Origin of the sequence: Ancylobacter sp., assembly GCF_965249975.1 — a bacterium.
In the GTDB taxonomy this organism is placed as follows: domain Bacteria; phylum Pseudomonadota; class Alphaproteobacteria; order Rhizobiales; family Xanthobacteraceae; genus Ancylobacter.
In genome coordinates, this window is sequence record NZ_CBDFNE010000003.1 from 334029 (window position 1) to 387372 (window position 53344).

Here is a 53344-nt window from a genome sequence, read left to right on the forward strand (position 1 = left end):
CTCTGGATTTCCGGCCAAATCTCCATGGCCAATGGCAGCTTCATGACCGGCAAGCTCGCCGGCGAGGGCGACATCGAGGCCGGCCGCGCCGCCGCCCGCCAGTGCGCCATCAACCTCATCGCACAGATCAAGGCCGCGCTCGGCGATCTCGACCGGGTGAAGCGGGTGGTAAAGCTGGTCGGCTTCGTCAATTCCTCACCCGACTTCACGGATCAGCCGAAGGTGGTGAATGGCTGCTCCGACCTGTTTGTGGAGGTCTTCGGCGATGCTGGCCGCCATGCGCGCTCGGCCGTGGGCGTAGCGCAGTTGCCCTTCAATGTCAGTGTCGAAGTCGAGGCCGTGATCGAATTCACCTGAGGCCGGCCATGGCTCCGAACATCCCCGCCGCCAATGCGCCGGCCTGGCTCACCGCCCGGCCGATCGCCCACCGCGCGCTGCACGATGCGGTGCGCGGTGTGATCGAGAACACGCCCTCGGCGGTCGATGCCGCACTGGCGCGCGACTATGCCATCGAAGTGGACATCCAGCTCTCCGCCGATGGCGAGGCCATGGTGTTCCATGACGACACGCTGGAGCGTCTGACCTTGGCGGAAGGGGCAGCCAACGCCCTTACCGCTGAGGAGCTGAAGGCGGTGGAGATGCGCGGCACGGGCGACCGGATGATGAGGCTGACGGAGCTGCTCACCCGCGTCGGCGGCCGCGTGCCGCTCATCATCGAACTGAAAAGCCATTTCGACGGCGACACCGCCATCGCCGCCCGCGCCGTTGCGATCCTCGCCAGCTATGATGGTCCGGCAGCGCTCATGTCTTTCGATCCGGACCTCGTCGCCGCGGTGCGGGCGCTCGCGCCGGATATTCCGCGCGGCATCACGATGGAGCACCGCTACGACGACCCGGAATGGGACATGATCAGCCATGAGACCAAGCATGAATGGGGCAGCCTGCTGCATCTGCCGCGCACGCAGCCCGACTTCATCGCCCATTATGTGAAGGAACTGCCGTCGGCAGCCGTCGACGCCGCCCGCCAGCAGCGCCCCATGCCGCTACTGACCTGGACCGTCCGAACGGCCGAGGATCGGGAGACCGCCGCCCGCCATGCCGACCAGATGATCTTCGAGGGCTTTCTGCCCTGAGCCGGAAGCACCGCTTCCCGATCGCGTGAGCGCTCTTGCTGTTCTCACCGGGTGCGACACACAATGGCGCCCCCTTGGGCCATCCCAGCGCCGCCCTTCCGCGAGCCCCTGCCGAATGTCCGACGAAACGTTCCGCCTGCGCGTCGAAAGCGACATCCGCGCGCTCAGCGCCGACACCTGGGATGCCTGCGCACCCGTTTTAACCTCCTACGCTGAGTCAAATCCCTCTCTTAACCCATTCATCAACCACGCGTTTCTCTCGGCGCTTGAGGAATCCGGCTCCGTCGCCGCATCGACCGGCTGGCTGCCGCAGCATCTGGTGCTGGAGGGAGACGACGGCGAGGTGCTGGGTGTCTGTCCGGCCTATCTCAAGTCGCACTCGCAGGGCGAATATGTCTTCGACCATGGCTGGGCCGAGGCTTATGAGCGCGCGGGGGGCCGTTATTACCCCAAGCTGCAGGTAAGCGTGCCTTTCACCCCCGCGACCGGGCCGCGCCTGCTCGCGGGCACCGGCCCGCAGGCAGAATCGGTGCGGCAGGCATTGGCGGCCGGACTGGTGGCGCTCGCGAAACTGAGGAAGGTGTCCTCGGTGCATGCCACCTTCCTCACTGAAGCGGATGCGGCAGCACTGGAAGGGGAAGGTTTCCTGCCGCGCGCGGACCAGCAGTTTCACTGGCGCAATGAGGGCTATGGGGATTTCGAGGCGTTCCTCGACGCCCTCGCCTCGCGCAAGCGCAAGCAGATCCGTCGCGAGCGCCGGGAAGCGCTGGAGAACGGCATCACTGTTCACTGGCTCACCGGCTCGGACCTGACCGAGGATGTCTGGGATGCCTTCTTCGGCTTCTACATGGAAACCGGCGCGCGCAAATGGGGGCGGCCTTACCTCAACCGCGCCTTCTATTCGATGATCGGCGAACGGATGCCGGACCGCATCCTGCTTGTGATGGCCAAGCGCGCCGGGCGCTGGATCGCCGGCGCGATCAACTTCATCGGCGCCGACACGCTCTATGGCCGGCACTGGGGCGCCATCGAGCATCACCCCTTCTTGCATTTCGAGATCTGCTATCATCAGGCCATCGACTACGCGATCGCGCACGGGCTGCGGACGGTGGAGGCCGGCGCACAGGGCGAGCACAAGCTGGCGCGCGGCTACATGCCGGTCATCACCCGCTCGGCCCACTACATCGCCGATGCGCAGTTCCGCGCCGCCGTCGCCCACTATCTCGACCGCGAACGCCGCTATGTCGCTGAGGCCGGCGCCGAACTCAGCGAGTTGGGGCCTTTCCGTCAGCAAGTGGTCGCAGACACGAACGGGGAGCCTTGACCGGAGAAAGCCGGCTTGCGATCAGATCAGGCCGACAGGGAGGAACCCATGGCCTATGATCCCGGCAATATCTTCGCGATGATCCTGCGCGGCGACATTCCCGCCCACAAGATCTATGAGGACGAGCGCGTGCTTGCCTTCCTCGACATCATGCCGCGGGCCGCAGGCCATGCGCTGGTGATTCCGAAGGCGCCGGCGCGCAATCTGCTGGATGTCGAACCGGGTGACCTGGCCGCCGTGATGGCCATGGCGCAGCGCGTCGCCCAGGCCCAGATGCAGGTATTCGACGCCGAGGGCATCACCGTCACCCAGCACAATGAGAAGGCCGGCGGACAGGAAGTGTTCCACCTGCATGTGCATGTCATCCCGCGCCATGCCGGTATCGATCTGCGCCCGCCGCTCTCCTACAAGGAAACACCGGAAGTGCTGGCGCAGCAGGCGGCGCAGCTGAAAGCAGCGCTTAAGGGCTGATACCCAACCACCAGGCGCCAGCCACGAGCACCGCTTCGGCGGTCAGCACGCCGGCGAGCACGGAGCGGCGCAGGGCGAGGAATCCGGCAATGCCGCTCGCCACCGCGCCGATGCGCAGGCCGAGCGGCAGGGCGACCAGCGCGCCGCTGGGCACCAGCAGCAGCCGCGCCACCACGGCCGCCAGCAGCGCCGTCGCCACCGCCTGCACCCATTGCATCCAAAGGCTGCCGGGGTCGATGCGCCGACCGAAAAGCACGCCGAGTACCCGCCAGACTTCGTTCGGCAGGAAGCCGAAGAAGATCACCACCAGCATGGCCCCAAGTTCGGTCGAGTAGAGGCTCATATGCGCCGTTCCGGCAGGTGACGGGCGATGAAGAAGGCCAGCGTGCCGCCGCCCACACCGGCCCAGAACAGGTCCAGCCCGCCGGGCGAATTGGCGACGAGCGGCGAGATCGCCGCGCCAAGCCCAATGGCCAACCAGTCGACACTTTGCCTTGCGTTGCGCACCAACAGAATGGCGAAGGAAATCGGCGTAAGAAGCAGCAGCGCCACCGCCAGCGGTCCCGGCAACGCTCCCGTTAGATAGAAGCCGATCGCGGTGCCGGCCATGCTCAGCACAGTGAGGCCGAGCCCCAGCCCTGCTGCATAGCCAGGGCGCCCTTCCTCAGGCACCTTCGGCAGCAACCGGAATCCCTCAACCCACACCGTCATGGCGACAAAATGGGCGCAGAGCAGTTCCCATCCGAGGCGCGGGCGAGGCCCCCGCATCAGCGGCATCAGTGAGACGACCATCGGCAGCAGCCTCACGCCGGAAAGGCAGACCGCCACGGCGAGGGCGGGCGGCGATGCCCCAGTGGCGAGTCCCCCGACCAGGATCACCTGCGCCGGCAAGGCCCAGACCAGAAGCGTCGACAACAGACCCGCGCCGATGGGAAAGGCAAGGTCATGCAGCAAACCGCCGAAGCCGATAAAGGTGGCCACCAGCACCAGACCGGGCGTGGAGACGGCGCCGCGCATCCCGCGCAAAAACCAGCGCGCGGGTGGAGCAGGGTCGGGAGGAGGCGAAACCTGGGGGGATTGCATGTCAACTCGCCTGGGCCTTTTGCGGCGCCCTCCCCCTGGCGTCAAGCGAAACGGGCGACGCTCCGCTGCATAGCTGCCATGAGAGACGGTCGCCCCCAAAAGCCGGGCCCAAAAAAGCCGCCCGCGACACTGTCGCGGGCGGCGCCTCATTCATTTGGCAAGGCTGGAAACGTCCGGCTCACGCCTTGACCAGCGGCACCTTCGGCACTTTCGAGGTGCCGGGCTTTGCCCGCTTGGCGGCAGCGGCTACGGGCTTCTTGGCCTTTGCCGCCGGCGTCTTGCGACGCGGCGCGCGCTTGGTCTCGGGCGCCTCGATCTTTTCCGGCTTGGGGGTGATCGGCCCCTCCGGGAACTCGAAAGCCAGAGCACTCTCGCCCTCATCGTCGGTCTGCAGGACGACGCGCACATGGCCACCATTACGCAGCTTGCCGAACAGCACTTCGTCGGCAAGCGGCTTCTTGATGTGCTCCTGGATCACACGGCCCATGGGACGCGCGCCCATCTGCTGGTCGTAGCCACGCTCCACCAGCCAGGCCGTGGCTTCGTCAGACAGCTCGATAGTGACGTTGCGATCCGCCAGCTGCGCCTCCAGCTGGAGCACGAACTTCTCCACCACCAGCGCGATGATCTCATTGGTGAGGTGGGCGAAGGGGATGATGGCGTCGAGCCGGTTGCGGAACTCCGGCGCGAAGAGACGGTTGATGGCCTCCACATCGTCCCCCTCGCGCTTTGAGCGCGTGAAGCCGAAGGCGGACTTCGACAGGTCGGCGGCGCCCGCATTGGTCGTCATGATGAGAATGACGTTGCGGAAATCCACCTGCTTGCCGTTGTGGTCGGTCAGCTTCCCGTGGTCCATCACCTGCAGCAGGATGTTGAACAGGTCGGGATGCGCCTTCTCGATCTCGTCGAGCAGCAGCACGCAATGCGGGTGCTGGTCGATACCGTCGGTCAAAAGGCCGCCCTGGTCGAAACCGACATAGCCGGGGGGCGCGCCGATCAGCCGCGAGATGGTGTGCCGCTCCATGTACTCCGACATATCGAAGCGCAGGAGTTCCACGCCGAGGCTGGAAGCGAGCTGCTTCGCCACTTCGGTCTTGCCGACGCCGGTCGGCCCGGAGAACAGATAGGAGCCGATCGGCTTTTCCGGCTCGCGCAGACCTGCCCGGGCCAGCTTGATTGCCGACGCGAGCGCTTCGATCGCCTTATCCTGGCCGTAGACCACGCGCTTCAGCGTCGTTTCCAGCGCCGATAGAATCTCGGTGTCCGACTTGGAAACGGACTTTGGCGGGATGCGGGCGATGGTGGCGATGGTGGCCTCGATCTCCTTCACGCCGATCGTTTTCTTGCGGCGCCCCTCCGGCAGCAGCATCTGCGCTGCACCGGACTCGTCGATGATGTCGATCGCCTTGTCCGGCAGCTTCCGGTCATGGATGTAGCGGGCGGACAGTTCCACCGCCGCCTTGATGGCGTCATTGGTGTAGCGCAGCCGGTGATAATCCTCGAAATAGGGCTTCAGGCCCTTGAGGATCTCGATGGCGTCCGGGACGGTCGGCTCCGGCACATCGATCTTCTGGAAGCGACGGACGAGGGCGCGGTCCTTCTCGAAATACTGACGGTATTCCTTGTAGGTCGTCGAGCCGATGCAGCGCAGCGTGCCTGCGGCGAGAGCAGGCTTGAGCAGATTGGAGGCATCCATTGCGCCGCCCGAGGTCGCACCGGCGCCGATCACCGTGTGGATCTCGTCGATGAACATGATGGCGTCAGGATAGGCCTCGATCTCCTTGACCACCTGCTTGAGGCGCTCTTCGAAGTCACCGCGATAGCGGGTGCCGGCCAGCAGCGCGCCCATGTCGAGCGAGAAGACTGTCGCCTTGGCGAGAACATCCGGCACCTCGCCAGCAACGATGCGGCGCGCCAGACCTTCCGCGATGGCGGTCTTGCCGACGCCGGGGTCGCCCACGAAAAGCGGGTTGTTCTTGGAGCGGCGGCACAGCACCTGGATGGTGCGCTGGATCTCGCTGTCGCGGCCGATCAGCGGGTCGATCTTGCCCTCACGTGCCTTCTTGTTGAGGTTCACGCAATAAGCGTCGAGCGCATCGGCCTTCTTCTTGGTGTCCTCCCCGGTCTTCGTCTCCGTCTCCTCCTCGGCGCCGCGAACAGGGCGACTTTCCGACATGCCGGCGCGCTTGGCGATGCCGTGGCTGATGTAGTTGACGGCATCATAGCGCGTCATGTCCTGCTCTTGCAGGAAATAGGCCGCATGGCTCTCGCGCTCGGCGAAGATGGCGACCAGCACATTGGCGCCGGTCACCTCCTCGCGGCCGGAGGATTGAACATGAATGACGGCGCGCTGAATGACACGCTGAAAACCGGCCGTCGGCTTTGAATCCTCACCGGCGTCCTGGACCAGATTGTCGAGCTCGGTGTCGATATACTCGACCAGATTGCGCCGCAGTTTGTCGATGTCGACATTGCAGGCTCGCATCACCGCCGCCGAGTCCTGGTCGTCGACCAAGGACAGCAGCAGGTGCTCCAGCGTCGCATATTCGTGGTGGCGTTCGTTAGCGAGCGCGAGGGCCCTGTGCAGCGACTGCTCGAGGCTTCGGGAGAAGGTGGGCATCGGGACCTCTTCGTTTAGCCGTCGCGGGGCGTCACTTCTTCTCCATGACGCACTGCAAAGGATGCTGGTGCTTGCGCGCGAAGTCCATCACCTGCGTGACCTTTGTCTCGGCCACTTCATAGGTGAAGATACCGCACTCCCCCACGCCATGCTGATGCACATGCAGCATGATCTGGGTGGCTTCCTCCCGGTTTTTGCTGAAGAAGTGCTCCAGCACATGCACAACGAACTCCATTGGCGTGTAGTCGTCGTTGACAAGGAGCACCCTGTAGAGATTCGGCCGCTTGACCTGCGGCTTGGTGCGCGTGATCACCGCCGTGCCGGGGGCGTTGTCCCCACGGCGTCGACGCTCATCGTCGGCCATCATCATTGCACGCAGCTGACTTTCAGCGTGGTCGGACATTCATGCATTCCCTAACCGGCGAACCGGCCTTCGGTAGCTATAATATGTATGCACCCCCGCTCACGCCAGAGGGGCGGACGGAACCGACTGTCGCATTACGGTGACAATTCGATGAGGCCGCCGCCGGGCTCCGCGCGCGGCCGGTGAAAGCGAGCCGAAGAATGCCTCGCCGCAATGAAAAAGGCCCGGCGCTGCGGCCGGGCCTTTTAAAAACATCGGGACGATACAAACTCCCGTTTCGCAACGTCCATCGCATCAGGCGATTGCCGGAACCCCGCCTCGCCTGCGATCGCTCAATGAGCGCATATCACTTGGTGACGGCGACCTTGGCGAGAACGCTCTCGTAGGGCTTGTACGTCTCCTTGGCCAGATCGGCGTACAGCTCGCCCATCTTGGTCGCCTGAGCGACAAAGCTCTCATAGGCGCTCTTGAAATAGTCGGACTGGATCTCAACCGCCTTGTCGAGCGTCTTGGCGCCGAACAGCTTCTCAGCGGCAGCGGTACCTTCCTCGAAGGACTTCTTCGAGTAATCGGCCACTTCCACCGCGATGGACTGGACGCCCTTGGACACGGTGCCGAAGCTCTTGACCGCGAGTTCGAGGTTGTCCTTACCGACCTTCTGGATGTCGTCAAAATTCTGCAGCATGAGCCCGCTCCTTGGTGTTCCAAAACGCGCGTCGCTCACTTGGCCACTCGCGCCCGCCCGGGAATTCTCCCTCGAATTTTTGTAATGCACCGCACCAAGAGGGTCAAGAAATTTGTGCGGCGCACCATGCCGCTACGACACGCAGGCTCCGCACCATCTTCATGCCATATCAACAGCGTTGATGAGCCTTCTTTACGACTCTGTAACCCTGCCCTTTTTAAGCTTTGGGAAGTGATGGTTCGGCAGGGATCCTTAACGGTCTAGGCCTTCGCAGCGGCAGCAACGCCTCGCCGCAGCGGCCTTTTTCCTGACGAATGGGTTGAGTTCCGGCATCACATGCCGGCAGCGAGTAGCGGGACGAACAGATGCGGGTTCCGGAGATGGTCGGCACCACTTTCATGCGTGCCGCCGTGGCGGTTTTGGCGGTCTCCATCCTCGGAGCCGGCTTTGCAGAGGCCGCGCCGAAGAAAAAGACGGTTCGGGCCAAGCCTGCGGCCACCCGGACCGTATCCAGCACCGGCAACTGGCAACGGGGCTATTCGCACATCGTCGTCGATGCCAATACCGGTCGCGTTCTCGACGCCGACAATGCCGATGCGCTGCGCCATCCTGCCTCTGTCACCAAAGTGATGACGCTCTACCTGCTGTTCGAGCAGCTTGAGAGCGGCCGGATGAAGCTGAACACCCCGCTTCGTGTTTCCGCCTACGCCGCGGCACAGCAGCCCTCCAAGCTGGGCGTGAAGGCCGGGTCAACGATTTCGGTCGAGGACGCCATCCAGGCGCTGATCACCCGCTCGGCAAATGACGTTGCCGTGGTGGTCGCCGAGAACATCTCCGGCAGTTCTTCCTCCTTCGCCAATCTGATGACGCGGCGGGCCCGCCAGCTCGGCATGTCACGCTCGGTGTTCAAGAACCCCAACGGCCTGCCTAACCCCGAGCAGGTGACGACCGCCCGCGATCTCGCCACCCTCGGCCGTGCCATTCAGGAACGCTTCCCGAAGTACTACACCTATTTCGAGATCCGCAGCTTCCAGTATCGCGGCGTCGCCATTCGCAACCACAACCGCCTGCTCGGGCGGGTCGATGGCGTCGACGGGATCAAGACCGGGTACACCAACGCGTCCGGCTTCAACCTGCTCACCAGCGTGAAGAAGAACGGTCGTTACGTCATCGCCGTCGTGATGGGCGGCGCCAGCGCCGCCTCGCGCGATGACCGCATGGTGGCCCTGATCGGCGAAAACCTCGGCAAGGCTCAGGCCGGCCGGCAGATGGTGGCCCGCATGAGCAGCCCGCCTCCGGGCGCTTCGGCCGACGACGCCTCCGCTCCTGTCGCCATTGCGGAAGAGGCTCCGGCCACGCCCAAGACCATCCCGGTGCCGACCACCAGCCCGCGTGTCGCCATGGCCTCGGCTGTTCCCGATATGGAGCCGACCGCTTCCGTCCCGACACCCGCCCCCTCTCCGGCGCGCCCGGCCCGGGCTGCCACGAATGCCCCGGCCGCCAACACGCCCCCCGTTGGATCCGCCGCCCCGATCGTGCCGGTCGCGGTCAAGACCGTCGCGGTGGCTCGTCCGAGTCAGCCGGTTGCCACCTTCAGCAATCAGCCGGGCATTCTGGGTACGCTCTCCTTCACCAATAACGGCTTCATCGCGGAATCCTCGGAGACCGCAGCTGCCGCTCCGGCGCAGCACGCCATCCGCCAGCAGGTGCAGGTGGCGAGCGCGGGCCCGATCGAGATTCCGCGCCAGGAAGCTGAGACGGCCGAGCAGTCCACGGCTCCCCGCTCGGGCTGGGCGATCCAGATCGGCGCTTTCGGCAGCGAGGCCGATGCGCGCGCACAACTCGCCAAGGCGCAGCAGAAGGCCGGCCGGGCCCTTGCGAAGGCCGATGCCTACACGGAGCAGGCGGTGAAGGGTTCGACCCGGATCGTCCGCGCCCGGTTCGCCGGCTTCGATGCCGAGTCCACCGCGCGCAAGGCCTGCGATGCCCTGAAGCGCAGCGACTTCGGCTGCATGGTGTTCCGCAACTGATCCAGGGGGAGGCGTCAATGGCGGTCGAGCAGGACATCCTTCGCTTCGTTTACCCGGGCAGCGAGATAGTTCGACCCGCCCTGGTCGGGATGGAGTTTCTTCATAAGGGAACGGTGAGCCTGGCGGATTTGGTCCGCCCCCGTCCCCGGCTCAAGCCCCAGGATCTGGTAGGCCTCCTCTTCCGTCATCGCGCCGCGGCGCGGCGGGTCAGCGCGCCGCCCGCCCGCTTGTCCCTCCACGTTCTCACGCCAGCCGGGCGACCGGCGGTCAAGATAAGCTTCGAGTAGCTGGCGGCTCTCGACATCGACGTCGAGGGCGAGACGGGCAAGACTCTGGACATCGAGCGTGTCGAGCGCAACGCCGGCGAAGGGGCCATTGATCACCGTCCCGGCGAGCCGCCCGCTGTCATGGTCGAGCTCCATGTCGAGGAAGGCGGTGCGCACAGTGGAAGTCCGCCCTTCGGTCGGCGCACTCCGGCCGGACGTGAACGCCTTGCGGATATCCCAGCCGACCAGCGACAGTCCGAAGATGCCCAGCGGCAGCGCCGTCTCGATATGTCCTCGCATGCCGAGAAAGCCGGCGACGAGGATCAGCGCACCGCCCCCCACTCTGCGTCCGAACTGAGCGAGTACCGCCGGATTGGCACGGCCAAACGCCTTGAGGCCGTAATAGAGCAGCGCGACGATCGCCGCCCCGATCAGCAGATTGATCATCGCGTATCCTGCATGGCGGAAATGAGCCGGCGCGCTCCGGGCGAGGCACCGGCCAACGCGGTAAGCGCTTTGGTGCCGCCGGCGGCATAAGATGCGGCGGCCCGCAGCAGCGCCCGCAGTTCGGCTGAAGCGCCCGCGTCGAAACGGCAAAACGCGCCCTTCGTCAGCCGTGCTATCTCGCGAAAAGCGCGCTCGGCCTGGGGATCGGTCCCCTCCTGGAACATGAAGGCTGGCACCCCGCGCAGCGCGAGCGGGCCGGCTTCGGCGCAGAGCGTGTCGATGTTCTCTTCCATGGCGTCGCCGACGAAGACCAGCGCGCCGACTGGCCCCTTTGCCGCCTGCGACGCCGCGTGACTGAGGACGCGGCCGATCTGGGTTCGCCCACCCTGGCATTGGATGCGGGCCATCAGCGCGCCCAGCTTTGCCCCCTCATTCAACCAAGGCGAGGCCCGGCACTCGCCGGAGCCACGATAATAGACGAGTTGCATATCGAGCCCGCCGATACGGGCAGCCTCCTCGAACATTTCCGCCTGCAGGGCGCAGGCAAGGTCCCAGGTCGCTCCCCGGCTCATCGTTGCGTCGAGACCGAAGATCAATCGCCCGCGCTTCTCCGCAGTCAGAGGCGCGCGGCGCTCCAACTCGGCGAGAAAGGATGCGGTATCGGCGGAGTGAACCGCCGCAACGTTCGGCGCGGTCCTGACGGGTGGTGTCTTGTCGGCGGCCATGCGGGTCCCTGCTGCGGATTCGGCGCAAGTGTATCGGGGGAGCGGCCCTCGACAACAGCCCGCTCGCCAAGGGTTGAAGATCTGGCCCGGCGTTGACCCTCGGCCCGGCTCTGTTAGCTTCCGCGCCCCGACAGAACGAGATTTCGCCATGACACGCGACCGCGCGATCCGCACCGTCCATACCGTTGCCGCCCTGCGGGCGCAGATACAGCAATGGCGTGCCGCGGGCGACAAGATCGCACTCGTTCCGACGATGGGAGCGCTTCACGCGGGACATGTGGCCCTGATGAACGCTGCCAGGGAGAGAGCGGAGCGGGCGATCGTGACGATTTTCGTCAACCCCACTCAATTTGCACCGACTGAGGACCTGTCGCGCTACCCGCGGACCCTGGAGGCGGACCTCGCCAAGGCTCAGGCGGCTGGGGTGGACATGGCGTTCGTACCCGATGTCGGCGAGATGTATCCAGAGGGATTTTGCACCACGATCTCGCTAACCGGCCCGGCCCTGGACCTTGAAACCGCTTTTCGCCCGACTCACTTCGCCGGCGTCGCGACGGTTGTGGCGAAGCTACTTCTCCAGGCGCTCCCGGACGTCGCGTTGTTTGGTGAGAAGGACTACCAGCAGCTACAGGTCGTAACGCGCCTCGCCCGCGACCTCGATCTGCCCGTGCAGATCGTCGGCGTGCCGACGGTACGAGAGCCCGACGGCCTCGCCATGTCATCGCGTAACGTCTACCTCTCGACGGCAGATCGTGCGACAGCAGCCATTCTCCACCGTGCTCTTAACGAGGCCGCAGAGCGGATCGCGCGTGAGGGCAAGGTCGCGGCTGCGGTCGAAGAAGCACGCGCCGCGGTTTGCGCCGCCGGCTTCCAGCTGGATTATCTTGAGGCGCGCCACGCCGAAACTCTCGCTCCCATCAACGGTGCGGATGATGGTCCCATCCGCTTGCTGGTGGCGGCCCGTATCGGGACGACGCGCCTCATCGACAATGTGTCAGTGCCGACATTGACATAACGGCGTCAGCCCATGGTCACATAGGCTACCGCCATCCCGACGATGACCAAGCCAAGGCTGATGCCAAGCACATAGCGCATAGGCTTGACCTCGACGGCTTGACGTTCCTCGGTCTTGGCCTTCACCACCACCTCGCCATTATCGACAACGCGTCGATCATCGGAATCGACGTGGGTCATACCTTCAGGGTTCGTCTGGCTCATGCCGATCTTCCTTTCGCTCATTCCGTATGGGAATAACGTGCGAAAGGCGCTTCGGGTCCCTGCCTCGCCTCAGAGAAGTCCCAGCGAGCGGAGTTCGCGGCGGAGTTCGTCCGGCAGGGCAGGAGTCGCGCTGGCCGCTCCAAGGTCTGGAGGCGCTTCGGCAGCCGGGAGGTAGCGCCATCCCTGAAACGGCCGGTTCGGCCGCGGCGCGACGCGATGCACCGTCGGATCAAGCACGAGATGGCACCGGCGGATGCCGTCGCCATCGACGAAAGGACGGATGCCGGTCAAACTCTGCCGACAGGCGACCTCACCCTTGATCACCCAGTAGAGCGATCCACCGGACAGAAGCTCAGCCGTCCGGGTCGGCACCATGCGCGTGGTGTGCACCTGTTCGACCGCCTCCCCGCGCGCCGCCTTTCCGGCCAGCGATTCGGCGATCCATTCTTCCAGGTCCTCGACCGACACGGCACCGACGCACAATTTCAGCAGGTGGAGCGGCATGGCAGGGTCCGAGACGCGAGTTGCGCTCTATACTCGCTTAACCAGCGGCCAGTCGACCTCATCCTCGGCGAGCGCCCCCGTTTCCTTCAGGGCCGCCTCCTTCCAGGCGACAAAAGCGGGATGGGCATGAATCGCCTCGACATAGGCGGCGGCGACGGGATCGATCTCGATGGCGTAGGTCCGCAGTCGCGTCGCCACCGGCGCATACATGGCGTCAGCGGCGCAGAACGCCCCGAACAGGAAGTCACCGCCGCTGCCGAAACGCGCACGGGCCTCACCCCAGCGCCGGGTGATGCGGCGCACGTCTTGCAGCGCTTCCTCCGGAAAGGAGCGGGCCTCGACAGGGCGCCAGAGATTCATCGGCGCCACGCTGCGCAGCGCGCCAAACCCATTGTGCATTTCCGTCGCGAGCGAGCGGGCATGGGCGCGGGCGACAGGATCGCTCGGCCAGACGCCCTTTTCGGGAAAGCGCTCGGCCAGATGCTCAAGAATGGCGCTCGACTCCCACACCACGGCCTCGCCATCGATCAGCACTGGCACCTTGCCGGCAGGTGAGCGGGCCCAGATGCGCTCCTTGAAATCCGGCGCATCGAGCGGCACCAACTCTTCCTCGAAAGCAATGCCCAGCGCCGTCATTGCCAGCCAAGGCCGCAGCGACCACGACGAGTAGTTCTTGTTTCCGATGATCAGCCTCAGCACCACGTCGACGCTCCCTGGTCCGTTCCGCTGACAGGTTCGGTCATCTCGGGCAGACGTGCAAACGAAGGGCCGTGATGTCGCCCATCAATGCCGTTGATCGTGGCGAGGCATGACCCGACATGACAACGGCCCGGCCTTGCGGGCCGAGCCGTGTCATAGAAGTGAGACCTTGGAGACCAACGCCGTCAAGATCAACCAGCGGCGATCTGCGCCGCCTGGAAGCCCCCGAACAGATAGATAAGGGCAATCGCCGTCAGGAACGCGGCCACAGCCCAACGGGCGACTCCCCAACAGGAGCGCTCGGGAATGGAATTCATGATGACCTCGGAACGATACGTTCACCGCGATGCGCCCGCCGACCGTCGGCATAGGGGCGCGATCTGAAACACTATTTAATAAATCGTTACGACGTTCGCAACCGCGAAATTGCCACAATCCCGGACGCCCCGCGCAGTGCTGCCCTGCCCTAAGCGCATGCCCCTACCCTCGACAAGTCGCATTGAGATCGGTTGAAAGCACTCTCCACCGCGCGCACCCTGACGGCAGCGCGGACCAACAGGGCGTTGACCGCCGGAGCAATCGAGAGCGCCATGCTGGGGTTCACCTTCATCGATGGGATGGCCTTCGCCGCCTTCTGCCTGTCTTGGGTCGCCTATCATATGGTGATGGAAGGCCGGTGGGCGGAAAAGCGCACGCTGAACCGCCGCATGGACGCGTATCGCTATCAGTGGATGCTGCGCATGCTGGAGCGAGAAAACCGCATCGTCGATGCCCAGATCGTCGCGGCCCTGCAGAACGGCACCGCGTTTTTCGCTTCCACATCGCTGCTAGCGATCGGCGCCTCGCTGGCGATTCTGCAATCGACCGAAGCGGTGATGGCGCTTTTCCGCGACCTGCCCTTCGGCGTCCAGAACCGCACCAGTTGGGAATTGAAGACGCTGGGCCTGACGCTCATCTTCGCCAATGCCTTCTTCAAATTCGCCTGGGCCTACCGGCTGTTCAATTACTCAACCATCCTGCTGGGATCCACGCCCCCTCCGTCCGAAGCCGGAACGCCGCAGGCGCAGGCCCATGTGGTCAAGCTTGCGCGCATGGCCACCATTGCCGGCCGACACTTCAACCGCGGGCAACGCGCCTTCTTCTTCGCGATTGCCTATCTCGGCTGGTATATCAATGGCTGGGCTCTGATGGCGGCAACCTTTGCCATCTTCCTCGTGATGATTAACCGGCAGTTGGGCCGGGACTCGCAGTGGGTACTCGACAATGACGGATGATATCTCCCGCCCCTCCGAGGAAGCCGTCGAAGCTGCGATTCTCGCCGTTGCCAGTCGGCCCGGCGCCGCCAGGACGGTGACACCGGAAGAGATCGCGCGCAGCGTTGCCACCGGAGCCGACTGGCACAGCCTGCTCCCGTCCGTGCGGCGCGGCGCGCTGCGTCTCGCCGAAGCCGGCCGACTGGTGCTTTATCGCAAGGGCAAGCCTGTAGCCCCCGCAGACCTGCGCGGCGTCTATCGCCTTGGGCTTCCGCCCTCCTCGTGAGAGCGCGGCGCCAATGGTGCGGCCCGGGTCCTTGCCTCGTCATAAACGCGCTTGAAGGGCGAGAGGCCGATTGCCTTCGCACAGATATACTTCCTGTAAAGATAGAGCCCCAGCGGCACCCGCGCGATCAGGTCCTTGACGGCGGCCTTGGCACGCCACTCCGCTTTCCAGCTCGCGTTGAAATGATGAATTGTGTAGTTTTGGCGCCGAAGAAAGGAAGGATGTTCAAAGATCGTCTTTTCGTAAATTGTGATATTTTTTCCTCGCCAAGCGCGCCCATCAAGCACAAACCCTTCGACCTTGGCGATAAGAATTTCCGTCATCAAGTCATTGTTCGGAATATCGGTTGATATGTCATCAGGACGGTCAATGTAGATTTTCATTAGATCCATTATAATAGGATGCTGCGGTCGGGCACCGATAACCGCTGTACCCATATTACAGTCCCACATGTACCCGAGAAACATTTCATTGGAAAGAAGCGGCGCAAACTCTTGCAACACCTCTACGTCGGTGTCCATGTAAACACCGCCAAATTCGTAAATCTTCAACAATCGAACCATATCAGAGACGTGCGCATAGTTTCCCGAACGAAAGCATTTTTCAAGGAATGAAAACTGATGAATATCTATATTATTCTCGGTCCATTCAAAATGCTGATAATCTGAAAGAATTTGCCGACGCACCCGCTCGAAATGCGCCAATTTCCTGGGCTTCTTGGCACCTCCGAACCAACAGGTGTGAATGATCTTGGGAATGGTCGTCTCAGTCTCGCCCGGCACTGACCAATCTCCTTCCAGCCGATTCAGCCCGAAGATCCGGGGAGATCACTGCCGGCGCATCTTCTTTCGCGAACAGGCCCGATTTGTTCGAATATAATCTAGCTTGGCGACGGCGCCGGTAGTGGGCTATCGATGCGGCCTGTTAGGTAGTACACCATGAGCCCGGTCCACTCACGCAGCGCCAGCTCAAAGAAGCCCGCCCCTTCCGCCACCGAACTGAACAGGCGAAGATAGCCGGGATGGCCGGTCGTACGGAAGTCGACGGGATAAGCGGTGACTGGGAAGCCCGCCGCGCGGAAGCAGCCCACGGCTCTCGGCATGTGAAACGCCGAGGTGACCAACAACCAGGTCTCGCCCGGCGCCGGATTCACCAGTTCCCTTGTTAGCCGGGCGTTCTCGGCGGTGTTGCGTGAGGTCCGCTCGAACATCACCCGCCCCTCTGGCAGCCCGATTTGCGGCAGCGCCAGACGCACCACATCCGCCTCCTGCATCGCCGGCTTCTGGAGCCGGCCACTGCCGCCCGAGAAGATGATCCGCGCCTCGGGATAGCGGCGGGCGAGCTCACCAAGAGCCAGAATCCGCTCCGCCGATTCCTGGAACGCGGGCTGCCCGCGGGCGGCCGTGATGCCAGGCAGTTCGGCACCGCCAACCACCACAATGCCGTCGACGCGCCGGCCATCATCGACAAAGACGGGAAAGCGATTCTCCAGCGGCACCAGCATCATCCGTCCGAACGGGCCAAGGCCGATCAGCAGCAGCCCCCCGGCGCCGATAGTGGCCAGCGTCAACCCGAACTTACGCCAGCGCAGGCTGAGGATCAGTCCCCCGACGGCGAGCAAGCTGAGCAGGGTGGAAGGTGCCGCCACCATCCAGAAGATTTTGGACAGAGTGAAGAACACCTCGCGTGCGCTCCCTTCAGAACCAGAACGACGCGATCGAGAGGAAGGCGAAGAAGCCGACCACATCGGTGATGGTGGTCACAAAGGGTCCCGACGCCACGGCGGGATCCACCTTCAGGCGGTCCAACGCCAATGGAACGAGGATTCCCCCAAGGGCCGCTGCCGCCAGATTGATGATCATGGCCAGCGCGATGACGAAGCCGAGATCGGCAAGGCCAAACCGGGCGAACACCACCGCGGCCATGATGACCGCGAACACCACGCCGTTGAACAGACCCACCAGCAATTCGCGCGCGATGACACGACGCGCATTGCTCGGGCGAAGTTCCCGGGTCGCAAGCGCACGCACCGCGACCGTCATAGTCTGCGTCGCGGCATTGCCGCCCTGGCTGGCAACGATGGGCATCAGGACCGCCAGCGCCACCATGCGCTGCAACTCTCCCTCGAACAACGCGATAACGAAGGAGGCGATGTTGGCGGCGATAAGGTTCAGGAGCAGCCAGGAGAAGCGGCTGCGGGCAATATACCAGAAGCTGTCGGAAAGCTCCTCGTCGCCGGCCACGCCGCCAAGTGCCTTCAGGTCCTCATCCGCCTCCTCCTGGATCACGTCAACGATGTCATCGACAGTGAGCACGCCAACGAGCCGGCCGGCCTCGTCGACGACGGGAGCGGAGATGAGGTTGTAGCGCTCGAAAACCCGCGCCACGTCCTCCTGGTCATCGGTGGCATTGACGACATGGCGATCCGGCGTGACCACATCGCCGAGCTTGGCGCCACGCCTGGTGCGCAGCAGCCGGTCGAGCGGCACCGAGCCGTCGAGGCGATAGGTGGCATCGACGACGAAGACCTCGAAGAAGGTTTCCGGCAGCCCCTCGGTCTCGCCGATATAGTCCAGCGTCTGGCCGACCGTCCAAAAGGGCGGCAGCGCGATGAACTCGGTTTGCATGCGCCGGCCGGCGCTCTCCTCGGGATAATCGAGGCTGCGCTGCAGCGCCGCGCGTTCCGGGATGGAGAAGTTGGAGAGAATCTCCTGCTTGTCGGCATCGTCGAGGTCTTCGAGGATGTAAACCGCATCGTCGGAATCGAGGTCCCGCATGCCCTCGACGACGGTCTGTGTCGGCAACGCCTCCAGAATCTGGACGCGCGCGGTCTCGTCCAGTTCCGTCAGGGCCGTGAAGTCGAAGTCGCTGCCCAGAAGTTCGATTAGCTTCGGCCGGTCCGGCGCGGGCAGCGCTTCCAACAGCCGCGCGACATCCGTCTCGTGCAGGTCACGGAGAATGGTTCGAAGCGCTTCGACATCGCCGGCGTCGATAGCGCCGACCACCGCCTCGACGAAGCCAGGGGCCTCGGTCGGGTCGCTGTCATGCTCGGACCCACGCGAGGGGGTGGCGAACTCGGCCTCTTCGCGCATGCCCTGCTCCGGACGGGGTGGTGAGGGGAAACGGCTCGACCTTAGCGGAAACGATGCACGTTCGCTGACGGGCCGGTGTTAATGAAGAGTCGGCCGGGGGACAATTCCTTAAGAGCCGTGCGGTTTCGCACTACCGGAACTTTGTTGCAGGATTTCACCATGTCGACCGTGACCGCCACCCGGCTTTTCGTTCGCGGACGCGTCCAGGGCGTCGGCTACCGGGCTTGGCTCGCCCGGGAAGCCGGGAAGCGAGACCTTTCCGGCTGGGTCCGCAATCGGCAGGACGGCTCCGTCGAAGCGCTGATCCTCGCCCCATCGGACACGCTGGCGGCTTTTCTCACCCTCTGCCGGATCGGCCCGGCCGCCGCGCATGTTGCCGACCTGGCCATACAAGAAGAGACCATATCGGCCAGCGACGCCGAAAGCGGCTTCAGCGTGCGCCCCACCGTCTAAGGGGGACCATCTTCCGTGGCCGTCGGCCCGAAGACGGTCTCGAACGTCCGCCGTAAGGCCAGATCGGCATCTTCCATCGTCACGGGGAGGCCAAGGTCGACCAGGCTGGTCACGCCATGCTCCCGCACGCCGCAGGGAATGATGCCGCCGAAATGCGAGAGATCGGGCTCCACATTCAGCGAGATGCCGTGCAACGTCACCCAGCGGCGCACTCTTATGCCGATCGCGGCGATCTTGTCTTCGCCGGACCCCGCCTTCTCAGGGCGACGGACCCACACGCCCACGCGGTCCTCGCGCCGCTCGCCGCGCACATTGAACGAATCGAGCGCGCGAATCAGCCATTCCTCCAGGGCAGCGACATAGCGGCGAACATCCGGCTCACGCCGCTTGAGGTCCAGCATCACATAAGCGACGCGCTGGCCGGGGCCATGATAGGTGAACTGCCCTCCCCGGCCGGTCTGGAAGATCGGGAACCGCCCGGCATCGACGAGGTCTTCCGGCCGGGCGCTGGTGCCCGCCGTATAAAGTGGCGGATGCTCCAGCAGCCACACCAACTCGGCCGCCTCCCCGCAAGCAATGGCCCCCGCCACCCGGTCCATCTCCGCCAACGCTTCGGGATAGGCGACGGGCGATGAGGACACGCGCCAGCGCACAGGTGCCGCACCCGGCTGCGGCGGCAGGAGCGGGCTCAGCGCATCACGGGCTATGGGAACCGTCGAAGAGGGGCGCATCTCGTTCATGGTCGATACATAATAGCTGCCACCCTTCCTGTCGCCTCCGCCCTACGGCGGAACTGTCCACAGGCCCGGCCCGATCCGCACCGGCACTTGTAGACCCCTATTCCATCTGCTAGACGATGCCCCGCTCGCGCTTGCCTCTCACGAAGCAGTTGGCGCCAGCGATGCGGTCGTGGCGGAATTGGTAGACGCGCTGCCTTGAGGTGGCAGTGGGTAACACCGTGGAGGTTCGAGTCCTCTCGACCGCACCAGATTTTCCGGTTTCGGAGCACACGGCGACCTTCGGGTCGCCGTTGTTGTTTCAGGGTGCCGTCGTTTCAGCAGGCTGCCCGTCAAGGTCGCCGATCCGCCGGCCCCGCCAGCGCTAATGGACACCCGCCGTGCGCGGCGGCGCCGGCACGATGTGCACCACGCGGTATCCCTTTTCCTTCAGCGCAGCGAGGAAGGCCGGCAGCATCTTCGCGGTCTGCCCGCGTGTGTCGTGAAAGAGGATGATCCCCCGGCCCGCGTGGTCTAGCCGGGTCATGACCAAGGTCAACTGCTCCTCCGGTGTCATCGGATTCCAGTCGGACGCCCACAGATCCGCACCGAACACGCCGACACCGCGCTGCTTGAGATAGTCCAGCAGTTCGGGCGACGAACCGAAGCCCGGAAAGCGGAAGAAGGGCACGCGGGGATTGGCGCTGCTGGCGCCGTAGGCTGCCCCGTCATCGGCCTTGAAGCCCTTCTCGATGTCGGCCACAGCCTTGTCATAGGGGATATCGGCCAGCGTCATCGGATGCGTCATACTGTGATGGGCCACAGTGTGCCCCTCAGCGATCTCACGACGCACAAGATCGGGATGCGCGGCCGCATTGCGGCCGATGACGAAGAAAGTGGCGCGCACGCATTCACGCGCCAGCGTCTTCAGCACCGACGGGGTGGTGGCTGGCAGCGGGCCGTCGTCGAAGGTGAGCACCACTTCGCGGTCGGCGAGGTCGAGCGTCTGCGGAAAATGCTTGGTGCCCACCTGCAGCCCCACGGGATCCACCACGAGCACTCGCGACGTTCCGAGCTTGCCGTCGCACTCACCGGCCTGCGCGGCTGTCGCCCCCGTCAACACCGTCAGAACAAGCGCGAGCCGCACGACACTGAGCATGACGAAAACCCCGAGAGAGAAAGCGGCCCCTGCCTAGCGGATCGCGCGCGGTGGCGCCATCCGGCGAGGCGCGCGTGCCGCGCTCCCCAGCTCTCCGCCTGCCGCATAAATGACGCAGCGGCCCGCGCGCCGTTCAGCTTTCCGGCGCATCAACGATGGGATCGTACTGCGACGCGTCGAAGCCGAGTACGTTCCAGCTCTGCTGCATGTGCGGCGGCAGCGGGGCGGAAACGTCGATCAGACGGTCGCCGCGCGGGTGCGGAATCACCAGCCGCCGCGCCAAGAGATGAAGCCGGTTCTGCAAGCCGCCGGGCAGAGGCCAGTTCTCGACGTTGAAGTATTTCGGGTCGCCGACGATGGGGTGACCGATATGGGCGGCATGGGCGCGCAGCTGATGGGTGCGCCCGGTCACCGGCTTCATCGACAGCCACGCCAGTTTCTGCGCCGCATGGTCGACAACGGCGTAATAGGAGATGGCGTGGCTCGCCTCGTCGTCGCCGTGGCGGGCAACACGCATCCTCTCCGCCGCCTCATCCTTGGCTAGATAGGTGGAGATGCGCCCCTGCGCCGGCCGCGGCACGCCAGGGACTAGCGCCCAGTACACCTTGCGGGCCGAGCGCGAGCGGAAGGTCTTGGCGAGCGTCGACGCCGCAAGGCGGGTCTTCGCCACCAGCAGGATGCCGGACGTGTCCTTGTCGATACGGTGGACCAGACGCGGCTTCTGCCCATCCGTGCCACGCAGCGCTTCCAGCATGCCGTCGACATGGCGATAGGTGCCGGACCCGCCCTGAACGGCGAGACCAAACGGTTTGTTCAGCACCAGCACGTCGCGATCTTCGAACAACGTCATGTCCTTGAGCGCGCGGGCATCCTTGTCGTCCGAGCTGGCGCGCCGCACCGCTGGGGCGGCAAGTTCCTCGCCCTCGGCCGGACGAGCGGCGCGGGGAGCGCGGGCGGGCGCCACCTCGCCGCGTGCGATGGCCTCCTCCGCTTCCAGATGGTCCGCGGCGGAAAGCTGCGGCTTCTCCTCGAGCGGCGGGATGCGGATGGCCTGCCCGGCGGAGAGCCGGGTATTGGTTTTCACCCGCCCGCCTTCGACCCGCACCTGCCCGCTGCGTAGCAGCTTCTGCAGGTGGCCGAAGGAAAGGTCGGGATAGTGGGTCTTGAACCAGCGGTCGAGCCGCATGCCCTCTTCATCCGCGTCGACGCGGCGTGTCTCAACGGCCATGATGTGGGTACTCCTTACCCCTGCACATAGCCGAGACGAGGCGCCACGTCACGCGAGAGCGCGCATGATCGCCAGGCCCACGAACACGCCAACCAGGGCAAGGGCGACAGACCCCGCCACATAGAGGGCTGCCAGCCCGATCTCGCCTCGCTGCACCAGCAACGCGGTGTCGAGGGAAAAGGTGGAGAAGGTGGTGAAGCCACCGAGAATGCCGGTGATGATGAAGGCGCGGGCGTGCATGGTCCAGCCGCCGCTTGCCAGGAAAGTCAGCCAGCCCGCTACCAGGCCGATGGCAAAGCTGCCCGCGACATTGATCGCCAGGGTGCCATAGGGAAAGCCCATGCCGAACAGGCGCATCGCCGTCATGCCGACGGCATTGCGCAGCACACCCCCGATCCCTGCGCCGATGAAGATAAGAAGAATGCCCTGCACGCCGCTTGCCCCGCTTGTTTCCCTCTAGCCGCCGCCCTGCCGCTCCTGGCGCAGCCGCGCCCAGTACTCCAGGCGCTTCTTCACCTCGCGCTCGAAGCCGCGCTCGTTCGGTGCGTAGAAATCTACTCGTGCATCGCCGGCCAGCTCTTCGGGAAAGAACGACTGCCCGGCGAACGCATCGGGATAATCGTGATCGTACTGGTAGCCGGCGTGGTAGCCGAGCTCCTTCATCAGCTTGGTCGGGGCGTTGAGGATGTGTTTCGGCGGCGCCAGCGAACCGGTCTTCTGCGCCAGCGCGAGGGCGGCGTTGAAGGCGGAATAGGCGGCGTTGGATTTTGGCGCGGTCGCGACATAGGCGATGGCCTGGGCGAGGAACAGTCGCCCTTCCGGCCAGCCCACGCGCTCGAACGCCGTCCACGCCGCCACCACCTGCGGCATGGCCTGCGGGTCCGCCATGCCCACATCCTCCGACGCCGCGCAGCACAGCCGGCGGAACACGGTGCCGGGGTCCTCGCCCCCTGTCAGCATGCGCGCAGCCCAGTACATGGCGCCATTTACATCCGAACCGCGCAGGCTCTTATGAAAGCAGCTGAGCAGGTTGTAATGCTCGTCTTGCCCCTTGTCATAGATCGGGGCGCGCTTCTGCATCGTCGCGGCGAGAGCCTTGACGTCGAGGTCTGGCCCCTCCGGGAGGGAAAGCAATTCCTCGGCTAGGCCGAGCAGATAGCGCCCGTCGCCATCGGCCATGCCGGCAAGCGCCGCGCGGGCCTCCGCATCGAGCGGCAGACGGCGGCCCTCGAGAGTCTCCGCCCGCTGCAGCAGCCGCTCGATCGCCGCGGCGTCGAGCGCCTTGAACACCAGAACGCGCGCGCGAGAGAGCAGCGCCGCGTTCAACTCGAAGGACGGGTTCTCCGTCGTGGCGCCGATCAGCGTGATCGTGCCGTCTTCCATCACGGGGAGGAAGCCGTCCTGCTGGGCGCGATTGAAGCGGTGAATTTCGTCGACGAATAGCAGCGTGCCCTGCCCGATCGCCCGTCGTCCCCGAGCCGCCTCGAACACTTTCTTGAGCTCGGCGACGCCGGTGAAGATGGCCGAGACCTGCTCGAAATGCAGGTCGGTTTCCCGCGCCAGCAACCGCGCCACCGTCGTCTTGCCGGTTCCCGGCGGGCCCCAGAAGATCAGGGAACCGAGCGAGCGGTTCGCTATCATCCGCGTGAGAGCCCCGCCCTCCCCGGTCAGGTGCTCCTGCCCGACGACCTCGCCGAGTTTCCCCGGCCGCAACCGATCCGCCAGCGGCCGGGGGGCGGCGCTATCGAGCCCAGCGGAGGCAAAGAGGTCAGCCAAGGTCGCCTCAGCCCGGCAGCAGGGCGGAGATGACCCGCCCGCCGCGCTGCAGGGTCACGCGCCACGCGCGGACCGGTGTGCGGGTGATCCGCTGCAAATCGGCCGTGGTCGTGATGGCGGTACCATTGATGTCCATGATGACATCGCCGACGCGGAAACTGGTCCGCTCGGCCGGCGAGCCTTCTTCAACCGCCACAATGACGACGCCCTTGGTGACATCCAGCGTGCGCATTTCCTCCATCACCGCCGGCGAGACGTTGACGACCTTCGCCCCTGCGAGCGGCGAGCGCCCGGTGAGCGTGATTTCATCGCGCGGAACCGTCTCCGGCGCAGTTTCCAGCGCCACCTTCAGTGCCGCCGGCTTGCCTTGGCGGACGATGCCAAGGTCGACCGAACCGCCAAGCGGACGGGTGGCGAAGCGGAAGCCGAAGGCGTCGGGATCGTCCACCTCCTGACCTGCGACGGCAACGATGAGATCGCCCGCCCGCAGCCCGGCCTTCTCGGCCGGACTGCCGGGGAAAACGCTCTGCACCAACGCGCCGGTTGGCCGTGTCACGTCGAGCCCCTCGGCGATGTCGGGCGTAACCTGCTGTAGGTCCGCTCCCAGCCACGGCCGGCGCACCACCTTGCTACCTGAAAGCGCCGATTGCAGCACAACCCGCACCATATCGGCGGGAATGGCGAAACCGATGCCCTGCGACCCGCCCGATCGCGAGAAGATCGCCGTATTGATGCCGACTACACGGCCCGCGCCGTCCACCAGCGCGCCGCCGGAGTTACCCGGATTGATCGCCGCGTCGGTTTGGATGAAGAAGCCATAATCGGTGATCCCGCGTTGGGTGCGGGACAGCGCAGAGACAATGCCCTGGGTCACCGTCTGCCCCACCCCGAACGGATTGCCGATCGCAAGGACGATGTCGCCCACCTGAAGGTCATCAGACGAGCCGAGAGTCGCCGACGGGAAGTCGCCCTTGCCACCCTTGATCTGAAGAATGGCGATATCGGTGCGGGCATCACGCAGCACCACTTCGGCATCGAACTCGCGCTTGTCCGACAGCGCGATGCGAATTTCGTCGGCGCCGTCGATGACATGGTTGTTGGTGACGACGATTCCCGACCGATCCACCAACACCCCGGAGCCGAGCGACTGCTCGACACGCTCACGGCGCCGGTCGAAGCCGGGCACATCCGGCGAGCCCCGATCGCCGAAGAAGCGGCGGAAGAAGGGGTCGTCGAGCAGTGGGTTGTTCCGCGGCGCCGTCTTCTGCGCATAGACATTGACGATGGCTGGCGCGGTGCGCGCCACCACCGGCGCAAAGCTCAGGCCGATCTCCGCCCGAGACGCCGGCACGCGCGGACCGCCGGCAGCCGGTGCCTGCGCCAAAGCGGGGGTGACGAGGAGAGTGGAAGCGACGAGAAGAGCGATCCGTTTCATGGCGCCAGATATAACCCTCGCCCTGCGGCGGAGAAAGGGCAGCGGCCCCTTCGCCATCCCCACGCATCACCAAAAAGGAAAAGGGGCGGTCAAGCCGCCCCTTTCCGCATTCAATGTCGAAGCTTGCCGCTCAGGCAGCAGCGGCTTCCGCCGCCTTGGCCGCCTCGTGGCGGGCCAGATCGGCAGCGCCCTTGGCCGACTCGTCGCGATCGACCAGCTCGATCACAGCAATGGCCGCCGAATCGCCATGGCGGAAGCCCGCCTTGATGATGCGGGTGTAACCGCCATTGCGCTCCTTGTAGCGCGGCCCAATCACGTCGAACAGCTTGCGGACGACCGCGACGTCGCGGACTTCGGCGATCGCCTGACGGCGGGCGTGCAGGCCGCCCCGCTTGCCGAGGGTGATCAGCTTCTCCACCACCGGGCGAAGATCCTTCGCCTTCGGCAGAGTGGTGACGATCTGCTCATGGGTGATGAGCGCCTGCGCCATATTGGCAAACATCGCCTTGCGGTGCTCGGCGGTGCGGTTGAACTTACGATACGTCTTGCCGTGGTTCATGGCAAAATTCCTAAATGCGGCGGCTTTCGAGCCGGGAGATACGGATGACGGCTCGAACGCCGCGCTCAATGCTCAATAATGATCTTCGAACCGCTTGGCGAGATCCTCGATGTTCTCCGGCGGCCAGCCCGGCACTTCCATGCCGAGATGCAGGCCCATGCTGGCGAGCACTTCCTTGATCTCGTTCAGCGACTTGCGGCCGAAGTTCGGGGTACGGAGCATCTCCGCCTCGGTCTTCTGGATCAGGTCGCCGATATAGACGATGTTGTCGTTCTTCAGGCAGTTCGCCGAACGCACCGAGAGCTCCAGCTCGTCCACCTTCTTGAGCAGCGCCGGGTTGAAAGGCAGCTCCTGCATAACAGGGCTTTCCGTTTCGCGCTTCGGCTCTTCGAAGTTGACGAAGATTTCCAGCTGGTCCTGCAGAATGCGCGCGGCATAGGCGAGCGCATCCTCCGGACCGACCGAGCCGTTGGTCTCGATGGTCAGGGTCAGCTTGTCATAGTCGAGAATCTGGCCCTCGCGGGTGTTCTCGACCTTGTAGGAGACCTTCTTGACCGGCGAATAGAGGCTATCGACGGGGATGAGGCCGATCGGCGCGTCCTCGGGACGGTTGCGGTCGGCCGCCACATAGCCCTTGCCGGTATCGACGGTGAATTCCATGCGGATTTCGGCGCCGTCGTCGAGCGTGCACAGCACGAGCTCGGGGTTCAGCACCTGCACATCGCCCACGGTCTGGATGTCGCCAGCGGTGACGACGCCCGGACCCTGCTTCTTCACGACCATGCGCTTGGGGCCATCGCCAGCCATCTTGATGGCAATGTCCTTGATGTTCAGGACGATGTCCGTCACGTCCTCACGCACGCCCGGGATCGACGAGAACTCGTGCAGCACCCCATCAATATGCACGGACGTCACCGCAGCGCCCTGGAGCGACGACAGCAGGATGCGGCGCAGCGCATTGCCGAGCGTCTGCCCGAAGCCGCGCTCGAGCGGCTCGGCGACGACAGTCGCCAGGCGCTTCGGGTCGCTGCCGAGCGAGACTTCAAGCTTCTCGGGCTTGATCAGCTCTTGCCAGTTCTTTTGAATCACGACGTCACCCTTGGTTTCGACGGTGCCCCGGACTCCCTGCCCGGCAACATCCCCTCAGCGGCGAAGGGAAGGCCCGAAGCAGCGGCCCCTGCGGCGCCCGAGGCGCCGCTGGATGATTAGGCGTCAGACGCGCCGACGCTTGCGCGGACGGCAGCCATTGTGCGGGATCGGCGTCACGTCGCGGATCGACGTCACGGTGAAACCCGCCGCCTGGAAAGCCCGCAGCGCCGACTCGCGCCCCGAACCGGGACCGGAAACTTCGACCTCGATGGTGCGCATGCCGTGATCGGCCGCCTTGCGGGCGCAATCCTCGGCCGCAACCTGCGCCGCATACGGCGTGGACTTACGCGACCCCTTGAAGCCCATGGCGCCCGCCGACGACCAGGCAATGGTGTTGCCTTGCGCGTCGGTGATGGTGATCATGGTGTTGTTGAACGACGCATTCACATGCGCAACGCCGGAAGCAATGTTCTTGCGCTCACGGCGCTTAATGCGGGCAGCTTCTTTAGCCATAGACTTTGGATCCTTCGGGCGCGCCCGTCATTCCAGGCGCTCGGGACATCAGTGGAAACGAATGCGCCGGCCGCACGCGGCGCCGGCGCGGAAAAGCGGGCTCGCGCCCGCTCCCCTCACTTCTTCTTGCCGGCGATCGCCTTGGCCGGACCCTTGCGGGTGCGGGCATTGGTGTGGGTCCGCTGACCGCGCACAGGCAGGCCGCGCCGATGGCGCAGGCCACGATAGCAGCCAAGGTCCATCAGACGCTTGATGTTCATCGACACTTCGCGGCGCAGATCGCCCTCGACGAGATAATCGCGATCGATGGTCTCGCGGATCTGCAGCACTTCCTGGTCGGTGAGCTGGTTCACGCGACGGTCGAGGGGAATGCCGACCTTCTCAACGATATCGGCTGCGTTCTTGGCGCCGATGCCGTGAATGTACTGAAGCGCAATGATGACGCGCTTGTTGGTCGGGATGTTAACGCCTGCAATACGAGCCACGTCGCTCTCTCCATGTGGACCGGCGAACCGGTGATGACAATGCTCCGCGCCGGTGGAGGCCGGCCCTTGCGGAGATACGCACGAGGCCGCCCGACATCCGCGACGTGATGTCGATCGGCGGCACCCGCTTGAGTGAAGCGCGGCACATAGAGCGATTCCGCTCTGATGTCAAGCCGCGCAAAAACCTCACGCCAATTCGAGGACGTCGGCAATCGCCTTGGTGACCTCGTCAATCGGCTTCATCCCGTCGATGGTCGCTAGCATGCCGCGCTCGGCATAGTAGGGAGCGACGACCGCGGTATCGCGATTGAAGGCCTCGAGCCGGGTCTTGAAGACTTCCGGATCGTCGTCCTTACGAACCGGCTCGCCGCGCGCCGCCGTCTCCTTGGCGCGCTGGACGATCCGGTCGACCAGCTTGGTCTGGTCAACCTTCAGTTCGATCACCGCGTCGAGCTTCAGGCCCTTCTCCGCCAGAATGCGGTCGAGAGCCTCAGCCTGTGCGACAGTGCGCGGAAAGCCGTCGAGGATGAACCCCTTGGCGCAATCCGCCTGATCGATCCGATCAGAGATGATGCCGATCACGATCTCGTCCGAGACCAAGTTCCCGGCGTCCATCACCGCCTTGGCCTTCAGGCCGATCGGCGTCTCATTACGAACCGCCTCGCGCAGCATGTCGCCGGTCGAAAGCTGCACGATACCGTGCCGCGCCACCAGTCGCTGCGCTTGGGTGCCCTTCCCCGCGCCCGGAGGTCCGAGCAGTATAAGCCTCATCGGCGCTTCCCCCTGAGCTTGGCCTTCTTGACCAGCCCCTCATATTGATGCGCCAGCAAATGACCCTGAACCTGGGCCACCGTATCCATCGTCACGCTGACCACGATCAGCAGCGAGGTTCCGCCGAAGTAGAAAGGGACCGCGGCGTAGGAGATGAGAATCTCCGGGAAGAGGCACACAATCGCAAGGTAAGCCGCACCGATGACCGTGATGCGAGTCAGCACATAGTCGATGTACTCGGCAGTCCGCTCGCCCGGGCGGATGCCCGGAATGAAGCCGCCATGCTTCTTCAGATTGTCCGCCGTCTCGGTCGGGTTGAACACGATCGCGGTGTAGAAGAAGCAGAAGAACACGATCAGTAGCACATAGAGCAGCATGAAAAGCGGCTGCCCGTGTCCGATCAACGTGGTCACCGTCGTCAGCCACGCCGGGCCCGAGTTCTGCATGAAGCTCGCAACCGTGGTCGGGATCAGCAGCAGTGAAGAGGCGAAAATCGGAGGAATCACGCCCGACGTGTTCAGCTTCAGCGGCAGGTGCGAGGACTGACCCTCATACACCTTATTGCCGACCTGGCGCTTGGGGTACTGGATCAGCAACCGGCGCTGGGCCCGCTCCATGAACACGATGAACATGATGATCCCAGCGGCCATCAGGATCACAGCGAGGATGATGCCGGTGGACAGCGCCCCCTGCCGACCCAGCTCGAGCGTGTTGGCGATCGCCGAGGGCAGTTCCGCCACGATGCCGGCGAAGATGATGAGCGAGATGCCGTTGCCAATGCCGCGCGAGGTGATCTGCTCGCCGAGCCACATCAGGAACATCGTGCCGCCGGTCAGCGTGACGACAGTCGAAATGCGGAAGAACCAGCCCGGATCCGAGACGACGGCTCCGGATCCTTCAAGGCCGACGGCGATGCCATAGGACTGGAAGACCGCGAGCACCACCGTCAGGTAACGGGTGTACTGATTGATCATCTTGCGGCCGGACTCGCCCTCCTTCTTCAGCGCTTCCAGCGTCGGCGAGACGGTGGTCAGCAGCTGAATGATGATGGAGGCGGAGATGTACGGCATGATGTTCAGGGCAAAAATCGCCATGCGCGAGACGGCGCCGCCCGAGAACATGTTGAAGAGGCCGATGATGCCCTGCTGCGCCGTACGAAACACGTCGGCGAGCGCGTCGGGATTGATCCCCGGCATCGGAATGTAGGTGCCCAGCCGATAAACGAGAAGCGCACCCAGGGTGAACCAGATGCGCTTCTTCAGTTCGTCGGCTTTTGCCAGAGCACCGAAGTTGAGGTTTGCCGCGAGCTGTTCTGCTGCCGAGGCCATGGTGGCTCCGCTCCTCGTCTGTGCCCTGTAAGTTTAGTACGGCCTGACTTAAGCGTCAGGCCGCCGTCTCGCCAGCCTCGGCCTTGGACGCAAGCAGCGTCACCTGGCCGCCGGCCTTCTCGATCGCTTCCACCGCAGACTTGGTGGCGTGGGCAACTTCCAGCGTGACCTTGGCGGTCAGTTCGCCGGAACCCAGCACGCGCACGCCGTCCTTGGCGCGGCGCAGAACGCCGGCTTCGACGAGCGACGCCTGAGTGATGGTCGCCTTGCCATCCAGCTTGCCGGCGTCAATCGCGGTCTGGATGCGGCCGAGAGACACCTCGTTCCAGTCCAGCGCGAAGATGTTCGTGAAGCCGCGCTTGGGCAGACGACGATGGATCGGCATCTGGCCGCCCTCGAAGCCCTTGATCGCGACGCCGGTGCGCGAGGTCTGACCCTTCACGCCGCGACCCGCGGTCTTGCCCTTGCCCGAACCGATGCCGCGGCCGACGCGCATACGCTTCTTGCGCGCGCCGGAATTGTCCTTGATCTCGTTAAGGCTGCTCATCGCCAGTCTCCTACAGCGCCGTCACGCTTCGACGACGCGGACGAGGTGGCGGACCTTGTAGATCATGCCACGCACGGCCGGGGTGTCTTCAAGCGTCGAGCGACGCCCGAGCTTGTTGAGGCCGAGACCGATCAGCGTCGCGCGCTGAGCCTCGGGGCGGCGGATCGGGCTGCCGGTCTGTTCGACCGTGACCGTATTGGTGCTGTTCGCCATGATTAGCTTCCCTACCTCTCAGGCGTCAGTCGGTCGCTTCAGCGTCGTCAACACGACGGCGCGACTGAAGCTGCGACACCTTGAGGCTACGACGCGCCGCGACGAGACGCGGGCTGTCCTGGTTCTTCAGGGCCTCGAAGGTCGCACGGACCATGTTGTACGGGTTGGACGAGCCGAACGACTTCGCCACCACGTCCTGCATGCCAAGCGTCTCGAACACCGCGCGCATCGGGCCGCCGGCGATGATGCCGGTACCAGCCGGAGCCGCGCGCAGGATCACCTTGCCGGCGCCGTGATGGCCATGCACGTCATGATGCAGCGTACGGCCTTCGCGCAGCGGCACGCGGATCAGCGCACGCTTGGCGGCTTCCGTCGCCTTGCGGATCGCTTCCGGCACTTCACGGGCCTTACCGTGACCGAAACCGACGCGACCCTTCTGGTCGCCGACAACCACAAGAGCGGCAAAGCCGAAGCGACGGCCACCCTTCACAACCTTCGCGACACGGTTGATGTGGACCAGCTTGTCCACGAACGTGTTGTCGCGATCCTCGCGTTCACGCTCACGTTCACGAGCCATGATCATATCCTTCGTTCTGCGGGGGATCCCGCTCGTGATCTCAGAAGTTGAGACCGCCCTCGCGGGCGGACTCGGCGAGCGCCTTGACGCGGCCGTGATAGATGAAGGCGCCGCGGTCGAAGACCACGTCCTTCACACCGGCTGCGACGGCGCGTTCCGCCACGAGCTTGCCGATCGCCTGGGCCGCCGCGATATCCGCGCCGGTCTTGAGGCTTTCCCGCAGGGTCTTCTCGAGCGTGGAGGCGGACGCAAGCGTCACGCCACGCGCATCGTCAATGATCTGCGCATAGATGTGCTTCGACGAGCGATGCACCGAGAGGCGCGGCCGCCCGTTCGCCGTCGTGCGGAGAGCACGACGGACACGCGCCTTACGGCGCTCGGTAGCGTCCTTGTACTGTGCCATGGTTCGGGTCCGTTACTTCTTCTTGCCTTCCTTGCGGAAGATGAACTCACCCGCGTACTTCACGCCCTTGCCCTTGTAGGGCTCGGGACCGCGATAGTCGCGAATCTCGGCAGCGACCTGGCCGACCTGCTGACGGTCGATGCCGCTGATGACGATCTCGGTCGGCTTCGGCGTCACGATCTGAATCCCTTCCGGGATCGGATAGTTGACGTCATGGCTGAAGCCGAGCGCCAGGCTCAGGCTCTTGCCCTGCACGGCCGCGCGATAGCCGACGCCGCTGATCTCGAGCTTCTTCTCGAAGCCCTTGGTCACGCCTTCGACCAGATTGGCCACGAGCGTGCGGGACAGACCCCACATCGCCTTGTGGCGGTTGGTCTCGCCGTTGAGGGCGAACAGGATGGCCCCGTCCTCCATCTTGACCGAGATCTCGTCGACGACGGTGGTCTCCAGCGTCCCCTTGGGACCCTTGACCTTCACCGTCTGGCCATCGATCGACGCCGTGACGCCGGCCGGAATGGTGATGGGGGCTTTACCGATCTTGGACATGTGCTCTCTCTCCTCCCCGATCAGAAGACCGTGAAGAGGACCTCGCCGCCCACGTTCTTCTCGCGGGCTTCGTGGTCCGCCATCACGCCCTGCGGCGTGGAGACGACAGCGACGCCAAGGCCGTTGGCGACGCGGGGAAGGGTCTTAACGGACGAATAAACCCGCCGACCCGGCTTGGAGACACGCGAAATCTCGCGAATCACCGGCTCGCCATCGAAGTACTTGAGTTCGATCTCGAACTCGGTACGGCCATTGACCGGCTCGGAAGCCGAATAGCCGCGGATGTAGCCTTCGGCCGCAAGAACCTCAAGCACGCTGGCGCGCAGACGCGAACCCGGCGTGGAGATCTTCTCCTTGCGGCGCATCTGCGCGTTGCGGATGCGGGTAATCAGATCGCCGATCGGATCAGTCGTGGACATGGATCGACCCTCCTCACCAGCTCGACTTGACGAGGCCAGGAATCTGGCCCTGGGAACCGAGCTCGCGCAGGGCGATACGGCTCATCTTCAGCTTGCGATAATAGGCGCGGGGGCGGCCGGTGACTTCGCAACGATTGCGAATGCGCACCTTCGCCGAATTGCGCGGCAGTTCCGCCAGCTTGAGAACCGCGGCGAAGCGCTCCTCGATCGGCAGTTCCTTGTTGCTCACCAGGGCCTTCAGACGCGAACGCCGGCCGGCATAGCTCTTCACGAGCTTGCGGCGGTGTTCGTTCTTTTCGACCGAGCTCTTCTTGGCCATATGATCTTGCTCCTAGTCTCCGCGTTTGGGGCTCCGCCCCACAGCCGGAAGGGGATGCTTACTGACGGAACGGAAAGTTGAAGGCCTTCAGAAGCGCGCGCGCCTCTTCGTCCGTCTTCGCCGTCGTGCAGACGATGATGTCCATGCCCCACATCTGATCAACCTTGTCGTAGTTGATCTCGGGGAACACGATATGCTCCTTGATGCCCATGGCGTAGTTGCCACGACCGTCGAAGCTCTTCGGGTTCAGGCCACGGAAGTCGCGGACGCGCGGCAGGGCGATATTCACCAGGCGGTCGACGAATTCGAACATGCGGGTCTTGCGAAGCGTAACCTTCGCGCCGACCGGCTGGTTCTCACGCAGCTTGAAGTTCGAGATCGCCTTGCGGGCACGGGTGACGACCGGCTTCTGGCCGGCGATCAGCGCGAGGTCCCCGGCAGCGGTCTGCACCTTCTTGGTGTCGGCAGTGGCCTCACCAACACCCATGTTGATGACGATCTTCTCGATCGTCGGTACTTCCATGGGGTTCTTGTAGCCGAACTGCTCGATCATCTTCTGACGGACGACAGCCTCATAGAAGGCCTTCATCCGCGGGCTGTAGCTGGTCTCAGCCATCGATCTTCTCCCCCGAGCGCTTGGCGACGCGCACCTTGGTGCCGTCCGCCTGCACAAGGAAACCGACGCGAGTCGGCTTGCCATCCTTCGGATCGGCGAGCGCGATGTTCGACAGGTTGAGCGGGGCCTCCTTGGAGATGATCCCGCCTTCCTGGTTCGCGCTCTGCCGCTGGTGCCGCTTCACGAGGTTGACGCCGCGCACGCGCGCGGTGCCTTCCTTCGGCAGCACCTCGAAAACCTCGCCCGTGCGACCCTTGTCGCGGCCGGTGAGAACGACGACCTTGTCGCCCTTCTTGATCTTAGCGGCCATCAAAGCACCTCCGGCGCCAGCGAGATGATCTTCATGTGGTTCTTGGCGCGGAGCTCGCGCGGGACCGGCCCGAAGATGCGGGTGCCGACCGGCTCCTTGTTGTTGTTGATCAGCACGGCCGCATTGCGGTCGAAGCGGATCACCGAACCATCGACGCGACGGATGTCCTTGGCGGTGCGAACCACAACCGCCTTCATCACGTCGCCCTTTTTCACGCGGCCGCGCGGGATAGCTTCCTTCACCGACACCACGATGATGTCACCGACATGGGCATACTTGCGCTTCGAACCGCCAAGCACCTTGATGCACATGACGCGACGCGCACCGGAATTGTCCGCCACGTCGAGATTGGTCTGCATCTGGATCATGACGCACCTATTTCTCGCAAAAACCGCGCGCAGCCGTCACCGGCGCGCGCCCCTCAATCCCGTTTCCGGGCGCTCAGACTTCAGCCCGCTTCTCGCCCTGGACCACGATCCAGTTCTTGAGCTTGGACAAGGGGCGGTGCTCCTCGATCCAGACGGTGTCGCCTTCCTTCCAAGCGTTCGCCTCGTCATGGGCGTGGTACTTCTTGGAACGGCGGACGGTCTTCTTCAGCAGCGGATGGGTGAAACGGCGCTCGACCCGGACCACGACGGTCTTGTCCTGCTTGTCGCTCACCACGACGCCCTGCAGCAAACGCTTCGGCATCGCCCTCTCCTCACTTAGCCTTGGCCGCGGATGCGGCCTTCTGCGCCTGGATCGTCTTGACCCGCGCGATGTCGCGACGGATCTGACGCACCCGCGCCGTGTTTTCGAGCTGGCCGGTTGCCTTCTGGAAGCGCAGGTTGAACTGCTCCTTCTTAAGGCCCAGCAGCTGGTCCTGCAGCTCGTCGGCGGTCTTCGTCCGAATGTCGGAAGCCTTCGTCATCTGTTCCTCCGTCACTCAGCGATGCGCTCGACGAAACGCGTCTTGATCGGCAGCTTCGCAGCGGCCAGCCGAAGCGCCTCACGGGCGATATCCTGGCTCACGCCATCGATCTCGAACATGATGCGGCCGGGCTTGATCTTGGCGGCCCAATAGTCGGGCGCGCCCTTACCCTTACCCATGCGGACTTCGGTCGGCTTCGAAGACACCGGCACGTCGGGGAAAACGCGAATCCACACCCGGCCCGCACGCTTCATGTGACGGGTGAGCGCGCGACGCGCGGCTTCGATCTGACGCGCGGTAACGCGTTCCGGCTCCATGGCCTTCAGCCCGAACTGGCCGAAATTGAGGTCAGTCCCGCCCTTCGCAACGCCGTGAATACGGCCTTTGAACTGCTTGCGGAACTTCGTGCGCTTTGGTTGCAGCATGTCGCGCCTCTTATTCCTTTATCAATCTGCTCACGCCGCGTCGCGACGCGACGGGCGACCACCCGAGGAATCACCTTCCGCCTGGCGCTTGTCCTGCGCCATCGGATCGTGCTCCAGGATCTCGCCCTTGAAGATCCAGACCTTGACACCGCAGGTGCCGTAGGTCGTGAAGGCGGTGGCCGTACCGTAATCCACGTCCGCGCGCAAGGTGTGAAGCGGCACGCGCCCTTCACGATACCATTCGAGGCGCGCGATTTCCGCGCCGCCGAGGCGGCCGGAGCAGTTGATACGAATACCTTCCGCGCCCAAACGCATCGCCGACTGGACGGCGCGCTTCATGGCGCGGCGGAATGCCACACGGCGCTCAAGCTGCTGGGCAATCGACTCAGCGACGAGGCGCGCATCGATTTCCGGCTTCCGAATCTCGACGATGTTGATGAACACCTCCGAGTTCGTCATCTCGGCGACCTTCTTGCGCAGCTTGTCGATGTCCGCGCCCTTCTTGCCGATCACCACGCCCGGACGAGCCGAGTGGATGGTGACGCGGCACTTCTTGTGCGGACGCTCGATCACGATCTTGGAGACCGCGGCCTGCTTGAGAAGCTTCTGCAGCGCTTCACGGATCTTGATGTCCTCGTGAAGCAGCTGGCCGTACTCGCCCTTGCCCGCGAACCAGCGCGAGTCCCAGGTGCGGTTGATGCCGAGCCGGAGCCCGACCGGGTTGACCTTCTGACCCATCAGGCCTTCTCCTCGACTTCACGCACCACGATGGTGATATGCGAGAACGGCTTTTCGATCCGGCTCGCACGGCCACGGGCGCGGGCCGCGAAGCGCTTCATGACCAGACCCTTGCCGACATGCGCCTCGGCGACGATCAGATCGTCGACATCGAGCTCATGATTGTTCTCGGCATTGGCGATGGCCGACTCCAGGCACTTCTTCACGTCGCCGGCGATCCGCTTGCGCGAGAACTGAAGATCGGCCAGAGCGGTCGCGACCTTCTTGCCCCGGATGAGACCGGCGACGAGGTTGAGCTTCTGGGGGCTGACGCGAAGGTTACGCGCAACCGCCTTGGCTTCCGTATCCGCGAGCGTGCGCGGACGAGCTGCCTTTCCCATGACCCTGCCTCTACTTCCGCTTGGCTTTCTTGTCCGCCGCATGCCCGTAATAGGTACGGGTCGGGGCGAACTCGCCGAACTTGTGGCCCACCATGTCCTCGGAAACCGAAACCGGGACGTGCTTGTTGCCGTTATAGACGCCGAACGTGATCCCCACGAACTGCGGGAGGATGGTGGAACGGCGGCTCCAAATCTTGATGACGTCGTGACGACCCGAGGTGCGCGCGGCATCCGCCTTCTTGAGGAGGTAGCCGTCGACGAACGGACCTTTCCAGACCGATCGAGACATAGTTCAGTTTCCCTCGCTCACTTCTTGCGGGCGTGCCGGCTGGACACGATGAACTTGGTGGTCGACTTGTTCTTCCGGGTCTTCTTGCCCTTGGTGGGGAAACCCCAGGGCGTGACCGGATGACGTCCACCCGAGGTACGGCCTTCGCCGCCACCATGCGGGTGATCGACCGGGTTCATGGTGACACCACGGTTGTGCGGACGACGGCCCAGCCAGCGCTTGCGGCCAGCCTTGCCGAGATTGGTGTTCATGTGGTCCGGGTTCGACACGGCGCCGACCGTACCCATGCACTCGCCATGGACCAGCCGCTGCTCACCCGAATTGAGGCGAACGATGACGTAGCCCTGATCGCGACCGACGATCTGCGCATAGGAGCCGGCGGAACGGGCAATCTGGCCGCCCTTGCCGATCTTCAGCTCGATGTTGTGCACGATCGTGCCCACCGGCAGGTTGCCGAGCGGAGCCGCGTTGCCCGGCTTCACGTCCACGCTCTTGGAGGCGATCACCTGATCGCCAACCGCGAGGCGCTGCGGCGCCAGGATGTAGTTGAGCTCACCGTCCTCATACTTGATGAGGGCGATAAAGGCCGTGCGGTTGGGATCGTACTCGATCCGCTCCACCGTCGCCGCCACATCGCGCTTGGTGCGCTTGAAGTCGACGAGGCGATAGGCCTGCTTGTGCCCGCCGCCACGGAAGCGCACGGTCACCCGGCCGGTGTTGTTGCGGCCGCCCGCCTCCGACTTGCCCTCGGTCAGCGTCTTGACCGGCTTGCCCTTGTACAGGGCGGAGCGGTCGACGATCACCAGCTGGCGGAGGCTCGGCGTTACCGGCTTGAAGGTTTTGAGCGCCATGTCTCTGGTCCCTTAATTCCGGCTCACAGACCCGTCGTGATGTCGATGGAGTGCCCCTCGGCGAGGGTCACGACCGCCTTCTTCACGTCGCTCTGCACGCCCTTGCGGCCCTTGAAGAACTTCGTCTTCCCCTTGCGGACCAGCGTGTTGACGCTCTCGACCTTCACGTCGAAGAGCTTCTCGACCGCTTCCTTGATCTGCGGCTTGGTAGCCGTCAGAGCAACCTTGAAGACGACCTTGTTGTGCTCGGACGCCATCGTGGCCTTCTCGGTGATCACCGGGGACACGATCACGTCGTAGTGGCGCGGATCGAGACTCATTTGAAGCGCGCCTCCAGAGCGTCGACAGCCGCCTTCGTCAGCACCAGGGTCTGACGGCGCAGGATGTCGTAGACGTTGATGCCCTGAACGGGCAGCACGTCGAGATGGGTGACATTGCGCGAGGCGAGGCCGAAATTGGCATCCACCTCGGCGCCGGACACGACCAGGGCGCTCGACAGGCCGAGGCCCGCCAGCCGCTCCTTGAGCAGCTTGGTCTTGGGCTCGGACAGCACGGCGTCATCGAGGACGAGGATCTGCTGGTCCTTGGCCTTCGACGACAGAGCATGCCGCAGAGCGAGCGCACGCACCTTCTTCGGCAGGTCGCTCGCATGGCTGCGAGAGACCGGACCGAACGCCTTGGCGCCGCCGCGGAACTGCGGCGCGGAAGCCGCACCGTGGCGAGCGCCGCCGGTGCCCTTCTGCTTGTACATCTTCCGCTTGGTGCGGTTGACGTCAGCGCGCGAGAGGGTCTGGTGGGTGCCGGCCTGACGGCGCGACAGCTGCCACACCACGCAGCGGTGCAGGATGTCCTGGCGCGGCTCGAGACCGAAAATCTCGTCCGACAGGGTGACGGAACCGGCTTCGGCCCCTTCGAGAGTCTTGACGGCGAGTTCCATCACACGTTCTCCTCGGCCGCAGCCTCGGTCGCGGGCGCAACGTCAGCCGCCGGCTCGCTCGATGCTTCCGCACCAGGGAGACGGAACTTGCCCGGCTTCGGCGCGGCGTCGGGCAGCTTCTTCTTCACCGCGTCAGCGACGATGATCCAGCCACCCTTGTTGCCGGGAACCGCACCCTCGACCGCGATCAGGCCGCGCTCCACATCGGTGAGCACAACCTTGAGGTTCTGGGTCGTCACCGTCTCGTGACCCATGTGGCCCGGCATCTTCTTGTTCTTAAAGGTCTTGCCGGGGTCCTGACGACCACCGGTCGAACCGATCGAACGATGCGAAACCGACACGCCGTGGGTGGCGCGAAGACCACCGAAATTGTGGCGCTTCATACCACCGGCAAAGCCCTTGCCGATGGAGGTGCCCGTCACGTCGACGAACTGGCCGACCACGAAGTGATCGACGGTCAGTTCGGCGCCGACCGGAATGAGGTCGGTTTCCTCGACGCGGAATTCCGCCATCTTGCGCTTCGGCTCAACCTTCGCCACGGCGAAGTGGCCGCGCAGAGCGCGGGTGGTGTTCTGCGGCTTCGCCTGGCCGACGCCGAGCTGCACGGCCGTGTAGCCGTTCTTCTCGAGCGTACGGTGGGCAACCACCTGGCAATTATCGACTTTCAGCACAGTGACCGGAACATGTTCACCTGCATCGTTAAAGATGCGGGTCATGCCGACCTTCTGGGCGATGACGCCTGACCGCATGGCCGTGTCCCTTCGCCTTCTCTCAGAGCTTGATCTCGACGTCGACACCCGCGGCGAGGTCGAGCTTCATCAGCGCGTCCACCGTCTGGGGGGTCGGGTCGACTATGTCCAGCAGACGCTTGTGTGTCCGCATCTCGAACTGCTCACGGGACTTCTTGTCCACGTGGGGAGAACGATTGACCGTGAACTTTTCGATCCGCGTCGGAAGCGGAATAGGCCCGCGAACCTGGGCGCCCGTGCGCTTGGCCGTCGAAACGATTTCGCGCGTCGAGGCATCCAGGATGCGGTGATCGAACGCCTTGAGGCGGATCCGAATATTTTGGCCGTTCATTGACTTCAGGCTCCCAGAGGGCTCGTCAGTCGGGCTCAGTAACGAGCTCCACGAAAAAGGGGCGCAGGCGTTCCCGCGCCCCTCGGGATTGTCGATGTCACTCGATGATGGAGGCGACGACGCCGGCGCCGACGGTGCGGCCGCCTTCGCGGATGGCGAAGCGCAGCTTCTCTTCCATCGCGATCGGAACGATCAGCGCCACGTCAACCGTGATGTTGTCGCCCGGCATCACCATTTCCGTGCCTTCCGGCAGGGTCACGATGCCCGTCACGTCCGTCGTGCGGAAATAGAACTGCGGACGGTAGTTGGTGAAGAACGGCGTGTGGCGGCCGCCCTCTTCCTTCGTCAGGATGTAGGCCTCGGCCTTGAACTTCGTGTGCGGCTTCACCGAACCCGGCTTGCACACGACCTGGCCGCGCTCGACGTCCTCACGCTTCGTGCCGCGGACAAGGATACCGACGTTGTCGCCGGCCTGGCCCTGGTCGAGCAGCTTGCGGAACATTTCCACGCCCGTCACCGTCGTCTTCACCGTCGGGCGGATGCCGACGATCTCGACTTCCTCGCCGACCTTGATCACGCCGCGCTCGACGCGACCGGTCACCACCGTGCCGCGGCCCGAGATCGAGAACACGTCTTCGATCGGCATCAGGAACGGCAGGTCAACCGGACGCTCCGGCTGCGGGATGTAGGCGTCCACCGACTCCATCAGCTTCAGGATGGCGTCGCGGCCGAGCTTGGCATCGCCGTTCTCGAGCGCCACAAGCGCCGAGCCACGGATGATCGGAATGTCGTCGCCCGGGAAGTCGTACTTCGACAGAAGCTCGCGAACCTCGAGCTCCACCAGCTCAAGCAGCTCCTCGTCGTCGACCATGTCGCACTTGTTGAGGAACACCACCAGAGCCGGAACGCCGACCTGACGCGCCAGAAGGATGTGCTCGCGGGTCTGCGGCATCGGGCCGTCCGCCGCCGAAACAACCAGGATAGCGCCGTCCATCTGCGCCGCGCCCGTGATCATGTTCTTCACATAGTCGGCGTGGCCGGGGCAGTCGACATGCGCGTAGTGGCGGTTCGTCGTCTCGTACTCAACGTGAGCGGTCGAGATCGTGATGCCGCGCGCCTTCTCTTCCGGCGCCTTGTCGATCTGGTCGTACGCCGTGAACGTCGCGCCGCCCGTCTCCGCAAGAACCTTCGTGATCGCTGCCGTCAGAGACGTCTTGCCATGGTCAACATGGCCAATCGTCCCGATGTTGCAGTGAGGCTTCGAACGGTTGAACTTCTCTTTGGCCACGGGGCTCTCCGTCGGTCTTATCGATGTTGATACGAAATCGCTTCAGAAACTCAGGCCGACGCTCACGCGTACTTGGCCTGAACTTCCTGAGCGACGTTCGACGGCACCTGCTCGTAGTGGTCGAACTGCATGGTGAAGGTAGCGCGGCCCTGCGAGAAGGACCGGAGCGTGTTGACGTAGCCGAACATGTTGGCGAGCGGCACCATCGCGTTGACGACGTTCGCATTGCCACGCATGTCCTGGCCCTGGATCTGGCCACGACGGGAGTTGAGGTCGCCGATGACCGAACCGGTGTAGTCTTCCGGGGTCACGACCTCGACCTTCATGATCGGCTCCAGCAGCACCGCACCGCCCTTCTGCAGGGCTTCACGGAAAGCGGCACGCGAGGCGATTTCGAAGGCAAGGGCCGACGAGTCGACTTCGTGATAGGCGCCGTCGATCAGGTCGACCTTGACGTCCACCACCGGGAAGCCGGCCAGCACGCCCGAACCGAGCACGCTTTCCAGACCCTTGGTGACGCCGGGGATGTACTCCTTCGGCACCGCGCCGCCGATGATCTTGCTCTCGAATGCGAAGCCCTTGCCGACTTCGTTCGGCTCGACCACGAACTTCACCCGGGCAAACTGACCGGTACCGCCGGTCTGCTTCTTGTGGGTGTAGTCGACTTCGGTCTTGCGGGTGATCGTCTCGCGATAAGCGACCTGCGGCGCGCCGATATTGGCGTCGACCTTATAGGTACGCTTCAGGATATCGACCTTGATGTCGAGGTGCAGTTCGCCCATCCCCTTGAGGATGGTCTGGCCGCTCTCGAAGTCGGTCGACACGCGGAAGGACGGATCCTCAGCGGCGAGCTTCGCGAGAGCGAGGCCCAGCTTTTCCTGGTCGGCCTTGGACTTCGGCTCGATCGCGATCTCGATGACCGGCTCGGGGAACTCCATCTTCTCAAGGATGACAGGCTTGGCCGGGTCGCACAGCGTGTCGCCGGTGCGGACTTCCTTGAGGCCGGCAAGAGCGACGATGTCGCCCGCATAGGCCTCCTTGATGTCCTCGCGGTTGTTCGCATGCATGAGCAGCATGCGACCGACACGCTCCTTCTTGTCGCGGGTCGAGTTCAGGAGGCCCATACCGGTCTCGAGCTTGCCCGAATAAACGCGGCAGAAGGTGATGGTGCCGACGAAGGGGTCGTCCATGATCTTGAACGCGAGGACCGACAGCGGGTCGGAATCGCTCGGGTTGCGGACGGTCTCTTCCTCGGTATCGAAATCGATGCCCTTGATGGCGCCACGGTCGATCGGCGACGGCAGGAAGTCGCACACCGCGTCGAGCAGGGGCTGCACGCCCTTGTTCTTGAACGCCGAGCCGCAGAACACCGGGTTGAACACGCGCCCAATGACGGCCTTCCGGATCAGACCCTTCAGGGTGGCTTCATCGGGCTCGACGCCTTCGAGATAGGCGGACAGGACGTCGTCATCGAGCTCGACAGCCGCTTCGAGCAGCTTGCCGCGATATTCGACGGCCTGATCGAGCAGCTCGGCCGGGATCTCTTCGTCGTGATACTTCGCGCCGAGCTCCTCATTGTCCCACACGACCGCCTTCATGCGGACGAGGTCAATGATGCCCTTGAAGTTGTTCTCGGAACCGATCGGCAGCTGGCAGCAGACCGGCTTGCCGTCCACGCGGTCGATAATCATCTCGACGCAGCGGAAGAAGTCGGCGCCGGTCTTGTCCATCTTGTTGACGAACACGATGCGCGGGACGTTGTACTTGTCGGCCTGGCGCCAGACCGTCTCGGTCTGGGGCTCCACGCCCTGGTTGCCGTCGAGAACGCACACGGCGCCATCGAGCACACGCAGCGAACGCTCGACTTCAATGGTGAAGTCGACGTGGCCGGGGGTGTCGATGATGTTCAGGCGCTTGCCATGCCAGAAAGCAGTCGTCGCGGCCGACGTAATCGTGATGCCGCGCTCCTGCTCCTGGGTCATCCAGTCCATCGTGGCGGCGCCATCATGGACTTCGCCGATCTTGTGGCTCTTGCCGGTGTAATAGAGGATCCGTTCGGTCGTGGTGGTCTTGCCGGCATCAATGTGGGCCATGATGCCGAAGTTGCGGTAGTCTTCGATAGCGTGCGTGCGCGACATATCAGATCCTCGTACCGGCTCTCGTCATCACCAGCGATAGTGAGAGAAGGCCCGGTTGGCCTCCGCCATGCGGTGCGTGTCTTCACGTTTCTTCACGGCGGTGCCGCGATTGTTCGAGGCGTCGAGCAGTTCGCCCGACAGGCGCTCCACCATCGTCTTCTCGTTGCGGGCGCGGGCAGCAATGATCAGCCAGCGAATCGCAAGAGCCTGACGACGCTCGGGGCGCACCTCGACCGGCACCTGGTAGGTCGCGCCGCCGACACGGCGGGAGCGCACCTCGATGGCCGGGCTCACATTGTCGAGCGCCTGGGTGAACACACCCAGCGGCTCCGACTTGGCACGGGTCTCGACGAGGTCGAGCGCGCCGTACACGATCGCCTCGGCGACCGACTTCTTGCCGTCATACATGACGGCGTTCATGAAGCGGCTCAGCACTTCCGACCCGAACTTCGGATCGGGAGTGACTTCACGGCGCTCTGCACGATGACGACGGGACATCGCTCAAATCCTCACTTCGGCCGCTTGGCGCCGTACTTCGACCGGCGCTGCTTGCGGTTCTTGACGCCCTGCGTATCGAGCACGCCGCGCAGGATGTGATAGCGCACGCCAGGAAGATCCTTGACGCGGCCGCCGCGGATCATCACCACGGAGTGTTCCTGCAGGTTATGCCCCTCGCCGGGGATGTAACCGATGACTTCGTAGCCATTGGTCAAACGAACCTTCGCGACCTTACGAAGCGCCGAGTTCGGCTTCTTCGGGGTCGTCGTATAGACGCGGGTGCAAACGCCGCGCTTCTGCGGGCTGGCCTGCAGCGCCGGAACCTTGTTCCGGGCCTTCTGGGCTTCCCGCGGCTTGCGGATCAGCTGGTTGATCGTCGGCACGTGTCTCGCCTTCGTCTCGCTGCGCTGGAACAGGAATGTCCCGCGCTAACCCAATTTCCGCGGCCACAACCGCATTCTTCTCTCGACGGATCGGAACAGTCAGCACATACCGAGCTATCTGCGAACGAAAGAAGCGCCGCCGGCCAGGATCTGGCCGAGGGCGCTGTACGTTCAGAGGACCACGCGACAGCGTTTAAAGCTGCCAGTTGCGCGGTCATGCGCCGGATTTGGTCGTGCGTGCGTTCCGGCAGCGTCTTGACGTTCTGTGTCCAGACAGGGTGTCCGAACGCGGCAACATCAACCGCCTGCCGTGAAAGTACGCGCCTTCTACGCGGCGACTCGCCGTTCGTCAACCCTTAACCGCGAGTTTGGCCGCTCACAGCCCCGTGCGAGGCGTTGGCGTCGTTAGATTTCATCCATGACGGCCGCCACGCAACAAAGATGCTCGCATTTACGTCGCTGACAGTGATCCCCGTTAGGAGAATCGCGACACCATGCGGCCGGCTCGTGCACCGCACTCGCGATTCCCGATTCCACGAAAAAGGCCGCCCTGCGAGGGGCGGCCTTTCGATTCTGGCAGGTTTTGCCGGAGCGATCACTCGGCGGCAGCGGGACCTTCGAGGCGCGGCGCGTTTGAGGCAACGCCGTCCTGCTCGTTCTGCGCGGCGATCAAGTCGTCGCGGGTGGTAGCCGTCACACGGAGCTTCGCCATCTGTGCGCCGGTGCCCGCCGGGATGAGGCGGCCGACGATGACGTTCTCCTTGAGACCGGCGAGGTCATCGGACTTGCCGTTGACCGCCGCCTCGGTGAGCACGCGGGTCGTCTCCTGGAAGGAGGCGGCCGAGATGAAGGAGCGCGTCTGCAGGCTCGCCTTGGTGATGCCGAGCAGGACCGGGTGACCGGACGCGGGCTTCTTGCCCTCGGCGATCAGCCGCTCATTGATCTCGTTCAACTCCGAGGCGTCGATCTGCTCATTGGTCAGCAGGTCGCTCTCCCCGGCGTCGTCGATCTCAACCTTCTGCAGCATCTGGCGAACGATCACCTCGATGTGCTTGTCGTTGATGAGCACGCCCTGCAGCCGGTAGACCTCCTGGATCTCGTTCACGAGATAGGCCGCGAGTTCCTCGACGCCCTTGATCGCCAGAATGTCGTGCGGCGCCGGGTTGCCGTCGACGATGAAGTCCCCCTTCTCGACGAGGTCGCCATCCTGCAGGTGGATGTGCTTGCCCTTCGGGATCAGGTACTCGGCGGTATCGTCGTTCGAATCCTGCGGCTCGATGCTCACGCGGCGCTTGTTCTTGTAGTCCTTGCCGAAGCGGATCGTGCCCGAGATTTCGGCGATGATCGCCGCATCCTTCGGACGACGGGCCTCGAACAGCTCCGCCACGCGCGGCAGGCCGCCCGTGATGTCGCGGGTCTTGGCCGACTCCATCGGCACACGCGCCAGCACGTCACCCGCCTTGATGGTCGAGCCGGGATCGGCGGAAAGGATCGCGTCCACCGGCAGCGTGTAGCGGGCATCGCCGCCGCGCTGCAGCTTCAGCACCTTGCCATCCGCACCCTTCACCACCAGCGACGGACGCAGTTCCGAACCACGCCCGGTGCGCCAGTCGGTAACGACACGCTTGGCGATACCAGTCGATTCGTCGACCGTCTCGCTGAGCGAGGCGCCTTCGACCAGATCCTCGTAACCCACGATACCCTCGACCTCGGTGAGGATCGGGCGGGTGTACGGGTCCCACTCGGCGATGCGCTGGCCGCGCTTGATGGCGTCACCATCATCCACCTTCAGCTTGGCGCCGAACTGGATGCGGTGCGCCGCCTTTTCCGAACCGTCGTGATCGACGATCAGGACCGAAAGGTTGCGGCTCATCGCGATCAGTTCGCCATCGGAGTTCCGCACAACGTTGCGGTTGCGAATCTTCACCGTGCCCTCGAAGGAGGCCTCGATGAAGGACTGTTCGGACAGCTGCGCCGCGCCACCGATGTGGAAGGTACGCATGGTGAGCTGCGTACCCGGCTCGCCGATCGACTGGGCCGCGATGACGCCGACCGCCTCGCCCATGTTGACAGGCGTGCCGCGCGCCAGGTCACGCCCGTAGCAGGTCCCGCAGACGCCATTCTTGGCCTCGCAGGTCAGCACGGAGCGGATCTTGATCTCCTGCACGCCGGCCTTCGAGATGCGCTCGACATCCGCCTCGTCCATCATGTGGCCAGCCGGCACGATCACATTGCCGGTCGCGCCCTCGATCACGTCTTCGGCCGCGGTGCGGCCCAGAACACGCGAGCCGAGCGTGGCGACGATGTTGCCCGCGTCGATGATGGCGCGCATCGCGATACCGTTGGTGGTGCCGCAATCACGCAGGGTGATGATGCTGTCCTGAGCCACGTCAACAAGACGACGGGTCAGGTAGCCCGAGTTGGCGGTCTTCAGCGCGGTGTCAGCCAGACCCTTACGGGCACCGTGGGTCGAGTTGAAGTACTCGAGCACGGAGAGGCCTTCCTTGAAGTTCGAGATGATCGGCGTCTCGATGATCTCACCCGACGGCTTCGCCATCAGGCCGCGCATGGCGGCCAGCTGACGCATCTGCTCGCGCGAACCACGCGCGCCGGAATGCGCCATCATGTAGATCGAGTTGATCTGCTTCTCGCGACCCGTCACCGGGTCCTTCTTCACCGCCGAAATTTCGGCCATCATCTCATCGGCGAGGCGGGCGGAGCACTTGCCCCACGCATCGACGACCTTGTTGTACTTTTCGCCCTGGGTGATCAGGCCGTCATTGTACTGCTGCTCATATTCCTTGGTGAGCGCACGGGTCTCTTCGACCATGTCCCACTTCTTGGACGGCACCACCATGTCGTCCTTGCCGAACGAAATGCCGGCGCGGAAGGCGTTAGAGAAGCCGAGCGTCATGATGCGGTCGCAGAAGATGACCGTCTCCTTCTGACCGCAGTGGCGGTAGACGGTGTCGATCATGTTCGAGATTTCCTTCTTGGTCATCAGCTTGTTGACGACGTCGAAGGGGGTCTTCGGGTTCTTCGGCAGGAGTTCGCCGAGCTTCATGCGGCCCGGGGTGGTCTCGTAGATCTTCGGGGCCGGATTGCCGTCCTCGTCGACGCCGATATACCGTCCGCGCACCTTGGTGTGCAGGGTAATGGCCTTGGCCGCCAGCGCGTGGTCGATCTCGCCCATATTGGCGAAAGCCATGCCCTCACCGGGCTCACCCTCGCGCATCATGGTGAGATAGTAGAGGCCGAGAACGATGTCCTGCGACGGCACGATGATCGGCGCGCCGTTCGCGGGGTGCAGGATGTTGTTGGTCGACATCATCAGCACGCGCGCTTCCAACTGCGCCTCGATGGACAGGGGCACGTGCACCGCCATCTGGTCGCCGTCGAAGTCCGCGTTGAAGGCCGAGCAGACCAGCGGGTGCAGCTGGATCGCCTTGCCTTCGATCAGCACCGGCTCGAACGCCTGGATGCCCAGGCGATGCAGGGTCGGCGCACGGTTCAGCATTACCGGGTGCTCGCGGATCACCTCGTCGAGGATGTCCCACACCTCGGGACGCTCCTTCTCGACCAGCTTCTTCGCCTGCTTCACGGTCGCGGACAGGCCCTTCGCGTCGAGACGCGAATAGATGAAGGGCTTGAACAGCTCCAGCGCCATCTTCTTCGGCAGGCCGCACTGGTGCAGCTTCAGCTCGGGACCGACGACGATCACCGAACGGCCGGAATAGTCGACGCGCTTGCCGAGCAGGTTCTGGCGGAACCGTCCCTGCTTGCCCTTCAGCATATCGGCGAGCGACTTCAGCGGGCGCTTATTGGCACCGGTGATGACGCGGCCGCGGCGGCCGTTATCGAACAGCGCATCGACCGCTTCCTGAAGCATGCGCTTCTCGTTGCGGATGATGATGTCCGGCGCCTTCAGCTCGATCAGCCGCTTGAGACGATTGTTGCGGTTGATGACGCGGCGGTAGAGGTCGTTGAGGTCGGACGTGGCGAAGCGGCCGCCGTCCAGCGGGACGAGCGGGCGCAGGTCCGGCGGGATCACCGGCACATGCGTCAGGATCATCCACTCCGGCTTGTTGCCGGATTCCTGGAAGGCCTCGACGATCTTCAGACGCTTGGCCAGCTTCTTCGGCTTCAGCTCGGTGGTAGCCTCGGCGATCTCCTTGCGCAGATTGCCGGCGATCTTCTCCAGATCCATGCCACGCAGAATCTCGCGGATCGCCTCGGCGCCGATCAGGGCCGTGAACGAGTCGTCGCCATACTCTTCCTGCGCGCGCAGATAGTCCTCTTCCGAGAGGAGCTGACGCTCCTTCAGCGGGGTGAGGCCGGGCTCGATGACGCAGTAGTATTCGAAATACAGGATCCGCTCGAGGTCCTTGAGGGTCATGTCGAGCAGCAGGCCGATGCGGCTCGGCAGCGACTTCAGGAACCAGATATGCGCGACGGGGGCGGCAAGCTCGATGTGGCCCATGCGCTCACGGCGCACGCGCGACAGCGTGACTTCCACGCCGCACTTCTCGCAGATGATGCCCTTGTACTTCATGCGCTTGTACTTGCCGCACAGGCACTCATAGTCCTTGATAGGACCGAAAATGCGCGCGCAGAACAAGCCGTCACGCTCAGGCTTGAACGTGCGGTAGTTGATCGTTTCGGGCTTCTTGATCTCGCCGAAGGACCACGACAGGATCTTCTCCGGACTCGCGATCGAGATCTTGATCTGATCGAAAGTCGGCGCCGGCGCCGCCGGGTTGAAGAGATTCATGACCTCTTGATTCATCGCCGTCTCCTTCGGCTGGACCCCGCCTCCGCCGCCGCGGCTTGCTGGGGTCACGGAAAAGTCTGGTCTGTCGCGCGATCGAAAAGGCGGACGCGACCTGCGCGCCCGCCCTTGGTCTCAGTCGGTCATTCGGCCGCTGGCAGGCTCTCGCCCGGAGTCGGCACCGCCGAGAGCGTCTTGGAGTTCATCAGCTCGACATTGAGGCCGAGCGAACGCATCTCCTTCACGAGAACGTTGAAGCTCTCGGGAATGCCCGCCTCGAAGGTGTCGTCACCGCGCACGATGGCCTCGTAGACCTTGGTGCGGCCCGCGACGTCGTCCGACTTCACGGTGAGCATCTCCTGCAGCGTGTAGGCGGCGCCATAGGCCTCGAGCGCCCACACCTCCATTTCGCCGAAGCGCTGACCACCGAACTGCGCCTTGCCGCCCAGCGGCTGCTGGGTGACGAGTGAGTACGGACCGATCGAACGCGCATGGATCTTGTCGTCGACAAGATGATGCAGCTTCAGCATGTAGATGTAGCCAACCGTCACCTTACGGTCGAACTGCTCGCCAGTGCGGCCGTCGAACAGCGTCGACTGCGCCGACTTATCGAGACCGGCCAACTCCAGCATGTGCTCGATATCCGCCTCGCGGGCACCGTCGAACACCGGCGTGGCAATCGGCACACCGCGACGCAGGTTCGACCCCAGCTCGACCAGACCTTCCTCATCGAGCGAAGCGATGGTCTCGTCCTTGCCGTAGATCTTGCCGAACGCATCCTTAAGCGGCGCGATGTCCTGCGTCTGCCGGTAGCCTTCGATGGCGCGGTCGATCACGCGGCCGAGGCCGGCGCAAGCCCACCCCAGATGAGTCTCGAGGATCTGCCCGACATTCATGCGCGAGGGCACGCCGAGCGGGTTGAGCACCATGTCGACCGGGGTGCCGTCCTCAAGGAACGGCATGTCCTCGACCGGGACGATGCGCGAGACCACGCCCTTATTGCCGTGCCGGCCGGCCATCTTGTCGCCCGGCTGGATCTTGCGCTTCACCGCGATGAAGACCTTGACCATCTTCATCACGCCGGGCGGAAGCTCGTCACCGCGCTGCAGCTTCTCGACCTTGTCGAGGAACCGCTGCTCCAGACGCTTCTTGGACTCGTCGTACTGGTTGCGGATTGCTTCCAGCTCGCTCATCAGCTGATCGTCGGCGACGGCGAACTGCCACCACTGGCTGCGCGGGAACTCGGTCAGCACCGAACGGGTGAGCACCGTGTCCTTCTTGAAGCTCTTGGGGCCGGCAATGCCGGTCTTCCCGTCCAGCATCTCGGCCAAGCGGCCGAAGACGTTACGGTCAAGGATCGCCTGCTCGTCGTCGCGGTCCTTGGCGAGGCGTTCGATTTCCTCGCGCTCGATCGCCTGAGCACGCTCGTCCTTGTCGACGCCGTGACGATTGAACACGCGCACTTCGACAACCGTACCGGTGACGCCCGGGGGAACGCGCAGCGACGTGTCGCGCACGTCCGCTGCCTTCTCGCCGAAGATGGCGCGAAGCAGCTTCTCTTCCGGGGTCATCGGGCTCTCACCCTTCGGCGTGATCTTGCCGCAGAGGATGTCGCCCGCCTGCACTTCGGCGCCGATATAAACGATGCCGGCTTCGTCCAGATTCTTCAGCGCCTCTTCCGACACGTTCGGAATGTCGCGCGTGATTTCTTCCGGGCCGAGCTTGGTGTCGCGGGCCATCACTTCGAATTCCTCGATGTGGATCGAGGAGAAGATGTCGCCCTTGGAGATGTTCTCCGACAGCAGGATCGAGTCTTCGAAGTTGTAGCCGTTCCACGGCATGAAGGCGACGAGGATGTTCCGGCCGAGGGCGAGATCACCGAGATCGGTCGAGGGACCGTCAGCGATGATGTCACCCTTGCGCACGCGGTCGCCCACCCGCACCAGCGGACGCTGGTTGATGCAGGTCGACTGGTTCGAACGCTGGAACTTCTGCAGCCGGTAGATGTCGACGCCTGACTTCGACGGATCGTTCTCTTCCGTCGCGCGGATGACGATACGGGTCGCGTCCACCTGGTCGACGATGCCGGTGCGGCGCGCGCCGATGGCGGCGCCGGAATCGCGGGCGACCACGGACTCCATGCCCGTGCCGACGAAGGGGGCGTCGGCGCGAACGAGCGGCACAGCCTGGCGCTGCATGTTCGAGCCCATGAGCGCGCGGTTGGCGTCGTCGTTCTCAAGGAACGGGATGAGCGCGGCGGCGACCGAGACGAGCTGCTTGGGCGACACGTCCATGAAGTCGACGCGGTCGGGCGTGACCAGAAGAACGTCGCCGGCATGACGGCAGACGATCAGGTCTTCGGTGAAGCGCCCCTCAGCGTCGAGCGGGATGTTCGCCTGCGCGACGTAGTACTTCCCCTCCTCCATGGCGGAGAGATAGACCACCTCGTCCTGAACCTGGCTGTCCTTCACGCGGCGATAGGGCGCCTCGATGAAGCCGTACTTGTTCACGCGGGCAAAAGTAGCCAGCGAGTTGATCAGACCGATGTTCGGGCCTTCCGGCGTCTCAATCGGGCAGATGCGGCCGTAATGCGTCGGGTGCACGTCGCGCACCTCGAAGCCGGCGCGTTCGCGCGTCAGACCGCCCGGGCCAAGCGCCGAGAGACGGCGCTTGTGAGTGATCTCGGACAGCGGGTTGGTCTGGTCCATGAACTGCGAGAGCTGCGACGAGCCGAAGAACTCGCGCACCGCCGCCGCCACTGGCTTGGCGTTGATCAGGTCCTGCGGCATCACGGTGTCGATGTCGACGGACGACATGCGCTCCTTGATGGCGCGTTCCATGCGCAGCAGGCCGACGCGGTACTGGTTCTCCATCAGCTCGCCGACCGAGCGGACGCGGCGGTTGCCGAGGTGATCGATGTCGTCGATCTCGCCCTTACCGTCGCGCAGTTCGACCAGCGTCTTGATGACCGCGAGAATGTCCTCGCGGCGCAGCACGCGCACCGTGTCCTCGGCGTCGAGGTCGAGACGCATGTTCATCTTCACGCGGCCGACCGCGGAAAGATCGTAGCGCTCGGCGTCGAAGAACAACGAGTGGAACATCGCCTGCGCGGAATCGAGCGTCGGCGGCTCGCCGGGACGCATCACGCGGTAGATGTCGAACAGCGCGTCCTCGCGGGTGACGTTCTTGTCGACAGCCAGCGTGTTGCGGATATACGCGCCCACATTGACGTGGTCGATGTCGAGGATCGGCACCTCGTCGTAGCCAAGCTCGACAAGCTGCTTCAGCATCTTCTCGGTGACTTCCTCACCGGCTTCGACATAGATCTCACCCGACGTCGGGTTGACGATGTCCTCGGCCACATACTGGCCGACCATCTCTTCGTCGGAGATCTTGAGCGCCTTGAGGCCCTTCTCGGCGAGCTGGCGGGCCTGACGTACCGTCACCTTCTTGCCGGCCTCGATCACGACTTCGCCGGTGTCGGCGTCGACGAGATCGGCGACGGCCTTGTAGCCCTTCATCCGCTTGGGATCGAAAGGCATGCGCCAGCCATCCTTCGTGCGGGCGAAGGTGATGGTCTCATAGAAGGTGTTGAGGATCTCTTCGCCGTCGAGACCGAGGGCGAACAGCAGGCTCGTCACCGGAATCTTGCGGCGGCGGTCGATACGCGCATAGACGATGTCCTTGGCGTCGAACTCGATGTCGAGCCAGGAACCGCGATAGGGGATGATACGCGCAGCGAACAGCAGCTTGCCGCTGGAGTGCGTCTTGCCCTTGTCGTGGTCGAAGAACACGCCCGGCGAACGGTGCATCTGCGAGACGATGACGCGCTCGGTCCCGTTGACAATGAACGTGCCGTTCATCGTCATCAGCGGGATGTCGCCCATATAGACGTCCTGCTCCTTGATGTCCTTGACGGACTTGGAGCCGGTGTCGGGATCGACATCAAACACGATCAGACGGAGCGTCACCTTCAGCGGCGCAGCGAAGGTCATGCCGCGCTGGCGGCACTCGTCAACGTCGTACTTCGGCGGCTCGAATTCGTAGCGGACGAATTCGAGCATGGCAGCGCCCGAAAAGTCCGAAATCGGGAAAACCGACTTGAAAACCGCCTGAATGCCGTCGTCGGCGCGACCGCCCTTCGGCTCAACGATCTGCAGGAACTGGTCATAGGACGCCTTCTGAACCTCGATGAGGTTCGGCATCTCAGCCACTTCCTGGATCTTGCCGAAAAACTTGCGGACCCGCTTACGACCGGTGAACGTCTGCGCCATGTCGCTCCTCGCTCCGTCCGAGTATCCGTCAGCGCCATCCACGAACCCGGCGGGAGGGCCGGTGGCCTTGCGTGGAGGCTTAAGATCACAAAACAATCCGACAAGGTTGAGGCACTCTCCGTGCCTGCCTCCGGCCGTTCCGCAACCGACGGCTCGCCAGACGACCCGCTCCGGATCGTCGGGGAAGCCGTCGGGCTTCCTGAAGTTCGCCTTCGATGTGAAGGCAGAGGCCGCCGGCGAACCGGCGGCCTCGCATGATCAGATGATCACTTGAGCTCGACCTTGGCGCCGGCCTTCTCGACCTGAGCCTTGATCTTCTCGGCCTCGTCCTTGGTCACGCCTTCCTTGATCGGCTTGGGCGCGCCTTCGACGAGGTCCTTGGCTTCCTTGAGGCCCAGGCCGGTGATGGCGCGGACTTCCTTGATGACCTCGATCTTCTTGTCGCCGGCCGCGGCCAGGACAACGGTGAACTCGGTCTGCTCTTCGACCGGGGCAGCGGCAGCGGCCGGAGCAGCGGCAACAGCCACGGCGGCGGCGGCGGAAACGCCCCACTTCTCTTCGAGGAGCTTCGCGAGCTCGGCGGCCTCGAGAACGGTCAGGGCGGACAGCTCGTCAACGAGCTTCGACAGATCAGCCATTTTACTTAAGTCCTTGGATTTCGGTTCGAACCAGTATTACCGGGAAGCCTCACGCGGCTTCGTTCTCTTTGGCATAGGCCGCAAA

At 64.1% G+C, this 53344-nt stretch carries 64 protein-coding genes and 1 tRNA gene (2 of these 65 only partly in view); 10 read left to right on the plus strand and 55 right to left on the minus strand.

Annotated elements, in window-relative coordinates:
* The 4 genes from ACP2AH_RS01760 to ACP2AH_RS01775 form a co-directional block, all read left to right on the plus strand.
* Positions 1-357, plus strand: partial view of a RidA family protein gene (locus ACP2AH_RS01760; protein ID WP_425104253.1) — the 3' portion only. It extends 105 nt beyond the left edge of the window; the window shows 357 of its 462 coding nt (coding positions 106-462); its start codon lies beyond the left edge, outside the window; it ends in the stop codon at positions 355-357.
* 8 nt (positions 358-365) lie between these two features.
* Positions 366-1133 (plus strand): glycerophosphodiester phosphodiesterase family protein, encoded by a 768-nt coding sequence (locus ACP2AH_RS01765; RefSeq protein ID WP_425104254.1) that lies wholly within the window; start codon positions 366-368, stop codon positions 1131-1133.
* Positions 1134-1248: 115 nt separating this feature from the next.
* Positions 1249-2457, plus strand: coding sequence for a GNAT family N-acetyltransferase (locus ACP2AH_RS01770; RefSeq protein ID WP_425104255.1), 1209 nt, complete (start codon positions 1249-1251; stop codon positions 2455-2457).
* Between the two features lie 48 nt (positions 2458-2505).
* Positions 2506-2928 (plus strand): HIT family protein, encoded by a 423-nt coding sequence (locus tag ACP2AH_RS01775; RefSeq protein WP_425104256.1) that lies wholly within the window; start codon positions 2506-2508, stop codon positions 2926-2928.
* Here ACP2AH_RS01775 and ACP2AH_RS01780 read toward each other — a convergent pair.
* The 5 genes from ACP2AH_RS01780 to ACP2AH_RS01800 form a co-directional block, all read right to left on the minus strand.
* Positions 2918-3271, minus strand: coding sequence for an AzlD domain-containing protein (locus tag ACP2AH_RS01780; RefSeq protein WP_425104257.1), 354 nt, complete (start codon positions 3269-3271; stop codon positions 2918-2920). The two genes, ACP2AH_RS01775 and ACP2AH_RS01780, sit on opposite strands and share 11 nt — an antisense overlap.
* Positions 3268-4011: an AzlC family ABC transporter permease gene (locus ACP2AH_RS01785; protein WP_425104258.1), complete on the minus strand. Its 744-nt coding sequence runs from the start codon at positions 4009-4011 to the stop codon at positions 3268-3270. Before ACP2AH_RS01785 ends, ACP2AH_RS01780 begins: the two co-directional genes overlap by 4 nt.
* 178 nt (positions 4012-4189) lie before the next feature.
* Positions 4190-6631 carry an ATP-dependent Clp protease ATP-binding subunit ClpA gene (gene clpA, locus ACP2AH_RS01790; RefSeq protein ID WP_307017080.1) on the minus strand — a complete coding sequence of 814 codons (2442 nt, stop codon included), beginning with the start codon at positions 6629-6631 and terminating at the stop codon, positions 4190-4192.
* A 31-nt stretch (positions 6632-6662) separates the two neighbouring features.
* Positions 6663-7034, minus strand: a complete 372-nt coding sequence (clpS, locus tag ACP2AH_RS01795; protein ID WP_370874064.1) for an ATP-dependent Clp protease adapter ClpS — start codon at positions 7032-7034, stop codon at positions 6663-6665.
* Between the two features lie 307 nt (positions 7035-7341).
* Positions 7342-7680 (minus strand): phasin family protein, encoded by a 339-nt coding sequence (locus tag ACP2AH_RS01800; RefSeq protein WP_421697501.1) that lies wholly within the window; start codon positions 7678-7680, stop codon positions 7342-7344.
* A gap of 365 nt (positions 7681-8045) precedes the next feature.
* Here ACP2AH_RS01800 and ACP2AH_RS01805 point away from each other — a divergent pair, with 365 nt between their 5' ends.
* Positions 8046-9710 carry a serine hydrolase gene (locus ACP2AH_RS01805; RefSeq protein WP_425104259.1) on the plus strand — a complete coding sequence of 555 codons (1665 nt, stop codon included), beginning with the start codon at positions 8046-8048 and terminating at the stop codon, positions 9708-9710.
* A gap of 14 nt (positions 9711-9724) precedes the next feature.
* On the opposite strand, the gene ACP2AH_RS01810 is transcribed toward ACP2AH_RS01805, so the two are convergent.
* Positions 9725-10423 (minus strand): DnaJ domain-containing protein, encoded by a 699-nt coding sequence (locus ACP2AH_RS01810; RefSeq protein WP_425104260.1) that lies wholly within the window; start codon positions 10421-10423, stop codon positions 9725-9727.
* A complete protein-coding gene (locus ACP2AH_RS01815) occupies positions 10420-11148 on the minus strand; it encodes a VWA domain-containing protein (RefSeq protein WP_425104261.1) in 729 nt (242 codons plus the stop codon). The genes ACP2AH_RS01810 and ACP2AH_RS01815 overlap by 4 nt, the downstream gene beginning before the upstream one ends.
* Positions 11149-11296: 148 nt before the next feature.
* Here ACP2AH_RS01815 and panC point away from each other — a divergent pair, with 148 nt between their 5' ends.
* A complete protein-coding gene (gene panC, locus ACP2AH_RS01820) occupies positions 11297-12163 on the plus strand; it encodes a pantoate--beta-alanine ligase (protein WP_425104262.1) in 867 nt (288 codons plus the stop codon).
* A 5-nt stretch (positions 12164-12168) separates the two neighbouring features.
* Here the strand turns inward: panC and ACP2AH_RS01825 are convergent, their stop codons facing one another.
* From ACP2AH_RS01825 to ACP2AH_RS01840, 4 genes are all read right to left on the minus strand, one after another.
* Positions 12169-12366: a hypothetical protein gene (locus ACP2AH_RS01825; RefSeq protein WP_244376889.1), complete on the minus strand. Its 198-nt coding sequence runs from the start codon at positions 12364-12366 to the stop codon at positions 12169-12171.
* Between the two features lie 69 nt (positions 12367-12435).
* Positions 12436-12870, minus strand: coding sequence for a DUF1489 family protein (locus tag ACP2AH_RS01830; protein WP_425104263.1), 435 nt, complete (start codon positions 12868-12870; stop codon positions 12436-12438).
* 27 nt (positions 12871-12897) lie between these two features.
* Positions 12898-13569, minus strand: a complete 672-nt coding sequence (locus ACP2AH_RS01835) for a glutathione S-transferase family protein (RefSeq protein WP_425104710.1) — start codon at positions 13567-13569, stop codon at positions 12898-12900.
* Positions 13570-13760: 191 nt separating this feature from the next.
* Positions 13761-13886 (minus strand): hypothetical protein, encoded by a 126-nt coding sequence (locus ACP2AH_RS01840; RefSeq protein ID WP_421697493.1) that lies wholly within the window; start codon positions 13884-13886, stop codon positions 13761-13763.
* Positions 13887-14159: 273 nt separating this feature from the next.
* Between ACP2AH_RS01840 and ACP2AH_RS01845 the strand changes: the two genes are divergently transcribed.
* Together ACP2AH_RS01845 and ACP2AH_RS01850 are read left to right on the plus strand one after the other, a co-directional pair.
* Positions 14160-14843, plus strand: coding sequence for a DUF599 domain-containing protein (locus ACP2AH_RS01845; protein ID WP_425104711.1), 684 nt, complete (start codon positions 14160-14162; stop codon positions 14841-14843).
* On the plus strand, positions 14833-15108 hold the full coding sequence (locus ACP2AH_RS01850) for a DUF3253 domain-containing protein (RefSeq protein WP_425104264.1): 276 nt from the start codon (positions 14833-14835) through the stop codon (positions 15106-15108). The genes ACP2AH_RS01845 and ACP2AH_RS01850 overlap by 11 nt, the downstream gene beginning before the upstream one ends.
* On the opposite strand, the gene ACP2AH_RS01855 is transcribed toward ACP2AH_RS01850, so the two are convergent.
* From ACP2AH_RS01855 to mgtE, 3 genes are all read right to left on the minus strand, one after another.
* Entirely contained in the window at positions 15078-15890 is an 813-nt protein-coding gene (locus ACP2AH_RS01855; RefSeq protein ID WP_425104265.1) for a glycosyltransferase family 32 protein, read from the minus strand. The two genes, ACP2AH_RS01850 and ACP2AH_RS01855, sit on opposite strands and share 31 nt — an antisense overlap.
* Before the next feature lie 98 nt (positions 15891-15988).
* Positions 15989-16789, minus strand: coding sequence for a YdcF family protein (locus ACP2AH_RS01860; protein WP_425104266.1), 801 nt, complete (start codon positions 16787-16789; stop codon positions 15989-15991).
* Between the two features lie 16 nt (positions 16790-16805).
* A complete protein-coding gene (gene mgtE, locus ACP2AH_RS01865; protein WP_425104267.1) occupies positions 16806-18200 on the minus strand; it encodes a magnesium transporter in 1395 nt (464 codons plus the stop codon).
* Positions 18201-18359: 159 nt separating this feature from the next.
* Between mgtE and ACP2AH_RS01870 the strand changes: the two genes are divergently transcribed.
* Positions 18360-18653 carry an acylphosphatase gene (locus tag ACP2AH_RS01870; protein WP_425104268.1) on the plus strand — a complete coding sequence of 98 codons (294 nt, stop codon included), beginning with the start codon at positions 18360-18362 and terminating at the stop codon, positions 18651-18653.
* On the opposite strand, the gene lipB is transcribed toward ACP2AH_RS01870, so the two are convergent.
* The gene (lipB, locus tag ACP2AH_RS01875) at positions 18650-19384 is read right to left on the minus strand and encodes a lipoyl(octanoyl) transferase LipB (protein ID WP_425104712.1); all 735 of its coding nucleotides are present in this window, start codon (positions 19382-19384) and stop codon (positions 18650-18652) included. The two genes, ACP2AH_RS01870 and lipB, sit on opposite strands and share 4 nt — an antisense overlap.
* Before the next feature lie 172 nt (positions 19385-19556).
* Here lipB and ACP2AH_RS01880 point away from each other — a divergent pair.
* Positions 19557-19641, plus strand: a tRNA-Leu gene (locus tag ACP2AH_RS01880).
* Positions 19642-19754: 113 nt separating this feature from the next.
* Here ACP2AH_RS01880 and ACP2AH_RS01885 read toward each other — a convergent pair.
* From ACP2AH_RS01885 to rplJ, 40 genes are all read right to left on the minus strand, one after another.
* Positions 19755-20528, minus strand: coding sequence for a polysaccharide deacetylase family protein (locus ACP2AH_RS01885; protein WP_425104269.1), 774 nt, complete (start codon positions 20526-20528; stop codon positions 19755-19757).
* A 133-nt stretch (positions 20529-20661) separates the two neighbouring features.
* Complete coding sequence (locus ACP2AH_RS01890) at positions 20662-21756, minus strand: RluA family pseudouridine synthase (protein ID WP_425104270.1); 1095 nt, start codon at positions 21754-21756, stop codon at positions 20662-20664.
* Positions 21757-21804: 48 nt separating this feature from the next.
* Positions 21805-22188: a fluoride efflux transporter CrcB gene (crcB, locus tag ACP2AH_RS01895; RefSeq protein WP_425104271.1), complete on the minus strand. Its 384-nt coding sequence runs from the start codon at positions 22186-22188 to the stop codon at positions 21805-21807.
* Positions 22189-22212: 24 nt separating this feature from the next.
* The gene (locus tag ACP2AH_RS01900) at positions 22213-23532 is read right to left on the minus strand and encodes a replication-associated recombination protein A (RefSeq protein WP_425104272.1); all 1320 of its coding nucleotides are present in this window, start codon (positions 23530-23532) and stop codon (positions 22213-22215) included.
* A gap of 7 nt (positions 23533-23539) precedes the next feature.
* On the minus strand, positions 23540-24967 hold the full coding sequence (locus ACP2AH_RS01905; protein WP_425104273.1) for a DegQ family serine endoprotease: 1428 nt from the start codon (positions 24965-24967) through the stop codon (positions 23540-23542).
* A gap of 130 nt (positions 24968-25097) precedes the next feature.
* Positions 25098-25526, minus strand: coding sequence for a 50S ribosomal protein L17 (gene rplQ, locus ACP2AH_RS01910; RefSeq protein WP_244376902.1), 429 nt, complete (start codon positions 25524-25526; stop codon positions 25098-25100).
* A gap of 72 nt (positions 25527-25598) precedes the next feature.
* Complete coding sequence (locus tag ACP2AH_RS01915; protein ID WP_307017049.1) at positions 25599-26615, minus strand: DNA-directed RNA polymerase subunit alpha; 1017 nt, start codon at positions 26613-26615, stop codon at positions 25599-25601.
* A gap of 123 nt (positions 26616-26738) precedes the next feature.
* Complete coding sequence (gene rpsK / locus ACP2AH_RS01920) at positions 26739-27128, minus strand: 30S ribosomal protein S11 (RefSeq protein ID WP_018390623.1); 390 nt, start codon at positions 27126-27128, stop codon at positions 26739-26741.
* A gap of 116 nt (positions 27129-27244) precedes the next feature.
* A complete protein-coding gene (gene rpsM, locus ACP2AH_RS01925) occupies positions 27245-27613 on the minus strand; it encodes a 30S ribosomal protein S13 (protein ID WP_244376904.1) in 369 nt (122 codons plus the stop codon).
* A gap of 186 nt (positions 27614-27799) precedes the next feature.
* Positions 27800-28384, minus strand: a complete 585-nt coding sequence (locus tag ACP2AH_RS01930; RefSeq protein WP_244376905.1) for an adenylate kinase — start codon at positions 28382-28384, stop codon at positions 27800-27802.
* Positions 28381-29712: a preprotein translocase subunit SecY gene (gene secY, locus ACP2AH_RS01935; protein WP_425104274.1), complete on the minus strand. Its 1332-nt coding sequence runs from the start codon at positions 29710-29712 to the stop codon at positions 28381-28383. The genes ACP2AH_RS01930 and secY overlap by 4 nt, the downstream gene beginning before the upstream one ends.
* A 55-nt stretch (positions 29713-29767) precedes the next feature.
* Positions 29768-30259, minus strand: coding sequence for a 50S ribosomal protein L15 (rplO, locus tag ACP2AH_RS01940; protein ID WP_244376907.1), 492 nt, complete (start codon positions 30257-30259; stop codon positions 29768-29770).
* Positions 30260-30280: 21 nt separating this feature from the next.
* On the minus strand, positions 30281-30472 hold the full coding sequence (rpmD, locus tag ACP2AH_RS01945) for a 50S ribosomal protein L30 (protein WP_018390618.1): 192 nt from the start codon (positions 30470-30472) through the stop codon (positions 30281-30283).
* A 25-nt stretch (positions 30473-30497) separates the two neighbouring features.
* A complete protein-coding gene (gene rpsE / locus ACP2AH_RS01950) occupies positions 30498-31049 on the minus strand; it encodes a 30S ribosomal protein S5 (protein WP_013166279.1) in 552 nt (183 codons plus the stop codon).
* 40 nt (positions 31050-31089) lie between these two features.
* Positions 31090-31452, minus strand: a complete 363-nt coding sequence (rplR, locus tag ACP2AH_RS01955) for a 50S ribosomal protein L18 (protein WP_244376908.1) — start codon at positions 31450-31452, stop codon at positions 31090-31092.
* Positions 31453-31464: 12 nt separating this feature from the next.
* Positions 31465-31998, minus strand: a complete 534-nt coding sequence (gene rplF, locus ACP2AH_RS01960) for a 50S ribosomal protein L6 (protein ID WP_244376909.1) — start codon at positions 31996-31998, stop codon at positions 31465-31467.
* A 20-nt stretch (positions 31999-32018) separates the two neighbouring features.
* The gene (gene rpsH, locus ACP2AH_RS01965; protein ID WP_244376910.1) at positions 32019-32417 is read right to left on the minus strand and encodes a 30S ribosomal protein S8; all 399 of its coding nucleotides are present in this window, start codon (positions 32415-32417) and stop codon (positions 32019-32021) included.
* Positions 32418-32430: 13 nt separating this feature from the next.
* Positions 32431-32736, minus strand: a complete 306-nt coding sequence (gene rpsN, locus ACP2AH_RS01970; RefSeq protein WP_244376911.1) for a 30S ribosomal protein S14 — start codon at positions 32734-32736, stop codon at positions 32431-32433.
* A 58-nt stretch (positions 32737-32794) separates the two neighbouring features.
* On the minus strand, positions 32795-33352 hold the full coding sequence (rplE, locus tag ACP2AH_RS01975; RefSeq protein ID WP_421697481.1) for a 50S ribosomal protein L5: 558 nt from the start codon (positions 33350-33352) through the stop codon (positions 32795-32797).
* Positions 33345-33662: a 50S ribosomal protein L24 gene (gene rplX / locus ACP2AH_RS01980; RefSeq protein ID WP_244376912.1), complete on the minus strand. Its 318-nt coding sequence runs from the start codon at positions 33660-33662 to the stop codon at positions 33345-33347. Before rplX ends, rplE begins: the two co-directional genes overlap by 8 nt.
* On the minus strand, positions 33662-34030 hold the full coding sequence (rplN, locus tag ACP2AH_RS01985) for a 50S ribosomal protein L14 (protein WP_018390610.1): 369 nt from the start codon (positions 34028-34030) through the stop codon (positions 33662-33664). The genes rplX and rplN overlap by 1 nt, the downstream gene beginning before the upstream one ends.
* Before the next feature lie 73 nt (positions 34031-34103).
* Positions 34104-34352, minus strand: coding sequence for a 30S ribosomal protein S17 (rpsQ, locus tag ACP2AH_RS01990; RefSeq protein ID WP_244376913.1), 249 nt, complete (start codon positions 34350-34352; stop codon positions 34104-34106).
* A gap of 10 nt (positions 34353-34362) precedes the next feature.
* A complete protein-coding gene (rpmC, locus tag ACP2AH_RS01995; RefSeq protein WP_244376914.1) occupies positions 34363-34572 on the minus strand; it encodes a 50S ribosomal protein L29 in 210 nt (69 codons plus the stop codon).
* 11 nt (positions 34573-34583) lie between these two features.
* The gene (gene rplP, locus ACP2AH_RS02000) at positions 34584-34997 is read right to left on the minus strand and encodes a 50S ribosomal protein L16 (protein WP_244376915.1); all 414 of its coding nucleotides are present in this window, start codon (positions 34995-34997) and stop codon (positions 34584-34586) included.
* Positions 34998-35027: 30 nt separating this feature from the next.
* On the minus strand, positions 35028-35735 hold the full coding sequence (gene rpsC, locus ACP2AH_RS02005) for a 30S ribosomal protein S3 (RefSeq protein ID WP_244376916.1): 708 nt from the start codon (positions 35733-35735) through the stop codon (positions 35028-35030).
* Positions 35735-36115 (minus strand): 50S ribosomal protein L22, encoded by a 381-nt coding sequence (gene rplV, locus ACP2AH_RS02010; protein WP_018390605.1) that lies wholly within the window; start codon positions 36113-36115, stop codon positions 35735-35737. Before rplV ends, rpsC begins: the two co-directional genes overlap by 1 nt.
* Positions 36116-36125: 10 nt before the next feature.
* Positions 36126-36404 carry a 30S ribosomal protein S19 gene (rpsS, locus tag ACP2AH_RS02015; protein ID WP_131835104.1) on the minus strand — a complete coding sequence of 93 codons (279 nt, stop codon included), beginning with the start codon at positions 36402-36404 and terminating at the stop codon, positions 36126-36128.
* Between the two features lie 17 nt (positions 36405-36421).
* Positions 36422-37255, minus strand: coding sequence for a 50S ribosomal protein L2 (gene rplB / locus ACP2AH_RS02020; protein ID WP_244376917.1), 834 nt, complete (start codon positions 37253-37255; stop codon positions 36422-36424).
* Positions 37256-37278: 23 nt separating this feature from the next.
* Positions 37279-37575, minus strand: a complete 297-nt coding sequence (locus tag ACP2AH_RS02025) for a 50S ribosomal protein L23 (RefSeq protein WP_244376918.1) — start codon at positions 37573-37575, stop codon at positions 37279-37281.
* Positions 37572-38192: a 50S ribosomal protein L4 gene (rplD, locus tag ACP2AH_RS02030; protein WP_425104275.1), complete on the minus strand. Its 621-nt coding sequence runs from the start codon at positions 38190-38192 to the stop codon at positions 37572-37574. The genes ACP2AH_RS02025 and rplD overlap by 4 nt, the downstream gene beginning before the upstream one ends.
* A complete protein-coding gene (gene rplC / locus ACP2AH_RS02035) occupies positions 38192-38941 on the minus strand; it encodes a 50S ribosomal protein L3 (RefSeq protein ID WP_307017035.1) in 750 nt (249 codons plus the stop codon). Before rplC ends, rplD begins: the two co-directional genes overlap by 1 nt.
* 22 nt (positions 38942-38963) lie before the next feature.
* Complete coding sequence (gene rpsJ, locus ACP2AH_RS02040; RefSeq protein ID WP_013166261.1) at positions 38964-39272, minus strand: 30S ribosomal protein S10; 309 nt, start codon at positions 39270-39272, stop codon at positions 38964-38966.
* 97 nt (positions 39273-39369) lie between these two features.
* Positions 39370-40560, minus strand: coding sequence for an elongation factor Tu (gene tuf, locus ACP2AH_RS02045; RefSeq protein ID WP_244376921.1), 1191 nt, complete (start codon positions 40558-40560; stop codon positions 39370-39372).
* Between the two features lie 62 nt (positions 40561-40622).
* Positions 40623-42698, minus strand: coding sequence for an elongation factor G (gene fusA / locus ACP2AH_RS02050; RefSeq protein WP_425104276.1), 2076 nt, complete (start codon positions 42696-42698; stop codon positions 40623-40625).
* Between the two features lie 27 nt (positions 42699-42725).
* Positions 42726-43196: a 30S ribosomal protein S7 gene (gene rpsG, locus ACP2AH_RS02055; protein ID WP_425104277.1), complete on the minus strand. Its 471-nt coding sequence runs from the start codon at positions 43194-43196 to the stop codon at positions 42726-42728.
* Positions 43197-43207: 11 nt separating this feature from the next.
* Positions 43208-43579 (minus strand): 30S ribosomal protein S12, encoded by a 372-nt coding sequence (gene rpsL, locus ACP2AH_RS02060; protein ID WP_018390597.1) that lies wholly within the window; start codon positions 43577-43579, stop codon positions 43208-43210.
* A gap of 595 nt (positions 43580-44174) precedes the next feature.
* Positions 44175-48365 carry a DNA-directed RNA polymerase subunit beta' gene (gene rpoC / locus ACP2AH_RS02065; protein ID WP_421697479.1) on the minus strand — a complete coding sequence of 1397 codons (4191 nt, stop codon included), beginning with the start codon at positions 48363-48365 and terminating at the stop codon, positions 44175-44177.
* A 125-nt stretch (positions 48366-48490) separates the two neighbouring features.
* Positions 48491-52621 (minus strand): DNA-directed RNA polymerase subunit beta, encoded by a 4131-nt coding sequence (rpoB, locus tag ACP2AH_RS02070; protein ID WP_244376925.1) that lies wholly within the window; start codon positions 52619-52621, stop codon positions 48491-48493.
* 266 nt (positions 52622-52887) lie between these two features.
* Positions 52888-53259 (minus strand): 50S ribosomal protein L7/L12, encoded by a 372-nt coding sequence (gene rplL / locus ACP2AH_RS02075; protein WP_425104278.1) that lies wholly within the window; start codon positions 53257-53259, stop codon positions 52888-52890.
* A 49-nt stretch (positions 53260-53308) separates the two neighbouring features.
* On the minus strand, positions 53309-53344 hold the 3' end of the coding sequence (gene rplJ / locus ACP2AH_RS02080; protein WP_371345855.1) for a 50S ribosomal protein L10. The gene runs 483 nt beyond the window's last position; 36 of the gene's 519 nt are visible here — the last part of the coding sequence; its start codon lies beyond the right edge, outside the window; its stop codon occupies positions 53309-53311.

Excerpts from the sequence above, each read along its gene's own strand:
- ACP2AH_RS01765 (WP_425104254.1), top strand. The coding sequence starts at position 366 with ATGGCTCCGAACATCCCCGCCGCCAATGCGCCGGCCTGGCTCACCGCC.
- ACP2AH_RS01770 (WP_425104255.1), top strand. The coding sequence starts at position 1,249 with ATGTCCGACGAAACGTTCCGCCTGCGCGTCGAAAGCGACATCCGCGCG.
- ACP2AH_RS01775 (WP_425104256.1), top strand. The coding sequence starts at position 2,506 with ATGGCCTATGATCCCGGCAATATCTTCGCGATGATCCTGCGCGGCGAC.
- ACP2AH_RS01780 (WP_425104257.1), bottom strand. The coding sequence starts at position 3,271 with ATGAGCCTCTACTCGACCGAACTTGGGGCCATGCTGGTGGTGATCTTC.
- ACP2AH_RS01785 (WP_425104258.1), bottom strand. The coding sequence starts at position 4,011 with ATGCAATCCCCCCAGGTTTCGCCTCCTCCCGACCCTGCTCCACCCGCG.
- clpA (WP_307017080.1), bottom strand. The coding sequence starts at position 6,631 with ATGCCCACCTTCTCCCGAAGCCTCGAGCAGTCGCTGCACAGGGCCCTC.
- clpS (WP_370874064.1), bottom strand. The coding sequence starts at position 7,034 with ATGTCCGACCACGCTGAAAGTCAGCTGCGTGCAATGATGATGGCCGAC.
- ACP2AH_RS01800 (WP_421697501.1), bottom strand. The coding sequence starts at position 7,680 with ATGCTGCAGAATTTTGACGACATCCAGAAGGTCGGTAAGGACAACCTC.
- ACP2AH_RS01805 (WP_425104259.1), top strand. The coding sequence starts at position 8,046 with ATGCGGGTTCCGGAGATGGTCGGCACCACTTTCATGCGTGCCGCCGTG.
- ACP2AH_RS01810 (WP_425104260.1), bottom strand. The coding sequence starts at position 10,423 with ATGATCAATCTGCTGATCGGGGCGGCGATCGTCGCGCTGCTCTATTAC.
- ACP2AH_RS01815 (WP_425104261.1), bottom strand. The coding sequence starts at position 11,148 with ATGGCCGCCGACAAGACACCACCCGTCAGGACCGCGCCGAACGTTGCG.
- panC (WP_425104262.1), top strand. The coding sequence starts at position 11,297 with ATGACACGCGACCGCGCGATCCGCACCGTCCATACCGTTGCCGCCCTG.
- ACP2AH_RS01825 (WP_244376889.1), bottom strand. The coding sequence starts at position 12,366 with ATGAGCCAGACGAACCCTGAAGGTATGACCCACGTCGATTCCGATGAT.
- ACP2AH_RS01830 (WP_425104263.1), bottom strand. The coding sequence starts at position 12,870 with ATGCCGCTCCACCTGCTGAAATTGTGCGTCGGTGCCGTGTCGGTCGAG.
- ACP2AH_RS01840 (WP_421697493.1), bottom strand. The coding sequence starts at position 13,886 with ATGAATTCCATTCCCGAGCGCTCCTGTTGGGGAGTCGCCCGTTGGGCT.
- ACP2AH_RS01845 (WP_425104711.1), top strand. The coding sequence starts at position 14,160 with ATGCTGGGGTTCACCTTCATCGATGGGATGGCCTTCGCCGCCTTCTGC.
- ACP2AH_RS01850 (WP_425104264.1), top strand. The coding sequence starts at position 14,833 with ATGACGGATGATATCTCCCGCCCCTCCGAGGAAGCCGTCGAAGCTGCG.
- mgtE (WP_425104267.1), bottom strand. The coding sequence starts at position 18,200 with ATGCGCGAAGAGGCCGAGTTCGCCACCCCCTCGCGTGGGTCCGAGCAT.
- ACP2AH_RS01870 (WP_425104268.1), top strand. The coding sequence starts at position 18,360 with ATGTCGACCGTGACCGCCACCCGGCTTTTCGTTCGCGGACGCGTCCAG.
- lipB (WP_425104712.1), bottom strand. The coding sequence starts at position 19,384 with ATGCGCCCCTCTTCGACGGTTCCCATAGCCCGTGATGCGCTGAGCCCG.
- ACP2AH_RS01885 (WP_425104269.1), bottom strand. The coding sequence starts at position 20,528 with ATGCTCAGTGTCGTGCGGCTCGCGCTTGTTCTGACGGTGTTGACGGGG.
- ACP2AH_RS01890 (WP_425104270.1), bottom strand. The coding sequence starts at position 21,756 with ATGGCCGTTGAGACACGCCGCGTCGACGCGGATGAAGAGGGCATGCGG.
- ACP2AH_RS01905 (WP_425104273.1), bottom strand. The coding sequence starts at position 24,967 with ATGAAACGGATCGCTCTTCTCGTCGCTTCCACTCTCCTCGTCACCCCC.
- rplQ (WP_244376902.1), bottom strand. The coding sequence starts at position 25,526 with ATGAACCACGGCAAGACGTATCGTAAGTTCAACCGCACCGCCGAGCAC.
- rpsK (WP_018390623.1), bottom strand. The coding sequence starts at position 27,128 with ATGGCTAAAGAAGCTGCCCGCATTAAGCGCCGTGAGCGCAAGAACATT.
- ACP2AH_RS01930 (WP_244376905.1), bottom strand. The coding sequence starts at position 28,384 with ATGAGGCTTATACTGCTCGGACCTCCGGGCGCGGGGAAGGGCACCCAA.
- secY (WP_425104274.1), bottom strand. The coding sequence starts at position 29,712 with ATGGCCTCGGCAGCAGAACAGCTCGCGGCAAACCTCAACTTCGGTGCT.
- rplO (WP_244376907.1), bottom strand. The coding sequence starts at position 30,259 with ATGAGCAGCCTTAACGAGATCAAGGACAATTCCGGCGCGCGCAAGAAG.
- rpmD (WP_018390618.1), bottom strand. The coding sequence starts at position 30,472 with ATGGCGAACAGCACCAATACGGTCACGGTCGAACAGACCGGCAGCCCG.
- rpsE (WP_013166279.1), bottom strand. The coding sequence starts at position 31,049 with ATGGCTCGTGAACGTGAGCGTGAACGCGAGGATCGCGACAACACGTTC.
- rplR (WP_244376908.1), bottom strand. The coding sequence starts at position 31,452 with ATGGCACAGTACAAGGACGCTACCGAGCGCCGTAAGGCGCGTGTCCGT.
- rplF (WP_244376909.1), bottom strand. The coding sequence starts at position 31,998 with ATGTCCAAGATCGGTAAAGCCCCCATCACCATTCCGGCCGGCGTCACG.
- rpsH (WP_244376910.1), bottom strand. The coding sequence starts at position 32,417 with ATGTCCACGACTGATCCGATCGGCGATCTGATTACCCGCATCCGCAAC.
- rpsN (WP_244376911.1), bottom strand. The coding sequence starts at position 32,736 with ATGGCCAAGAAGAGCTCGGTCGAAAAGAACGAACACCGCCGCAAGCTC.
- rplE (WP_421697481.1), bottom strand. The coding sequence starts at position 33,352 with ATGGCTGAGACCAGCTACAGCCCGCGGATGAAGGCCTTCTATGAGGCT.
- rplX (WP_244376912.1), bottom strand. The coding sequence starts at position 33,662 with ATGGCCGCTAAGATCAAGAAGGGCGACAAGGTCGTCGTTCTCACCGGC.
- rplN (WP_018390610.1), bottom strand. The coding sequence starts at position 34,030 with ATGATCCAGATGCAGACCAATCTCGACGTGGCGGACAATTCCGGTGCG.
- rpsQ (WP_244376913.1), bottom strand. The coding sequence starts at position 34,352 with ATGCCGAAGCGTTTGCTGCAGGGCGTCGTGGTGAGCGACAAGCAGGAC.
- rpmC (WP_244376914.1), bottom strand. The coding sequence starts at position 34,572 with ATGACGAAGGCTTCCGACATTCGGACGAAGACCGCCGACGAGCTGCAG.
- rplP (WP_244376915.1), bottom strand. The coding sequence starts at position 34,997 with ATGCTGCAACCAAAGCGCACGAAGTTCCGCAAGCAGTTCAAAGGCCGT.
- rpsC (WP_244376916.1), bottom strand. The coding sequence starts at position 35,735 with ATGGGTCAGAAGGTCAACCCGGTCGGGCTCCGGCTCGGCATCAACCGC.
- rplV (WP_018390605.1), bottom strand. The coding sequence starts at position 36,115 with ATGGGAAAGGCAGCTCGTCCGCGCACGCTCGCGGATACGGAAGCCAAG.
- rpsS (WP_131835104.1), bottom strand. The coding sequence starts at position 36,404 with ATGTCTCGATCGGTCTGGAAAGGTCCGTTCGTCGACGGCTACCTCCTC.
- rplB (WP_244376917.1), bottom strand. The coding sequence starts at position 37,255 with ATGGCGCTCAAAACCTTCAAGCCGGTAACGCCGAGCCTCCGCCAGCTG.
- ACP2AH_RS02025 (WP_244376918.1), bottom strand. The coding sequence starts at position 37,575 with ATGAGTCTCGATCCGCGCCACTACGACGTGATCGTGTCCCCGGTGATC.
- rplD (WP_425104275.1), bottom strand. The coding sequence starts at position 38,192 with ATGGAACTCGCCGTCAAGACTCTCGAAGGGGCCGAAGCCGGTTCCGTC.
- rplC (WP_307017035.1), bottom strand. The coding sequence starts at position 38,941 with ATGCGGTCAGGCGTCATCGCCCAGAAGGTCGGCATGACCCGCATCTTT.
- rpsJ (WP_013166261.1), bottom strand. The coding sequence starts at position 39,272 with ATGAACGGCCAAAATATTCGGATCCGCCTCAAGGCGTTCGATCACCGC.
- fusA (WP_425104276.1), bottom strand. The coding sequence starts at position 42,698 with ATGTCGCGCACGCACGCTATCGAAGACTACCGCAACTTCGGCATCATG.
- rpsG (WP_425104277.1), bottom strand. The coding sequence starts at position 43,196 with ATGTCCCGTCGTCATCGTGCAGAGCGCCGTGAAGTCACTCCCGATCCG.
- rpoC (WP_421697479.1), bottom strand. The coding sequence starts at position 48,365 with ATGAATCAAGAGGTCATGAATCTCTTCAACCCGGCGGCGCCGGCGCCG.
- rpoB (WP_244376925.1), bottom strand. The coding sequence starts at position 52,621 with ATGGCGCAGACGTTCACCGGTCGTAAGCGGGTCCGCAAGTTTTTCGGC.
- rplL (WP_425104278.1), bottom strand. The coding sequence starts at position 53,259 with ATGGCTGATCTGTCGAAGCTCGTTGACGAGCTGTCCGCCCTGACCGTT.